We start from the raw sequence: 57188 nt of genomic DNA on the forward strand, positions 1-57188 counted from the left end.
ACGCGACGACGCCGTACATCGCCCAGATGATCGTGCTCTACCTGGTCGGCCATCTCGTCGCCGCCGGCGTCACCATGGTGTCCGCGCTGCGCTGGGCCCGGCAGGTGGACGGCCGGCTGCGCCTCGGTCTGGCCCTGATCGGCGTGGGCATGGCGTGCAGCGCCGGCTACAGCGTGACCAAGCTGGCCGCCGTGTCCGCCCGGTGGATCGGGCGGGACTGGTCGGCGCTCGGCACGACCGTCTCCCCCGTCGCGGCGGGGATGGGCGCGCTGCTGACCGTCGTCGGCGTGCTGCTGCCGCTCGCGGGCTCCTGGCTGGCTCAGTGGCGGCGGGCCCGGCGGACGTACGAGCGGCTGGAGCCGCTGGAGCGGGAGCTGGACGACGTCCTGACCCGCCGCGCGCTGCGGCTGCCCCGCCCGCGGTTCGCCACGCCCGCGACGCGGCTGGTGTGGCGCCGTACGAGCATCCACAACGCGCTCAGCCACCTCGACGCGTACTTCGACCGGGCGCTGTACGACCGGACGCTGGAGGACGCGCTGCGGTCGGAGCGGGCCCGGCCGCGGGCCGAGGCGCTGGCGTGGGCGGTGGTGATCGCGGCGGCGGTGCGGGAGGAGGCCGGGCGCGGGGCGCCCCCGGAGGCCGACGTGTGGTCGATGAACGCGCTGCCCGAGCCCGACGCCCTGGTCCGCATCGCCGACGCGCTGGCGGGCACCGTGCCCGTCGCCGTCCGCGTGCCCAGCGGCCCCGGCGGCAACGGCACGGCGGACGCCGGATGAGCCTCGTCGTCTATCTGGCCGCCCTGGTCTTCGGCTCCTCGGCCGTGCTGCTGTTCCGGCGGCCGCGCACCGCTCTGCGCAACCCGCTCACCCTCTCCACCTGCGTGTCGATCGTCCTCGGCGCGCTGGTCTTCGTCTGCTCGGCGCCGCTGACCCTGGCCGCCGTCAACGACCTCACCGGCATCACCAACTTCGGCGCGCCGCTGACGTACGGGATGCTGTCGGCGTACAGCTGCTCGCTGCTGATCCTGCTGATCAACTGGCGGGGCGGGCCGCGCGAGCGGGTACGGCACATGGTGTGCTGCACGATCGTCGCGTACGCCGGGCTGATCGCCACGATCGTCACGCTGTTCGCGCACGCCGACGCGCGCGTCGAGCGGCTCACCGACCTGGACACGTACTACGCCAACACGCCGTACATGCGGGAGATGATCCTGCTCTATCTGCTCGGGCACACCGCGGCGATGGGCGTGATGTGCGTGCTGTGCGTGAAATGGGCGCGCGAGGTCACCGGTCTGCTCCGGCTCGGGCTGCGGCTGATCCTGGCCGGCGGGGTGCTGGACCTGGTGGGGTTCCAGCTGGCCAAGTACACGGCGGTGGTGGCGCGTTGGACGGGGAACGACCTGGACGCGCTGTCCACGAAGGTGGCGCCGCCGATGGCGTCGCTGGGCGCGCTGCTGTTCTCCGCGGGCTTCGTGCTGCCGCGGCTGGTGCCGGCGGTGGCCGCGCACTGGCGCGGGCTGCGCGACCACCGGCGGCTGGGGCCGCTGTGGTCGCTGGTGCGGTTCGCGTCGACCGCGCCGAAACCGCCGTCGTCGTGGTGGCAGTCGCCGCGCGAGCGGTTGCAGTGGCGTGAGGTGTCCATCCACGACGCCCTGCTGGCGCTCGCGCCGTACTTCGACGACCGGGTCCGCGAGAAGGCGCGGGAGACGGCGCTGCGTGCGGGACGTTCCGGCCACGAGGCGCGGCTGGTCGCGGAGGCGGCGATGCTCGCCGACGCCGCGCGGCGGGCGGCGGCCGGTGAGGAGCCGTTCGACAGCGCGAGCACGTACCGGCTGCACGCGACGGAGGTCTCCGGCACGAGCGGGCTGGTGGAGCTGGCGCAGGCGCTGTCCGCGGTCGCTGCCGGCGACGCCGCGTGTGAAGGTACGGTGAGGACCTCTCCTGGCTGAAATTCGGCCCTGACCCGAGGAGTTGCATGTCGCGCAGAGCTGTCGTCATCGGTGCCGGGGTGGCCGGGATGCTGGCCGCGGCTGCCCTGTCCGCGACCGTGGACGAGGTGATCGTGCTGGACCGGGACGAGTTGCCGGACGGGCCCGGGCCGCGCAAGGGGCTGCCGCAGGGTCGGCACGCGCACCTGCTGATGGCGGGCGGGGTGGCCGCCATGGACGACCTGGCGCCGGGGCTGGACATCCGGGGCCGGCTGCTGGCCGCGGGCGCGCACGAGGTCTCCCTGGCGACGGGGATGCTGGCGCTGTCGCCCGACGGGTGGCACCGGCGGTGGCGGCGTCCGGCGCCGGCCATGATCACCTGCACCCGGGGGCTGCTGGACTGGGTGGTGCGCTCCGCCGTCGCGGACCGGACCGGGGTGGAGGTCCGCCGGGCCGGCGCGGTGGGCCTGCTGGGCGACGCGGGGCGGGTGCGCGGCGTACGGGTCTCGGGCCCGGCCGGCGAAAGCGAACTCGCCGCCGATCTCGTCGTGGACGGCAGCGGGCGCGGCTCCCGGATCACGACGTGGCTGGAAGACCTGGGGGTGTCCGGGTTGCGGGAGCGGACGGTCGACTCGGGGCTCGTGAACGCGACCCGGATCTACCGCGTTCCGCCGGGGGCGGAAAGGTTTCCGCTGACGATGGTGCAGCCCGACCCGTACGCGTCCCGGCCGGGGCGGAGCGCGATGGTGCTGCCCATCGAGGACGGCCGCTGGATGGTGAGCCTGGCCGGCACGCGCGGCGGGGAGCCGCCGGCCGACCCGGAGGGCTTCCTCGGGTTCGCCCTCGGGCTGCGGGACCCGATCGTGGGCCGGCTGATCTCGGGCGCCGAGCCGCTCACGGACGTGTACGTCAGCCGGAGCACGAGCAACGTCCGGCGCTATCTGGAGAAGGCGCGACGCTGGCCGGAGGGCCTGGTGGTGCTGGGCGACGCGCTGGCGACGTTCAACCCGGCGTACGGGCAGGGCATGTCGGTGGCGGCGCTGGGGGCGCGGGCGCTCGCCCGCGAGCTGCGGCGCGCCGGCCCGGACGCCGCCGGACTGTCCCGCCGGGCGCAGCGGGCGGCGGCCCGCCCGGTGGAGACGGCGTGGGCGCTGGCGGTCGGCCAGGACGTGCTGTACCCCGGGGTGCGCGGCGGGCGGCCGGGGGTCGCCGACCATCTGGCGTCGGCGTACTCCCGCCGGCTGACGAAGGCCGCGACCGGCTCCCACCCGGCCGCCGCGGCCCTGTGGGACCTCACCAGCCTCCGCACGGGCCCGGCCCGCCTGCTCCACCCCGCGGCCCTCCTGTCCGTGATCACCGGCTCCCCCCTCCCGGCGGCGACCCACCCGCCGCTGACCGCGGAGGAACGCAAACTGCTGACGGAACTGGACGTCACGGGGGTGTGAGGGCCGCCGGCCGGGGCCCGGCCGGTGTGCGGGCCCCGGCCGCCGGCCGCCTACGGCCTCGATGTCGGCCCCGGCCCGCGCACGCCTGCGCGCGCCGCGACGCGCATGCCCGCAGGGAACCCGGCGTCCGGACCTTCGCCGTCACGCCGGGCCCGGGCCGCTCCCTGGGATCCCCACCGCCCTGCCGCGGGCCGGGCCACCGGCACCGCAGGCCCGCGGCGGCGGGGACGGCGGGGGACTGGGCGGACGGACGGGTTGCCGTCACCCCGTCCGCCGCGACGCCCCGCCCCTGCCGACCGCGGGCACGGCAACCGGACCCGCGGCCCCGGGAGCGCCGCCGCACGGCATGTCCGGCGCCGCGCCCGCCCCGGGCGCCCTCAGCCCCTGAACGCCGGCTGCGGCGCCCCCTTGCCCGCGCCCCGGACGACCAGGAGCGAGCCCGCCACGGGGTGGGGGGACGTGAGGCCCACGCGGGCCGTCGTGATGTACAGGTCCGTCAGGTCGGGCCCGCCGAAGGCGCACGCCGTCACCCGGGGCACCGGCAACGGGATGACGCGGTCCAGGGCGCCGTCCGGCGTGTAGCGCCGTACCGCCGCCCCGTCCCACAGGGCCACCCACACGCAGCCGTCGGCGTCGACCGTGAGGCCGTCCGGGTAGCCGGCGCCCTCCTCGATCGCGGCCAACGGGCGGCGGCCGGTGACCCGGCCCTCCGCGTGGTCGAAGACGTCGATGCGGCGGGTCGGCGTGTCGATGTAGTACATCAGCCGGCCGTCGGGGCTCCAGCCGGTGCCGTTGCTCACCGTGACGTCGTCGAGGACGGTGTGCGCCGAGCCGTCGCCCGTGAAGCGGGCCAGCGTGCCGCCGCCCGGGGCCTCGTCGTAGCGCATGGTGCCGGCCCACAGCGAGCCGTCGGGGGCCACGGCGGCGTCGTTGCCGCGGCGGCCGGGCACGGGCTCGTGGTGCAGCCAGCGCAGCGTGCCGTCGGGATCGAGCAGGGCCACGCCGTCGCGGAGGTTGAGGACCAGGCCGCCGCCCGCGCGCGGCTTGACCGCGCCGATGTGCTGGTGGGCCGTACGGACCGTACGGTGTCCCGTCGCCGGGTCGAAGGTGTGGATCCGGCCGTTCAGGATGTCGATCCACAGCAGGCGGCCCGTCGCCGCGTCCCACGTCGGGCCCTCGCCCAGCTGCGCCTCGGCGCGCACCGCCACCTCGTACCCGTACGCGCTCATGCGGGGCTCCGGTGGCCGAGGCGCTCCGACAGCTCCGCCGCGCCCTTGGCCGCGAGCTGCTCCAGCTCGACGCGGCGCTCATCGCTCCAGCGGATCATGGGCACGGAGATGGACAGCGCGGCGACGACCTGGCCGGTGCGGTCGCGGACCGGGGCGGCCACGCAGCTGACGTCGGGGTTGGACTCGCGGCTCTCGACGGCGATGCCCCGCTGCCGGATCTCGGCGAGCGCCTCGCGCAGGGCGGCCGGGTCGGTGATGCTGTTCGGCGTCATCGCGGCCAGCTCGGCGTCGTCGGGGACACGCGCGGTCAGCTCCCGCTCGGGCAGCGAGGCGAGCAGCATCTTGCCGACGGACGTGCAGTGCGCGGGCAGCCGGCGGCCGGCCGCGGAGACCATGCGCACGGCGTGCGTGGAGTCGACCTTGGCGATGTAGATGACGTCCGTCCCTTCGAGGATGGCGACGTGCACCGTCTCGTCGCAGGTCTCGGCGACGGACCGGGCGACCTGCTGGCCCTCGGCGGCGAGGTCGAGCTGCTCGGCGTACCGGGCGCCGAGCTGGTACGGACGCACTCCGAGCCGGTACCGTCCTGGCTGACCGGGAACCTGGACGATGTACGACCGGGCGGCGAGCGTGGTGACCAGCTCGTGCACGGTGGTGCGGGGCAGCTGGAGCCGGCGCACGATGTCGGGGGCGGAAAGTGTGCCGTCCCCGTCGAGGAAGAGCTCCAGAATGTCGAGAGCCCGGGTCACGGCAGGTACGAGTCGTCCCACAACCGGCCCCCTTCTCGTTCGATATTTCAACAGACGATCGGAATAACGAACACAGGCTACTCACGGACACTTTGTGCGGGCAATGGCCGTGCGGGCAACGGCTCTGCCGGCACGTTCCGGACAGGCCATGACCGTACAGGCAGACGAGGCGGTCGAACTGCTCGGGCGACGCTGGACGCGACAGGCCGGAGGCACGGCCGGCTCCGGAGAGCCGGAGGGCGATTCAGCCGCGGGGAATCCGGCAGGCTCCGCTGCCCTCCCGGGGGGCGGCGGCTGCCAACGTGAGGTGCCGTGGGTCCGGGTCGCGAAAAGTGGCGTGAACCCGGGGGTTGCGGACCGGGGCGGAGGGCCGGCCGCCTCACCGGCGCTGGACAGGGGCCCGCAGCCCGCTCGCCGCCCCGGCTCGCCCTGGCCGCTTTCGTCTCCTGCGGATGACGGTGTGCCGGGCGGCGGATGGACGACGATGGGGGCATGTCGCCCCTCGATTTCCAGCTCGTCCTGCTGCGCCGCATGGCCGATCACAACCCCGGCCTGGTGGAGGACGCCCGCCGTGAGCTGGGCGTCCCGCTCGCGCGGATGCGGGAGGCCAACAAGCGGTGGCAGGCGATGGTGCGCTCGCCGCGGTCCCGGTCCGCCGCGGGCCGCTACCGCTCGGTCCTCGGCCCGCCCGAGTCGACGGCCGCCCGCCGCATCGGCGACCTGGACTGCGAGGCCTGGCTGTGGCCCCTGCCCCTGTGGCCCGACCTGCGCTTCGAGGTGCTGCTCGCCCCGAACGGCGCGGTGTGGAACGAGTGGCTGGTCCGCGCGCCGGGCGCCCCCTCCCCCGCCCTGCGCGCCCTGGAGGACCTCACCCCCTGGTCGTGCACGGTGGACGAGGCCGCCCGCGCCTTCGCCCCGGCCCGCCCCCTGGAGGGCACCGCGCCGACCCGGTGGGGCCTCGCCTTCACGGCGCCCGACGCAGGCGGCGTAGGGCGGCGGGTGGTCGCGGAGTTCACGTGGGGGCTGCTGCAACGGACCGCGGTCGACGGCTGACCCGCCGCAAGGGCTTCGGCGGGAGTGCTCGCCGGGCCCGGCGCCCGACGCCGGCGGCGTTCAGCCGGCCGCCGCCAGCACCGCCTCCACGACCCGTGCCGTCGACCCGGGGTGCAGGAAGAGGAAGAGGTTCGGCTCGACCAGCTCCAGCTCCATCACCAGCGGCCCGCCGTCCTCCCCGTCGACCAGGTCGACGCGCGCGTAGAGCAGCTCGGGGTCGCCCGGCACGGCGGCCAGCGCCCTTTCGGCCACGGCGAGTTCGGCCTCGGTCGGCGTCCACGCCTCCAGCCCGGGATGCGCGACCTTCTTCTCGTCGTACGGCGTCCCCGGCGCGAGCACGGCCGCCTTGCGGCTGGCGTGCAGGAGCCGCCCGCCGAAGAACTGCAGGGCCCGCTCGCCGCGCGCGTCGATGCCGCGCACATACGGCTGGACCATCGCCGTGAGCCCTTCGGCGTGCATCCGCGCCAGATGCCGTACGGCCGCTTCCCGCTCGCCGGGCGTGTACCGGGCGGCGAACCGCGCCCCGGCCCCGGAGGCGGGCTTGACCACGTACTCCCGGTCGCCGGGCAGGTCGGCCGGGTCGCCCGGGCCGAGGTAGCGCGTCGGCACGGTGGGCACCCCGGCGGCGGCGAGGTCCCCGAGGTAGCGCTTGTCGGCGTTCCACCGCACCACGTCCGCCGGGTTGGCCAGCCGGGTCGCCTTCCCGCACTCCTGAGCCCACGCGAGGAACTCGGCGGCCCGCCAGCTGTAGTCCCAGGTGGACCGGATCAGCGCGAGGTCGAACTCGTTCCACCGCACCCGCGGATCGTCCCAGGCGACGACGACGGCGTCGGCCCCGGCGCAGGCCAGGGCGTCCCGCAGCCCGGGCAGATCCCGGTCGACCGAGACCTCGGGGCCGGGGCGGCAGGTGACGAGGGCTATACGGGACACGGCGGACTCCCTGTGCGACGGCGGGCGCGAAACCGACGGGCAGGCTAACAACCGCTTCCGCGACCGCAGAAGGCCGGCTGACGCCGGAGGAGGCAGTGGTCCGTCCTCAGCGGGCGCTGCTGCTGAAGGCCCTCACGGGCGACGGCCCCGCCGTCCCCGACCTGCGCCTCCGCGGCGCCCGTCCCGGCGATCGCCACCTGCTCTGCTCCGACGGTCTGTCCGCGGTGCCGCGGAGGCGGAGGTCCGCCGGTTGCCGGCCGCCCCGGGCGATCCGGCGCGGGCCGTGCGGGCGCCGACCGGCGCGGCGCTGCGGGCGGGCGCGCCGGACGGCGTGAGCCGTGTCGTGGCGGACGTCATGGCGGCGGAGTGAGACGGGCGCGGGCGTTTGCGGGGCGCGTGGGGTAGGAACGGTCGTGGTGGCCGTCCGGACGGTCACCACGTCCGTCCGCTCGGGGCCCCGGTCCCGCGTGTCCCTCGTGCTAGGAGTGCGCCGCATGTCCTCCCTCTTCCCCCTGCTCGCCGACGGTGCGGCCGGTGCGCGTCCCGCTCTCCGGTTCGGCGAGCGGCAGCTGACGTACGGGCAACTGGCCGGGGCCGCCGGCGCCGTGGCCGGGCGGGTGCGGGGGGCGGGGCGGGTGGCCGTGTGGGCGACGCCGTCGCTGGAGACGGCGGTCGCGGTGGTGGGCGCGCTGGTCGCCGGGGTCGCCGCGGTGCCGCTCAATCCGCGGTCCGGGGAGAAGGAGCTGGGGCACATCGTCGGCGACAGCGCGCCGGGGCTCGTGCTCGCCGCGCCCGGGGACGTGCTGCCCGGGGCGCTGGCGGGCGTGGAGCGGGTGGACGTGGAGGCGGGGGCGTCGGCGGAGCTGCCCGGGGAGAGCGCCGGGGGCGAGGATCCCGCCCTCGTCGTCTACACGTCCGGGACCACCGGGCCGCCCAAGGGCGCCGTGGTGCCCCGGCGGGCCGTCGCCGTCACGCTGGACGCGCTCGCCGACGCCTGGCAGTGGACCGGCGACGACGTGCTGGTGCACGGGCTGCCGCTGTTCCATGTGCACGGGCTGGTGCTCGGCGTGCTCGGGCCGCTGCGGCGGGGCGGGTCGCTGCGGCACCTGGGGCGGTTCAGCCCCGAGGGCGTGGCGCGTGAACTCGGCTCCGGGGCGACCATGCTGTTCGGGGTGCCGACGATGTACCACCGGATCGCGGAGGCGCTGCCCGGCGACGCCGCGCTGGCCGAGGCGCTGCGCGGGGCGCGGCTGCTCGTCTCCGGGTCCGCCGCGCTGCCCGTGCACGACCACGAGCGCATCGCCGCGGCGACGGGACGGCGCGTCGTCGAGCGGTACGGCATGACCGAGACGCTGATGAACACCAGCGTCCGCGCCGACGGGGAGGCCCGGCCGGGAACCGTCGGGGTGCCGCTGCCGGGCGTGGAGCTGCGGCTCGTGGACGACGACGGGACGCCGCTGACGGCATACGACGGGGAGAGCGTCGGGGAGATCCAGGTGCGCGGGGACAACCTGTTCACCGAGTACCTCAACCGGCCCGACGCCACCGCCGCCGCCTTCACCGCCGACGGCTGGTTCCGCACCGGCGACATGGCGGTGCGGGATCCGGACGGGTACGTGCGCATCGTCGGGCGCAGGGCCACCGACCTGATCAAGAGCGGCGGGTACAAGATCGGCGCCGGCGAGATCGAGAACGCGCTGCTCGAACACCCCGGCGTCCGGGAGGCCGCCGTCACCGGGGAGCCCGACCCCGACCTCGGGGAGCGGATCGTCGCCTGGGTCGTGCCCGCCGACCCGCGGGACCCGGTCGGTTCGGCGGAGCTGGCGGACCATGTGGCGCAGCGGCTCGCCCCGCACAAGCGGCCCCGGGTCGTGCGCCACCTCGACGCCCTGCCCCGCAACGACATGGGCAAGATCGTGAAGCGGGCGCTGGGCCGTGCCTGACCGGCTCACCGCCCGCGAGGCCGTCGCCCTGGTCACCGACGACTTCCGCCCGCTGCCCGTCCCGCCCCGCGCGGGCCCGCCCGACGGACCGCTCGGCTGGCCGGGCTACGACGACGCCCGCGCCCGCGCCGCCGCCCGCACCGGCGAGGAGGAGTCCGTCGTCTGCGGCGTCGGCCGGGTCGAGGGCGTCGGCGCCGTGCTCGTCGCCTTCGAGTTCGGCTTCCTCGGCGGCTCGCTCGGCGAGCGCACCGGCGACCGGCTGGAGGCCGCCCACGAGCACGCCCGGCGGCACCGCCTGCCCGTCGTGCCGCTGATCGCCACCGGCGGCAGCCGGATGCAGGAGGGCATGCTCGCCCTGAGCCAGCTCCAGCGCGTGGCACGCCAGTCCGTGCTCACCCGCGAGGCGGGCCTGCCGCAGATCGCGGTGGTGCGCGACCCCACCACCGGCGGCGGCTGGGCCACCCTCGGCGCGGGCGCCGACGTGATCCTCGCCCTGCCCGGCGCCCAGGTCGGCTTCGCCGGCTCCCGCGTCCGGCCCGCCGACGCCGACCCGGCGGCGTACACGGCCGAGGCGCAGGTCGCCGCGGGCGCCGCCGACGCCGTCGTACCCCCCGGCGAACTGCGCGCCGCCCTCGGCCGCTGGCTGCGCCTGCTCACCGCCCCCTCCGCCGCCCCGGCCCCGCCGCCCCGCCCGCTCGGCGCCACCGACCTGCCGGCCGACGGCTGGGACGCCGTACGCCGCGCCCGCGACCCGCGACGGCCGCGCGCCGGCGCCTATCTGGACGCCTACTTCACGCACCGCGTCAGCCTCTCCGGCGACCGCTGCGGCGGCGTCGACACGGAGGGCGTGCTGTGCGGCTTCGGCGAGCACGAGGGCCGCGCGATCGCCTTCGCCGCGCAGACCGGCGCCGCCACCCGCCCCGCCGGCTACCGCACCGCCGCCCGGCTGATCCGGCTCGCCGACCGGCTCGGCGTCCCGGTGCTGACCCTGGTCGACACGCCCGGCGCCGCCAACGACGCCGAGGCGGAACGGCAGGGCGCCGGCGCGGCCATCGCCGACCTGTTCGCCGCGGTGGCCGCCGCCCGCACGCCCGTCACGACGCTGGTGATCGGCGAGGGCGGTTCCGGCGGCGCCCTCGCACTGGCCGCGCCCGGCAACGCCTGGGCAACTCCCGACAGTTACTTTTCGGTCATCGCCCCGGAGTCGGCCGCGGCGATTCTCAAGCGGGGCCCGGGACAGGAGCAGGTGCGACTGACGGCCGATCAACTCCTGCTCAGGCCACAGGACTTGGCACGACTGGGGGTCGTCCACGGCGACTGGTGCGAACCGCCGGACGGCCACTGATCACGACGGCCGAAGTGGCACGCGACAACCCCGCGCACCTTCCGTAACAATGGGATGCTCGGAGAAACGCGAGTGCGGGTGCGGCAACGGGGGCGTGTCATGGACGGGTTGGTGGAGTTCAGAACCTCCGACGGCACGGTGGTCGCGGTGGAGGCGGCCGAGGACCGCGCGTCCGGCTCCCGGCTGGTCGCGCGGGGCGACGGCGCGGTGCAGGCGACGCGCACGTTCGAGAACGCGCTCGACGGGGTGCGGGCGGCGGCCGAGTCCGCGCTGCGCGTCTTCCGCGACGGCTCGCTCCGGCCGGACGGCGTGGAGATCGAGTTCGGCGTGAAGCTGTCCGCCGAGACGGGCGCGATCATCGCCAAGGGCGCCGCCGAGGGCCATCTGGTCGTCAGGCTGACCTGGTCGCCGGGTGCGCCGGAGGCCGGCCCCGCCTCATGATCAGCGCGGAGTGGCACGCCCGGATCGCCTGCGCGGGCAGGGTGACCGGAGCGGGCTTCCTGGTGACCCCGGACAAGGTGCTGACCTGCGCCCATGTCGTCCAGGACGGCGGCGGTACGGCGCCCCCGCTCACGGTGACCTTCACCGAGCGGCCCGGATTCCCGCCCGTCGCGGCCCGTGTCGTCGCCCACGGCGGCTGGGGCGGCGGCCCGGTCGACGCGGGCGACCTCGCCGTACTGGAGCTGGAGCGGCCGGTGCCGATCGCGCCCGCCGCGCTGGCCCCCGCCGACGCGGCCTACGGCCCGGCCCCGCGCAAGCTCGTGGTGTACGGCTTCCCGGCCGGATTCGACGAGGGCACGCTGGCCGAATACCGGGTCACCGCACCCCAGTTGATCAGCCAGGAGTGGCTCCAGCTGGAGGCGTGGCAGCCCGGCGGCCAGCCGCTCGCCCCCGGTTTCAGCGGCGCCGCCGTCCGGCTGGTCGACACCGGCGAGGTCGTCGGCATGGTCACGGCGGCGGCCTCGGCACGGGACGTGCGCAACGGGCGGATGATGCCGACGCACGTCATGGCGCGGTACTGGCCCGACCTCCGGAGCCTGGTCCCGGCGCCGGACCACCGGGCCGCCGACCGGGCGCGGCTGCGCGAGCTGGTCGAGCGGGCGGCGCGGGCGGGCGTCGAGTGCTCCCCGGTGGGGCTGTACACGGCGGCGGCCGGCCCGTTCGACCCGCCGCCCCCGCCGGAGGGGTTCGACTCGCTGTGGTCGGCGGCCCTGTTCGTGCTGTGCGAACTCGACGGGCCCGGCGCCGTGGCCACGGTGAACCGCTTCGCCGACCTGGTGGCGGGCCTGCTGCGCCCGCCCGCCGCCGAACCGGCCGCCGCTGCCGCCCCCGACTGGTCGCCGATCCTCGTCGAACTCGCGCACAGCGGCGCGGGCGACGGACTGGTGCGCGCCGAGGTGTCGGCGTTCAGCGGCGGACGCCGGCACCCGGTCGACTCGGACACCGTGCCCCTGGGCCGGCTGCGCGCCTGGGTGCAGGAGCGGATCGAGACCGCGTTCCGCTATCTGACGCCCGGCGCGGACGAACTGATCGCGTTCTCGCTGCCCCGCGACTGGCTGGACTGGCCGGTCGACCGCTGGGCGAGCGCGCCCGACGACGACACCCCGCTCGGCTGTCTCTACCCGCTCGTCGTCACCGACCACGCCCGGCGCAAGGCCAGCACCCGGCATGTGCTGACCCGCGCCTGGAAGCGGCTCGACTCCCGGCCCTCGGCACCGCTGCACCGGGTGGAGTGCGGCGGGCTGGAGGACCCCGGCCGGCTCCGGCGGCGGCTGCGGCAGGCCGACGCGGGACTCGCCGGGTTCGCCACCGCGCCGGCGGCGGCCCTCACCCGGCCGCACTTCGACACCTCGCTCACCGCGCCCGCGCCGGTCATGGTGTGGTCGCGCGCGGGCTGCGGCGCCGGGGACGGCGGGGCCGACTGCACGGGCGCGGAGCGCTGCGCGGGAAAGGCGTTCCTGGACCGGCTGGACGCCTGGGCACGGGTCGTGCCGCCCGCCGAACTGCCCCGTCACCTCCTGGAGCTGCGGGAGGAGGCCGACACGGAGGAGGGCCACTGGGCGCGCGACATCCAGCTGCTGTGGGACGACCCGCGCCCCTTCACCGACGCGCACGCCGCCGCCCCCGGCCACGCCCGCTCGCCGGTCGCCTGACCGCCGAACCCACGGAGCGACGGAGCGACGGAGCGACAGACCGACGGGACGCCACAGCGACGACAGAGCGACAGACCGGCAGAGCGACAGAAAGACTCCCCATGCCCCACTGGTCCGTGTACACCGGCGGCGGCGAGCCGCACGACGGCATCGCCGAGCTGCCCGACCCGCCGCCGTGGCGCGCCTTCGACGGCGGACCCCCGCTCGCCCCGCCGCTCGACACCGCCGACGAGGCCGCCGTGTCCCCGGACCGGGTGCACCGCGCGAAGACCTACGTGCCCACCCCGGAGAGCGTGCGGCTCGTCAACGCCGCCCTGTGTCTGCGCCGCCCGCTGCTGGTCACCGGCCCGCCCGGCACCGGCAAGTCGTCGCTGGCGTACGCGGTGGCCCGCGAGCTGCGGCTGGGTCCGGTGCTGCGCTGGAACATCACCAGCCGCAGCACCCTCGCCGACGGCCTCTACCAGTACGACCCGCTGTCCCGTCTCTACGCCGCCCGGCAGACGATGGGCCCTGGGCGGACCGTCTCCTCCCCGCCCGGCGCCCCCGGCCCCGGGACCCCCGAAGCCGGCGTCGAGGACCATCTGCGCCTCGGCCCCCTCGGCACCGCCCTGCTGCCCTACACCCGGCCGCGCGTGCTGCTCGTCGACGAGATCGACAAGAGCGACCTCGACCTGCCCAACGACCTGCTCAACGTCCTGGAGGAGGGCCAGTACGAGATCCCGGAACTGGTCCGCGCCGCCCGCCACACCCCGAGGGCGACGGTGCTGGTGGACGGCACCGACGAACGCGTGCCGGTGGAGCGGGGCCGGGTGCGCTGCCGCGCCTTCCCGTTCGTCGTCCTGACCAGCAACGGGGAGCGCGAGTTCCCGCCGGCCTTCCTGCGCCGTTGCGTCCGGCTGAAGCTGCGCCGACCCGGCCGGGAGCAGCTCACCGAGATCGTCCGCGCCCACCTCGGCGACCCCGACGACCGCGCGCTGTCCCTGATCACCGGTTTCCTCGAGCGCGCGGGCGGCGGCGAACTGGCCACGGACCAGTTGCTGAACGCCATCTACCTCACCGGCATCGCCGGCCTGGACGCCGGTTCGGTGGACGAGCTGGCCGAGCAGCTGATGCCGTACCTCTCGCCGGCGGCGGACGGCGATGGCTTCTGACGCGTCCGCGCCGCTGGCCCGCCTCCGGGCGGCCCTCGCCGCGGCGGCCGGGGCGGACGGCTCCCCGGAGGCCGTGCCCACGCCACGGGAGCTGGCCGAACTGGTCTGGCTGGCGCGGCTGCTGGGCGCACCGGCCGCGGAAGCGGCCGGCACGCAGCGGCCGGCGAGTCCCGCCGCCGCGCCCCCGGCGCCCCCCGCGCCCACGACGCCGCGTCCGCCCGCGCCTCCCGCCCCTCCGGCGCCGCCGCCGCGGCCCGACCCCGCCCACTCCTCCCCCGACACCCGCGTCACCCTGCACCTCCCCTCCCCCCGGCCCCCCGCCCCCGGTGCGGACGGCGGCGGTGCGCCGCTCCTCGCGCCCGCCCCCGCGATGCTCCCGCACCCGCTGGCGCTCCAGCGCGCCCTGCGCCCGCTGAAGCGCCGGGTGGCCGCGCCCCGCGCCACGGTGCTGGACGAGCACGCGACCGCCGACCGGATCGCCCGGCTCGGCGCGCACCCCGACGTCTGGCTGCCCGTGCTGCGCCCCGCGCCCGACCGCTGGCTGCGCCTGAACCTCGTCCACGACACGGGGCCCACCATGCCGGTCTGGCGACCCCTGGTCCGTGAACTGCACACCGCGCTCGCCCAGTCCGGCGTCTTCCGCACCATCACCCTGCACCCGGCCGGACCCGACGGCCGGGCCCGCCATGTGCCGGACTCCGACGACGGCCGCACGGTCACCCTCGTCGTCAGCGACTGCATGGGCCCGCAATGGCGGCCCGGCCCCGCCGGCGACCGCTGGTACCGCTCCCTGCGCCGCTGGGCGCGCCACATGCCGCTCGCCGTGGTCCAGCCGCTCCCCGAACGCCTGTGGGAGACCACCGCCCTGCCCGCCGGGCCCGGCACCCTCACCGCCCCCGCCACGGCCGCCCCCGCCGCCGCGCTCGCCTTCACCCCGTACGACCCCGACGCCCCGGCGCCGCCGCCGGGCGCCGTGCCGCTGCCCGTCCTGGAGCCCGGCCCGGTCTGGCTGGCGAACTGGGCCGCGCTGATCGCCGCCCCTGGCGGCCGGCGCACACCCGGCGCGGTGGCCTGGCTGCCGCCCTCTCCCGTCGCGCCCGCCGAACCGGTCCCGGACCTCGCCGCCTCCGCGCCGGAGGACCTGGTCCTGCGCTTTCGCGCGACCGCCTCCCCCGAGGCCTTCCGCCTCGCCGGGCACCTGGCGCTGGCGGTCCCGTCCGTGCCGGTGATGCGGCTGGTCCAGCGGGCCGTGGACCGCGATCCGCGCCCGCAGCACCTCGCCGAGGTCATTCTCAGCGGCATGCTCACGGCCGTGCCGGGACCGCCCGGTTCGTACGCGTTCCGTCCGGGGGTGCGGGAGTTGCTGCTGCGCACCCTGCCCCGCACGGCGCGCGACGGCACCCGCGACCTGCTCACCCGGGTCGGCGGCCTGATCGACGCGCGGGCGGGGCTGGCGGCCGGGGAGTTCCGCGCGCAGACGGCCGGCGGCCGGGACGCGGGCGCCGCGTTCGCCGCGGTGCGGGAGGAGACGGTACGGCGGCTGGGCGGGGACACGCCGGAACGCCCGGTCGGCGGCCGGTACCGGCTGGTCCGGCGCCGGGGAGGCGGGATGCGGCTGTGGGACGCGGTGGACGAGCGCACCGGCGAGCGGGTGGCCGTGCACCTGTATCCGGAGCAGACCGCGCCCGACGAGCGGTTCCTGCGGGACGCGCGGGCGCTGGCCGACGTGGCGAGTCCGCACGTGGCCCATCTGCGGGACTTCGGGGTGGAGGGGGCGACGCCCTACCTCGTGGCCGAGTTCACGGACGGGCTGACGCTGGCGGAACTGGTCGACGGCGGGATCGAGGAACTGTCCTTCCGGGTGTTCGCCCGGCTGGTGCGCCAGACCGTGGCGGGCCTGGACGCCCTGCACGCGCACGGCCTGGTGCGGGGGCAGCCGGGCACGCGGGGCCTGCTGCTGCGTCCCGACGGCACCGTGATGATCAGCCGGTTCGCGCTGGGCACGGAGGCCGACGGCTGGAGCACGCGGTCCGACCTGGCCGAACTGGCCGGGATGCTGCGCGAGCTGGCGCGCCTCGTATCCTTCCCGCCCGAGCACCGGCAGCTCAAGGAGCGCATCGCCGACGGCGATCCGCACGAGGCCGCACGGTGCGCCGCCGACGTCCCCACGACCGCCGACGACCGCTCCGCCGCCCAGGGCTTCGCACTGCTCGGCCCGTTGACGGTCGCCGCCGGGGAGCGGGTCGTCACATGGCTCTCCCCGCAGGCCGAGGCACTGCTGTGCATGCTGGTCCTCGCCCACGGCCGGCGCGTCGGCCTCACCGAACTGGCCGAAGGACTCTGGGACGAGCCGGTGGGCAGGCAGGCGGCCGTCGACCGCCTCGCCCGCCTCGTCGCCGAGCTGCGCACGAACCTCCGTCCCAGTGCCGTCGTCGCCCTCCCCGACGGCTACGCCCTCCACGCCCCCGACGCCTACGTCGACGTCCGCCACTGCGAGGAACTCCTCTCCGGCGAGCCCGGCCATGCCCGGGTCCGGGAAGCTCTCGGCCTCTTCCGCGGCGACCCGCTCGACGCGGTCCCCGGCCCCGCCGCCCGTGCCGCCCGCGTCCGGCTGCGGGAGCTGCGCCGCGAGCTGGAGACGCGGGCGGCCGCCGAGGACCGGGGCGACGGGGCCGTGATCCTCTTCGAGACCGACGACCTCGGCGGCCGCCCCGAGGCCCGCATCGGCCTGGAGGTCGCCGTGCACGAGGTCCTCGATCGCGGCGCGCTCGGCCCGCATCAGTACGAGGTGCGGGTGCGGGCCAACGGCTACGCCGTGCACACCCGGCCCGACGCCTACCTGCTCCCGGTGCTGGTCGCCGTGCTGCGCGTGCTCCCGGAGCTGACGGACGCACCGCGCCTGCGGGTGACGTTCTGGCAGCCGGGCGCCCTGCCGGCGGAGGTCACCGACCTGCAGGAGCGGGCCGACGCCGGTCTTCAGGTCGTCGTACCGCCGTCCCTCTACGAGGAGTTCGCCGGCAGCTCGGCGGCGCTCGGCCCGCAGCGCTTCCACCCGCTGCACTCCGGCCCCGCGAATTCGCCGCCGATCGCCTGGTACTGCCCGCCGTCCGAGGCGGCGCCCGAGCCGGAGGAACGCGACCTGGTGCGCGGCCCCTTCGTCACGGACGACCTGCGCCGGCTCGGCATCCCGGTGCCCGGCCGCACGGCGATCGTGCACACCGGCCCCGACGGCCTCCTCACCCTGCTCGACCCCGCCCTGCCGTACGGTGGCGGACCGCCGCGTCCGGCCACCTACTACGAGGTCGACCTCACCCCGCAGCAGTCCTTCCACCAGGTGGCGCTGCCCAGTTCGGGCCGGGGCACCTTCGCCGCCGCGGTGGATCTGACCTGGCACGTCGACGACCCGGTGGCGTTCGTGCGCGGGGACACGGCACGGGTGTCGGAGCGGCTGCTGGAACACCTGCTGGACACCGCGCCCCGCGTCACCCGCCGCCATCCGGTGCGCCGGGCGGGCGGCGCGCAGCGGGCGCTCCACGACGCGCTGCGCCGCTGGCCGGTGCCGGGGCTGTCGGTGTCGTGCTCGGTGCGACTGGCCCCCGAGAGCGCGCCACCGCCCGGGCCACCGGTCGCGGCGGCGTCGGCGCGGTCGCTGCCCGGGCTGCTGGCCCGCACCGAGACCGTGCTGCTGGGCTTCGACGGCCCGGTCGTCCGCCTGTACTCGGCGCAGACGGCGCGGGAGGCCACGCTGGATCTGCTCGCGCTGGTCGCCGAGCACCGCGACCCCGAGGACGCCTTCGCGGGCCGCCTGTCGACCCGGGCCCTCGGCACGGAGGCGTTCCCGCATCCGCTCGACGTGCTCCGCACGTTCGCGCACGACCGGATCGGGCCGCTGCTGGCGCACCGGCTGGAGGAGCTGGAACTGCGGGCCGTCCCCGACGCGCCCGCCACCCACAGGTCCCGCGCCCTCGTCCGCGCCCTGTCGCAGTCCGGCCGCGCCGTCCGGATCGTCACGGACGTCAGCTCACACGCCGTGGACCGCTGCCTCGCCCCCTTCGACCTGCCCCTGGCGGGTGTGCACGGCCGGGGCACCGACCTGAGCCGGCTCATGCCGCACCCCGACTGCCTGCGGCGCGCCCTGGGCCCGCGCGAGGAGGGCCTGCTCATCGGCTCGTCCGTCGCCGAGCTGACCGCCGCGCAGCAGGCCGGGCTGCCCTTCGTCGGGTACGCCCGCACCCGCACCGTCGAGGACCAACTGCGCGCGGCGGGCTGCGAGATCACGGTGGCCACGCTGGAGCCGCTGCTGGGGGCCGTGCACGACAGGGGGTAGGCGGACGGCCGCGCGCCAGGACCCCCCGTTCGGCGGCACCCCGCCCGGCCCCCTCCAGAAGGCGTCCCCCGCCGCGCGCGGCGCACGATGCGAGGGAGGCCCGCCGCCCGGCGGTCCCACGCACCGTGCCCCGTCCGTGCCTCGGGAGGACCCATGACCGCCAGTCTGGAGCAGCTGCGCCGCTGCCATTTCGCCGTCGACCTGGGGGCCGCGCGCACGCGGGTGTACGTCAAGGGCGCCGGGCTCGTCGTGGACCAGCCGTCCGCCGCCGCCGTGAACACCCGCACCGGCGCGCTGATCGCGGTGGGCGAGTTCGCGGAGCAGATGACCGGCCGGACCCCCGACTACATCCGCGTGGTCCGGCCGGTGTCCGGCGGCACGGTCGTGGACATCGAGATGGCCCAGCGGATGCTGCGTCATCTGCTCGGCGACAAGATCCGCCGTGCGCTGCGCCGCAAGCCCCGGCTGCGCGCGGCGGCCTGCATCCCGCACGACGCGGGCCCGCTCGCCCGGCGCGCCACCGTCGAGACGCTGGTCGGGCTCGGCGCACGCCGGGTGGAGCTGGTCGACACGCTGATCGCCGGCGCCGTCGGCTGCGGGCTGCCGGTGGAACAGCCCGAGGCGACGATGGTGCTGGTGTGCGGGGCGGCGGCCACGCAGGTCGCGGTGCTGTCCCTGGGGTCGATCGTCGCCGCCGAGCGGATTCCGGTGGGCGGGGAAGCGGTGGACAACGCGATCGTGCTGCACCTGCGGCACGCGCACGAGCTGATGCTGCCCAGCCAGTCGGTGCGGCCCCTGCAGCTGGCGCTGTCCGGCAACGGGCTGACCTCGCACGGGCCGGCGTCCACCGAGATCCACGGCCGGGACGTGGCGACGGGGCTGGCGCGCAGTGTGCAAGTGGACACGGCCGCGGTGCGCGACGCCATCCAGACGCCGCTGACGGCCGTGCTCGACGGCATCGGCAAGGTGCTGCGGGCCTGCCCGCCGGACCTGGTGGCCGACCTCGGCGACCGGGGGATCATGATGGTGGGGGGCAGCGCTCTGCTGCCCGGCTTCGACCAGATGCTGCGGCAGGCGACCGGGATGCCGGTGCACATCGCGGAACGCCCCGACGTGTGCGCGGTGCAGGGGCTCGGCACGATGCTGGAGGGCAGGATCGAGCCGATCTCGCTGGATCCGCTGGGTTCCTGAGCGCCGTTTCCCGCGCCCGGGTTCCTGATCCCGGCTTCCCGAGCCCCGCTTCCCGAACCTGCCCGCCGGGGCCGGGCGCGCCGCTCAGCCGGACAGGGCGAACCAGCAGCGGATCGTCGTACCGTCCTCGCCGGCGTGGATCCGCACCAGGTCGGCGACCAGGTTGACCAGCAGCAGGCCGCGCCCGCCGCGCTGGTCGCGGTCGGCGGGGCGGCGGCCGGCCAGCGGGTCGGACAGCCGCCCCCGGTCGCGTACGTCGCACACCACGTACCCGCCCTCGGACCACACCCGCAGCACACCGGAACCGCCGCCGTGCACCACGCTGTTGGTGGTCAGCTCGGCCGCGGCCAGCGCCAGGTCCTCCAGCCGGGTGCCCTCAAGACCGAACCGGGCGGCCTCGCCGGTGGCGGTGTGCCGGGCCAGGGGCAGGGTCGTCGCGTCGAAGGGGAACGCCAGGGCGTCGGGCACGGCGGGCAGCGGTTCGTTGTAGCGGCCGACGACGCCGTCGGGGTCGTAGGCGGCGCTCCCCTCCTCCTGGCCCGCGCGGATCAGGGTGGGGTGGGTGGCACGGGCGTCGGTGAGCACCCGCTCCTCCAGGCGCCGGACGTCGTACGGGCACAGGATGGTCACCCGGCGGCCGGTGAACGCGGCGTTGATCAGGGCCTCGTGCTGGGCACAGGCCGGGTACTCGTCGGCCGAGCGGCCGGCCCAGATCGGCTCGCCGATGATGCGCACCCGGCGGCCGGGCGGCTGGGCGTCGGCGAAGGCGCGCAGCACGCCCGGGATGATCCGGCCGGGGTTGCGCCCGGCCTCGCGCATGTCCAGGAACCGCACCGCTCCGGCGACGTCGCCGAGTCCGTCGCGGATCAGGTCGAGGTTCTTGCCGGGCACGGCCACCGCCACGGGCTCTCCCGCCGCCAGTCCGTCGCGCACGAAGGGGACGGTGCCGTCGACGTACTCCTGCTCGCCGGCGTAGAACAGCGCGGGGTGCACGAAGGGGTCGGCGAAGACGCCGTCGCCGGGGCGGGACGCGCGGGAGAGCACGGAGCCGGCCGGCTCGCCGGAGCCGAAGGACTCGACTGGTGCACTCATCACATCGCCACCTCGATCACGACAGGTCAGGCCCGGAACGACGACGCCGCCTCGCGCCGGAAGGTTCCGGTGTCCGGAACACAGTGTGCGGCACGCGGGGCACGGCACGCGCTCCGCGTCCGCGGTCCGTGGCGCCGGACCGGCTCCGCACGGCTCTTCCTCCCGTCCTCCCCGATCGGGCGGGCGGCGGTCCCGGCCGCCGCCGTCGCCTGCGGGCGGCCCGGACGGCCCGCGGCTCCGGCACGATCCCGTCGTCCACCCCATTGTCCCGGACGCAAGGGCTCGTACCCGCGAGTCATCTCATCATTCCCCGCCGCCCGGGTGTACCGCGCACCACACCGGGCAGGCGCGGCACAACGCTGTCCGACACATGTGTCTGTGCACGGCCGGCCCGGGCCGGCGGGAACCACGAAGGCGGTGACATGACCTCAGCGGCGCCACCCACTCCCACCACACGGCCGGACGTACGGCGTCCGGGCCCTCTCGTTGTCGAGGTCGCCGCGCCCGGCCCGGACCGGGCGGTGCTCACGGCCCGGGGGGAGCTGACCCACGGCTGCGCGGACGTCCTGGCCGAGGCCCTGGCCGGGCTGCCCACCCCGGTCGGCCGGGTCGAGGTGGACCTGGCCGGGGTGACCTTCATGGACACGGCCGGCCGGGAGTTCCTGGACATGCTGGCCGAGTACGGCCGCCGGCACGGGACCGAGATGTCGGCGACCGGCTGGCGCGGGCAGCCCCGGCGGGTGCTGGAACTGGTCGGCCTGGACGCCGCGGACCCGCTGCGCGGCCCGGTCCGGCCGCCGGCCGCGCCGGGGGCCGGCGCCACCGTCCCCTCGGCGGTGGCCCGGGAACGGGCGGAGCAGCTGCGGGAGCTGCGCGAGGAGGTCGAGCAGTTGCGCCGGGCCATGGTCTCCCGGCCGGTGATCGACCAGGCGCGCGGCATCCTGATGGCCGCCCACGGCTGCACCTCGGAGGAGGCGTGGGAGATCCTTCGGGAGGCCTCCCAGGTCTCCAACACCAAGCTCCGCACGGTCGCGGCCGCCGTCACGGCGGGCGCCGCCGCGCAGGGCCCACCGCCGCCCCCGCACCTGCGCACGGCCCTGCGCACGGCGATCGCACGCCGCCGCGGGGCGACCGGGGCGACCGGGGCGACCGGGGCGACCGACCGGACCGGTTCCTAGGGCCGGACCGGTTCCCGGCGTCGGGCCCCGTTCTGGCGCCGGACCGGTTCCGGTGTCCGGGCGCGGGCCGGAGCCCGCGCCGGGCGCTAGTTCTTGCCGCTGTCGACGATGACCGGCGTGCCGTTCGCGTCCGTGCCGCACGGCACCGCGTAGACCGGGTTGGCCTTGGCGGCCTCCTTGTAGGCCTCCAGGCACTGGTTGTACAGGACCTTCTCGCTCAGCGACTGCTCGATGATCTTGTTGGCGCGGGCGATGCCCTCCGCCTCGATCCGCTTGCGCTCGGCCTGCGCCTCGGCGGTGCGCGACGCCTCGACGGCCCGCTCGGTGGCCTGCTCCTGCTGGATCTTCTTGTCGATCTGCTCCTGCAGCTTCTTCGACGGCCGCACATTGCGCAGGTTGACGGCGGTGACGTCGATGCCGCGCGGGGCGAGGCGCTCCTTGATGAGTTCCTCGATCTGCGAGCCGATCCGTTCGCGGGCGGAAGCGTAACCCTCCTCGCTGGTGTGCCGGGCGAAGACGTTCCGGATCACCTCGCGGCTGTCCGCCAGCACGAGACGCTCCTGGATGGCCTCCTCGCTGCCGGCCAGCCGGTACAGCGCCACGGCCTCGTCGGGCACCACGGCCCACTTGATGGTGACGTCGGCGTACAGCACGCCGCCCTGCGAGGACCGGACCTCCACGACCTCGTCGTCGTTGAGGTTGAGGTCCACCGGGCGGGTGGAGAACGACGTGACGTCGGTGAACGGCGACGTGAAGTGGATGCCGGAGGCCAGGGGCGAGCCGACCTTCCCGAACGTCACCGGCACGCCGACCTCGTAGGCGCTCACGACGTGCACGCAGGCGAAGACGCCGGCGAGCACGCCGCCCACGGCGCTGAGCGCCGCCCCGATCCGCCGGCCGCCGGCGCCGCCGGCGCTGCTCGAGCGGCCGACGAAAAAGAGCACGACCGCCGCGACGAGCAGCAGAATGGACAGCACGAACACAGTGTTCTCCCCCCGTTGGAAACATCCCCGCGCCGCCCCCGGCAGCGCAGCGCATGCTAACCGGCGCTGGTGTACGGGCGGCACGGGCGGGGCGGCGGGCAGGAGAACTCAGGCGGCGAGCCGTACGGCGAGCTCCTTGGCGTGGAACTCGGCTGCCGCGAGGGATTCGGCCCGGGCGGCCTCGAACTGCGGGATCAGCTCCGCCATCGCGGGCACGACCGGGGCGAACGTCAACTCCGGGTGGATGAAGGTGAGATCGAGCCCGAGGCCGTTGCCGAGGACGTGTCGCAGATAGCTCTCCACGAAGTCGTTGCCGTGCTGCGGGGTCCCCTCGCGGTAGGAGCCCCCGCGACTGGCCACGACGACGGCGGGCTTGCCGGCCAGTGACGCCGCCCCGCTCCTGGACGTGCGGCCGACGAGGAAGACCTGGTCGATCCAGGCCTTCAGCGTCGACGGGATGGAGTAGTTGTACATCGGGGCCCCGATCAGCAGCGCGTCGGCCGCCTCTGCCTCCTCGATCAGGCGTTCCCGCAGCCCGACGGCCTCCCGCTGCTCGGGGCTGCGCTCGGCGGACTGGAGGTGGCCGCCGTAGTAGGCGGCGGCCCCGAGGTGGGGCACCGGTTCGGCATCGAGGTCGCGGTAGACGACCGTGCCCTGCGGATGTTCTCTCTCCCAGGTCCTGCGGAAGGCGGCGGTGACGGCGCGGGAGTGCGAGTTCTCCCCGCTGAAGGAGGTGTCGATGTGCAGCAGCGTGGCCATGGCAGTTCTCCAGATGTCCGTGATCAGAGCAGTGATCACCGATCCGATCCGCGAGAGGCGATCTGATCCGTGATCAACGATCCGGTCGATGATCGGCGGTCTGTGTACGTGCGACAGCCTGCTACCTCAAGCCTGATTGAGGTCCAGTCGGTGTGACCCACCTCACCGGACGGGAGCGTGCTCCGTCCTCTCGGCGGCGCTCTCGCCCAGGGCTGCCCTCAAGCGGCGGTTCTCCGCCTCCAGTTCGGCCATGCGCTGGCGCACCGGGGTCAGTGCGTCCTCCAGTTCGGCGGGCGTGAAGCGGGGCTCGATGTGCTGCGGGCAGTTCCAGTCGTAGGCCTCGACCTCGATCCTGACCATCCGCTCCAGAACGGCCCGGTACCCCTCGGGCACCGGCGGACCGGCCTCGTCGGGCCAGTCCCGGACGTCTCCCGTCCGCGCCCGGCCGAGGATCTTCAGCCTGGTCGCCGACGGGTAGTCCATCAGGAACAGGGCCACGCGGTCGTCGTGGTCGAGGTTGCCGACGGTGATGTACTGCCGGTTGCCCCGGTAGTCGCAGAACGCCAGCGTCCGGTCGTCGAGGGCCCGCAGGAAACCGGGCGGACCGCCGCGGTGCTGGACGTAGGGCCAGCCCGACGCGCTGGTGCTGGCCAGGTAGAAGCTGGTCCGGGTGGCGGCGAACTCCGCCTCTGCGGCCGTCAGCCGCTGCTCCGCCGGGGGAGCCTCGGTCATGGCGGCGTATCCGCGCCGGCTTCCGTTCCGGCGCTGGTGTTCCTGTACCTCGGGGGTGAAGAGCAGGTGTCCGTATCGACCTGGCATGACCGCCCCCTACCACCAGTAGCTCGGGTAGCGGGCCGTCTTGCCGCTGCGCCCGGTGAGGATGCCGACGCCGACCAGGACCAGGGTGGCCAGGGCCAGCAGCGACAGGAACACGGCCGGGGACGGCTCGGTGACCACGACGATGACCGAGGTGGCGGCGGCCGGCGAGTGCGGGGTGCGGGCCAGCGCCATCGCGCCGATGGCCAGACCGCCGGCGACGGCGGCCGTCCAGGTGGAGTTGCCGGCGACGGCCAGGCAGACGAAGCCCACCAGGGCCGAGATCAGCTGGCCGCCGATCACGCTGCGCGGCTGCGCCAGCGGCAGGGCGGGAGCGGCGAAGACGAGGGCGGCGCTCGCGGCGAGCGGCGGGATGAGAACGGTCTGGTCGAGCAGTACGCCGATGGCCACCAGCAGGACCAGCGCGACCACGCCGCCCAGGGTCGCCATGGAGATGAAGGAGTTCGCCGGACGGGCCGGGGCCTTGCCGGCCAGCGCGGTCGTGAACCGCTTCATGGAGGCCGGCTCGGCCACCGTGGACTCGGACATGCGTCATGCCCCTCTCAAAAGTCGGTTAACGGTTAGATGGTAGAGCAACCCATTAGCTTCTGGGGAACGTTTCCGACCTGCAGGATGGGACGATGCACGACGGAACCGAGCCGGGCCCGGGACGGGCGGCCATCGACCAACTGCCGCTGACCGGCGAGCCCTTGCCGCTGGACCTGGTCAACACGACCTACATCCGGGGCGGGCTGCGCGGTCACCTGGTGGACGCGCTCGACGCCCCCGGCGCACTCGACGCCTGGCTGGACGACCACCGTGCGGCGTTCAGTCCCGCCCTCGCCGAGGTTCTCGGCGAACGTCGTCCGGCCGGGCCGGAACATCTGCCCGCGTTCCTGACGCTGCGCCGGGCGCTGCGCGCGCTCGCCACCGCGCACGTCGGCGGCGGCGCCCCGCCGCCGGAGCACACCGCGACGGTCAACGCCGCGGCCCGCCTCGCCGTCCAGTGGCCGGAACTGGTTCCCGGCCCCGGCTGGGAGGCGGTGCCGCGGTGGCTGGAGTCCGATCCCCTGCGCGTGGCGCTCGGGGAGGTGGCGGCGTCGGCCGTGTCCCTGTTCTCCGGGGGACACGCCGGTCTGCTGCGGGCCTGCGGCGCACCGGGCTGCGTGCTCTTCTTCGTCAAGAGCCACGCCCGCCGGGCCTGGTGCACCGCGGGATGCGGCAACCGGGTCCGCGTGGCCCGGCACAACCGTCGTAGCCGGGCCTCGGGTTGACCTCCGCCGCGTGCCGCCGGGAGGAGGGGGCGAGGGGGCGCCCACGGAGAGCGGGCGCCCCGTCGGGCGGTGCGGGCCGTACTAGTTGATGATGGTCGCGGACACGTGGTTGGCGACCTTGTAGCCCATCTCGAGCGCGGCCTGGTTGTCCCACTCGAAGTGCACGCCGATGTACTTACGGCTGTCGGCCTTCTCCTTGGCGGCGGCGCTGATGCTCGGGAACGAGCGGGTGACGCCCTTGGCCAGCGGGTCGTCGGTGCCGGCGGTGAAGGACAGGTTGTCGGTGCCGAAGTAGTTCTTCACCGCGCCGGCCCAGGCGGCGCCGATGCCGGTGTGTCCGGAGACGTACGACGGGAAGTTCGGGCTGAAGCTGTTGCCGGCGACGTCCTGCTCCTCCGGCTGCCAGGTCGGGTCGGCGACGATGCCCGGGTTGGGCACCTCGTCGGCGCGGCGGATGGCGTCGGCCGGACGCCACACGTCCCAGTCGCTCAGGTACTTGGAGTCCCACACGGCGATGGCGGCGTCGGCCATGGCCACCGAGGTCAGCGCGAACAGCTTGGCGCTCTCCAGGGAGGTGCCGTTGGGCCGGTACTTGCGGAAGATGACCATGGTGTGGTCGTACTGCTGGCCGATCGGCTTGTAGGTGCCGTCCAGGTCGTTGGCCCAGTAGTGGGCGATCTGGGTCTGGTCGGCGGTGCGCTCGGTCGAGCCCTTGCCGCCGATCCGCTTGATCTCGTTGACCTGCGCCGCGTACTCCGGGCTCTTCAGCAGTTCCTCGGCGCTGTTGAAGCCGCCGATGTTGCCGGGCCGGAACTGGGAGCCGGAGGTCAGGGCGAACGGCTTCACCTTGCCCCAGTTGGGCGCGCCGGCGGGCTTGCCGGCGGCGGGCTGCCAGTGGCCGGGAGCGGTGTTGGCGACGTACGGCGTGGTGTCGTCGGAGCCGTCGCCGGTGCGGGCGGCGATGATCGCCTCGGCGGTCTTGATGCCCAGCAGCCGGCCCCGCTCACGCTGGTTGAAGTTGCCGGAGTTCGGCATCGCGAGGGCCTTCTGGAGCCGGGCGTCCAGCTCGGCGACCGGGAAGTGCGGGAAGGCGTTCTTCAGCGCGGTGTAGGCCGCGTAGTCGATGGCCGTGTTGAGCGCGCCGTACTGGCCGGCGGCCGAGGTGTCCTTGATCAGGTACGGCTTGCCGATCGTCTTGATGGAGTTGACCGCGTCGTAGATCGCCAGGTCCATCATCGCGCCGCCGCGGCCGAGCGGGCCGGGGGTGCCGCCCTTGTGGCGGAAGATGTCGAGGAGCACGCCGTTCCAGTACAGGACGTGGTCGTTGCCGCCGCGGGCGGTGTTGAACACGGCCGACGCGGACGTGACCGGATCCGTCGCGTCCTCGGCCAGCGCCTGGCTGGGGGCGAGGGTGGCGAAGGAGGCCATCGCCACGGTGGTCACCGCGAGTCTGCGGACGGTGCTGGTGGATCGTGCGGTGCGGAGCATGGGTGATCCCTGTCTGTTGTGGCCCTGACGCCCCGGCGTGGAAGCCGCTCACGGGGCGATGCCTTCTGGCCAAAAACGTAGGACGGCATCGCGGCCCGCCAACGTTGGCTTCGCAGATGCCAGGGATCGGAAAGTCCGATGAGCTCGGTCGCACTCGGGGACGCCCCGGGGGGCGGGTGCGGTGCCGGGTGCGGTGGTGCGGGCAGGTCCCGGTGGAGCTGACGGCGCGCTCCGGACGGTGAAGCCGTCGGGCCCCGAAGCGGTGATGCCGGTGGACCGGCGGAGCCCTCGCGGTCGCGGTCGCCTCGTCGCGCGCGCCGGCCGCCGGACTTCGCCGTGTGCGCCGACCGCCGGACTTCGTCGCGCGCACCGCTCATGGACCGACGGTTCCCGCGCCTGCGGACTCCCCCACCGTTGCGCACCGGCCGCGAACCCTCGTCGCGCGCACTGCCCCGGAACTCTTCGCGGTAGGACCCGGCCACGGGACTCTTCTCGGCAAATCCCCGGCCCACGCGGGACCTACGGTGGTGAGCCCCCGGCCACGGGCCGGTTCGCCGCGCGTCGCGGCGCGACCACGGGCCGGCACGTTCGCCATACGCCCCTGCTCGCGGACCTCGCCCAGTACGCCCGGTCGTCCACGGCACACCGGTCGCCGTACGGGCCGGCACCCGGCCCGCGCTCCTGTGGCGCGTCCCCGTGCTCCGCATGAACCTTTCGCCACAGCCTCTCTAACGGCCTGGGCGACACCGGATCGTTAGCGCCCGCCGGAGTCGCGGCGATGCCCCCCGGCGTGCCGGGCGTAGTGACGGGCGGCCCGGGCGCGGTTGCCGCAGCCGGTGGAGCACCACTGCCGGCGGGAGCGCGCGTGGTCGAAGAAGAACACGCAGCCCGGCGCCGTGCAGGCCCGCGGCTCGATGCCCGAGGCGCCGGAGAGCAGCGCGATCAGGCCGTGCGCGATCTCGGCCTGGACGGCCACCAGGGGCGGGGCGGTGAAGACCTCCTCGGCCGACGGCAGCGCGCCCTCGCGCCAGGTCAGCAGCGGCCACGACCGCCCGACGCCGGAGACCCGGTTGACCTGGGCGACGTCGACGGGGTCGGGCGCCAGATGGTTCACGTAGGCGTGGATCAGCCGGCGGGTCGCGTCGCGCAGCAGCACGAAGCACTCCACGTCGGAGGCGGTGACGGCGCGCAGGGCGCCGGCCGGCAACTGGGTGGCCAGCCGGTCGCGGCAGGCGTCCAGCCACCAGACCAGCCCCGCCGGGACGCGGAGCAGGTCCTGGAGCACGTCGCGCACCGGGAACACGGTGTTGGCGAACTCGATGGGCAGCGGCTCACCGTGAAGCGGAGGAGCGCCGGCCGGGGCCGGTGCAGGCGGCTGCAGGTCTGAAGGCATGTGCACCTCATCGGGCCGAATTCGAGTGCGATTCAAGCGGTTTGATATCCGGGGGAGCTGCGCTCGCTTGTCGTCCGGGCGACCGCATGGCAGGATCTGGATCCTAACGCACTACCGCCGCCGGACCCGTTAGTCTGGCAGCGGGTCCGGCGGGGGGCCAAGTGGGGAAGTGGCCAACCTGCCGGTTGGGGGACACCCGGGGCGCCTGGCACACGGACTCCGCACGGCTGCGGTCGGCGTTCCCCGGGAGCACAGCGGATCGTGTTGCAGGGGGAAACGTGTCGTTAGATCTGGCTCTCTATCAACTCCGTACCTTTCGTGAGGTGGCCCGGCTGGGAAGTCTCACCAAGGCCGCACGAAGCCTTGGTTACGCGCAATCAAGTGTGACGTCACACATTCGATCACTGGAATCCCGGTTAGGTATGCAGCTCATCCAGCGGCTGCCACATGGAGTCAGACTGACCCCATCGGGAGAAATATTCCACGAATACACCCAGCGAATTTTTCATGTGGTCGACGAGATGGCGTCGGCCCTGAATCCGTCCGGCGAGGTCGAGGGGCGGGCCACCGTCGGCGCCTCCGCGCTGCTGCTGGAGACCCGTATCGGCCCGCTGATGCACGACTGCCGCTACCGGTACCCGAAGGTCCAGGTCTCCCTGCGGCAGCTGTCGATCAGCCGCGCCCAGGAGGCCGTGCGCAGCGGCGAGGTGGACGTGGCCCTGGTGCACGGCGACCGCCTGCCCGACGGTCCGCCCGCCGCGGGCATCACCGTCGAGCGCTTACCGGACCTCCAGGTCGTCCCCGTCGGCGCGGTGTCCCTCGCCGAGGCGACCGACCCGGCAAAGGCACTGGCCAACACCCGTGTGCTGGCCGTCGATCCGGACTGCGCCTCGCACCAGGTCCTGGTCCTCGCCCTGCGCGAGCAGTACGGAATCGACCCGGCCGTCATCGAGGCGGGCTCCGTCGGCGGCGCCCGCGAACTGGCCCGCGCCGGCTACGGCGTCGCGATGCTCCCCCAGGAGTCCGTCGGCCCGGCGAACGGCGACGGCGGCCTGGCGGTGCTGCCGGGACTGCCCCGCGTCCGGCTGAGCGTGCGGGCCCTGTGGGGCGGCCGTGAGCTGGCCCGGCCCGCCGTGACCGCGGTGTGCGACGTGGCGACGCGGATGAGCGAGGAGAAAACCCCGCAGCCCGCCTGACGCGACGCCGCACGAGCCGGCGGGAGGAAGGTGTCCGGAAAGCCGCTGAACCGGTTTCCCGAACACCTTCCTTCCGCTTTTTCGCGTGCCCTTGTCCGCACACCTCCCACACCCCCATCGGAAACCCCGATACCCGGCATCGGTGAATACGCGGATCCTCGCCCACGCGGCCTGCATAGCCTGCTTGACGGCAGCTGAATTGACCGCAGGCCGAAAGAGGGTAAATACCAGTGTCCGACATCTCATACATCCCGAACGCTTTTCGGAGCGGCTTCGAGCTCGACGACCTGAGCTGGGTGGCGTGGGAGGAGCCCGGCCGGATCGGTGTCGAGCACCACGTCCTGTGGGCGCCCGACGAGTCCCAGGGCGAGGACTCGGTGGGCCTGCTGCTGCGCTTCCCCCCGGGCGCGCACGGCGACTTCCACGAGCACCTCGGCTACGAGCTGATGCTCGTCCTGGACGGCGTGCTGGACCACAGCGACGGCATCTCCTACGTCAAGGGCGACCTGGTCGTCGAGGGCCCCGGCACCGAGCACCAGATGTCCAGCCGCACCGGCTGCACCGTGCTCGCCATCCGCACCCGGCCGGCCTCCGCCCGGACGCCGCAGAAGCCGGTGCGTCCGGTGGGCATCACCGCGGCGCCCTGACCCCGGCCGGGCGGGGCGGTCCCACGCCCTGACCGGCCGCCCCGCCCTCCCCTCCGGTCCCCGCTCGTCGTCGCGCCCGGACGCCCCGCACGCCGCACGGCGTCGGCCGTCCCGAGCGCCCTGCCGTCACCCGCGCTCCGCCGAACCGAAAGATCCTGTCGTGACCACGTACCACAGTCAGCCGCTGCCCGGCAGCCCGCAGGCCGCCCCGCAGCACCGCACCGAGGTCGCCGTGGAACAACGCCGCGGTCACCGTGTGCTCGTCTCCAGCGTCTCCTCCGACTCCCACACCTGGAACCTGGTCTTCCTCCAGCTGCTGCTGGAGGAGATGGGCCACGACGTGACCAACATCGGTTCGTGCGTGCCCGACGAGCTGCTGATCGAGGAGTGCCGGCGGGTCCGGCCCGAACTGGTCGTCATCAGCAGCGTCAACGGACACGGGGCGCTCGACGGAGCCCGCGCCGTGCGCCGGCTGCGCGAGGAGCCGGACCTGCGCGACGTGCGCGTCGTCATCGGCGGCAAGCTGGGGGTGACCGGCGCCGAAGCGGGCACCTACGGGCCCCAGTTGCTGGCCGCGGGCTTCGACGCGGTGTTCGAGGACTCGGCGGGCGTCGCCGAGTTCCGCCGCTACCTCAGCGAGTCCGCCACGCCCGCCATCGCAGCGTCGGGCGCCCGGTGAACGGCAACAGGCCTCCGGCGGGCCCCGCCCGGCAGGAGGGCGCGGCCGGCGTCGTCCCGGCGGCCGGACAGGACACGTCCGTCCCGGCGACCGGACAGGGCACGTTCGCCTCCGCGGTCGCCGCAGCGGGCCGGGCCGGGCAGCTGGTCGTCCAGCCCCGCATGGGCTTCGCCGACCTGCCCAGGATGCGGCAGGGGCTGGAGGCGGTGAAAGCGGCGCGCGCCCGGACCGTCGGCACGCTCACCATCGACAGTTACACCCGCGTCGGCGACGACGTCTCCGCCCGCCTCGCCCTGGCCGAGGGCACCGACCTCAACGGCTACCCCATCGTGGCCCACGGCCCCGACACCACGCGGGAGTTGGTTTCCGGGCTGGTCGGGGACGGCTTCGCGATCCAGGTCCGGCACGGCTCGGCCAACCCCATCGGCATCATCCGCGCCCTGCTGGACGCCGGGCTCGACGCCACCGAGGGCGGCCCCGTCTCGTACTGCCTGCCGTACGGCCGGGTCCCGCTGTCCTCCTCGGTCGACGCGTGGGCGCGCAGTTGCGAGCTGCTCGCCTCCCGTCCCGGCACGCACCTGGAGAGCTTCGGCGGCTGCATGCTCGGCCAGTTGTGCCCGCCGAGCCTGCTGGTCGCCCTGTCGGTGCTGGAGGGCGTGTTCTTCCGGCAGCACGGGCTGCGCAGCGTCTCGCTCAGCTACGCCCAGCAGACCCACCGCGGTCAGGACACGGAGGCGCTGCTGGCCCTGCGCACCCTGGCCGGCGAGCATCTGGCCGGCCTGGACTGGCACGTCGTGCTCTACACGTACATGGGCGTCTTCCCGCGCACGACCGGCGGGGCGCTCGAACTCCTGCGGGAGAGCGCACGGCTGGCGGCGCTCACCGGGACCGAGCGGATGATCGTCAAGACGCCGGCCGAGGCGCACCGCATCCCCACGGTGGCGGACAACGTCCAGGCGCTGGAGGAGGCCGCGCTGGCCGCCGCCCAGTACCAGGGCCGTGCCGCGCACACCGACGGGGAGTTCGGCGTGCTGGAGGAGGCGCGGGCGCTGGTCGACGCGGTGCTGGAACTGCACCCGGACGCCGGGCGGGCGCTGGTCGAGGCGTTCCGCCGGGGCATCCTCGACGTGCCGTACTGCCTGCACGCCGACAACGCCCAGCGCACGCGCAGTTACATCGACGCCCGCGGCAGCCTCCAGTGGCACGCCACCGGCGCGATGCCGATCCGCGCGCTGCCCGCGCCGGGGCGCGACCGGCTGCGGGCGGACGACCTGCTGGGCATGCTGTCCCACACCCAGGAGGCCTTCGACCGGGCCGCCCTGACCGGAACCGAGGACCAGGACAGGCCGGCCGCGCTGACGTCCTGACCACCCGTCATGACCCGACCGTCGTGACGACCCGTCATGACCCGACCGTCGTGACCGCCCGTCACGACCCCACCGTCCAGACCCACCGGCCGGCTCCGCGGGCCGCCCGCCGCGGCGGCGGCGTCCGCCCGTCCACCGCCCGGTACGGCTCCGGCCCGCCCCGACGACGGAACCCGGCGCCCGCACCGTCGCCCGACCCACCCCGCCGTCCCGCCACACCGGCACTCGGCCCCGCCGCTTCCCGCGCCATCGGCGGCGGGCGGGACCACCCGCCCGCCCGGTGCGCCCCGGCCGCGACAAGGCGACCGGGGCGGGCCGTCCACGGCGGCGCCGGGGCCCCGCGCCGCGCCGGGCCCTCGCACCCGGCGGGCCCCGGCGCCCGCACCCAGTCCACGCGTCCCGGTTACCGGGGCGCTCCTCACCGATCCTCTAGGACCTCCTGTGCCCGGACACATATCCGATACGCGTCCACTCGTCATCGCCATCGTCGGCAGCGGCCCGCGCGGCCTGTCGGTCCTGGAGCGGCTCGCCGTCCGGACCTCGGCCGAGGCCGCCGAGGCGGCCGGTCAAGGCCGGGAACCGCGCCCGGTGCGGATTCACCTCATCGACGCCACCGAGGTCGGCGCCGGCCGGGTGTGGCGCACCGACCAGGACGACTGGTTCACCATGAACACGGTCATCAGCCAGGTGACCATGTACTCCGGCGACCCCGACGGCGGCCCCGACCGGCCCGGCGCCGGCCCGTCGCTCGGGCAGTGGATCGCCCGGCGCGCCGAGGAGGCAGGCGAGGAGCCGCTCGGCCCCGACGACTACGCCCCGCGCGTGCGGTACGGGGAGTACCTCGCCGACGTCTACCGGACCGCCGCCCGCAGCCTGCCCGGCCACGTCGAGCTGGTGCCGGTCACCGGCCGGGTCACCGCCGTGCGCACCGGCGCCGGTCACGGCTACCTCCTCACCCTCGACACCGCGCCGCACCTGCTGGAGGCCGACCGGGTCGTCCTGGCCACCGGTCACCCGGTCAACGCGCCCGACGCCTTCGAGCAGCGGATGCTGGACTTCGCGGCCCGCACCCCGGGCGTGCGCTATCTCTGCGGCGACTCCGCGGCCGACATGCCGCTGGACGAGGAGAGCGTCCCGGCCGGCTCCGCGGTGGGCATCCGGGGCCTCGGACTCTCCTTCTACGACGTGATGCTGTCGCTGACCGTGGGCCGCGGCGGCGTCTTCGAGACCGGCGCGGACGGCATGCTCCGCTACGTGCCCAGCGGGCGTGAGCCGAGGATCGTCGCGGGCTCCCGCAGCGGTCTGCCCATCCCGGCCCGCGGACGCAACCAGAAGGAGCCGTCGTACAGCCACAAGGCGCTGTTCCTCACGCCCGACGCGCTGCGCGCCGCCCGCGCCGCGCGCCGCGCCGAGGGCGGCACCGGGCAGCTCGACTTCGCCGAGGACGTGCTGCCGCTGCTGCTGCACGAGGTGGACCACGTCTACTACGTCACGCACGTCCGCATCGCCCAGGGCGCCGAGGCGGCCGAGGCCTTCGCGCGGGCGCACGCCGACGCGCTGCGCGCCGGCCGGGACCGCACCCCGCTGCTGGCCGCGGCCGGCCTGGCGAACGTGCCGCCGGTCGATCTGAACGCGCTGGCCCGCCCGTTCGGCGACGAGCGGTTCGGCTCGCCGGAGCAGTTCCGCGAGCGGCTGCTGAAGGTGATGGACGAGGACCTCGCCGCGGCGGAGCTGGGCACCCTGGACGGCCCGCTCAAGGCCGCCCTGGACGTGCTGCGGGACATCCGCAACGTGGTCCGTCAGGCCGTCGACTTCGGCGGTCTGCTGCCCGAGTCGCACACGGGCTTCTTCCACGGCCGCTTCCTGCCGGTGAACGCCCTGCTCTCCGCCGGGCCGCCGATGTACCGGGTCGAGCAGCTGCGCGCGCTGATCCAGCAGGGCCTGGTGGAGGTTGCCGGTCCCGGGACCCGCTTCGGCACCGACGAGGAGGCCGGCGGCTTCACGGTGGGCTCCCCCCAGGTCGCCGGTTCCGACCGGGTGGTGCAGACCCTGATCGACGCCCGCATCCCCACCCCCGACCTGCACCGGGACACCTCTGCGCTGACGCGCCGGCTGCTGGAGGAGGGCACGGTGCGGCCGTACGTCATCGAGGGCCCGGACGGCGGCCGGTTCGTCACCGGCGGGCTCGAGGTGACGGACAGCCCGTTCCACGTCGTCAACGCGCAGGGCGTCGTGCAGCGCGACCTGTACGCGCTCGGCATCCCGACCGAGCACACCCGGTGGTTCACCCAGGTCGGCAGCAGCCGGCCCGGCGTGGGCACCCTGTTCTACCGGGACGCCGACGCGATCGCGGTGGACAGCCTGCGCCCGCTCGACGAGCCGGCGGCCGGTGAGCCGGACGACGCCGACGCGGTGGCGGCCCGGGGAGGCGCGGCATGACCGAGTCCGAAGCGACCCGGCGGTTCCGGGCGGCCCGGGACCTGCTGCTGCTGCACCGCACGGATCTGGCCAAGGCGTCGGCCGAGTTCCGCTGGCCGCGCCTGACCGAGTTCAACTGGGCCCTCGACTGGTTCGACCGGGTCGCCGCCGCCCGGCCCGGCGCCGCCGCGCTGCGGATCGTGGGCGACGGCGGCCCGGACACCGACCGGGTGTTAACCTTCGCGGACCTGGCCCGCCGCTCCGACCAGGTCGCCACCTGGCTGCGGTCGGTGGGCGTGCGCCGCGGGGACCCCGTGCTGCTGATGCTCGGCAACCGGGTGGAGGTGTGGGAGACGCTGCTCGCCGCGATCAAGCTGGGCGCCGTGGTCATCCCCACGTACACCACCGCGACCCCGACGGAGCTGGCGGACCGGCTGCGGCGGGCGGACGTGCGGTACGTCGTCGCGGAGGGCGGCCTGGCCGGCCGGTTCGACGCGGCGGCCGACGGCCGGCCGCGTGCCTGGACGGGCATCGGCGTCGGCGGCGCGGCCGAGGGCTGGCTGCCGTACGAACTGTCCACGGGCGCCGGCACCGACTTCTCCCCCGACGGTCCCACGCCCGCGGACGCGCCGCTCTTCCGCTACTTCACCTCGGGCACCACGTCCCTGCCGAAGATGGTCGAGCACACCCACGTCAGCTATCCGGTGGGCCATCTGTCGGGCATGTACTGGAACGGCGTCACACCCGGCGACGTCCACCTCAACATCTCGGCCCCCGGCTGGGCGAAGCACTCGTGGAGCTCCTTCTTCGTGCCGTGGAACGCCGAGGCGACGGTGGTGGCGCTGGACTCGGCGAGCAGCACCCCGGCGCGCATCCTGGAGGTCCTGCGCACCCGCGACGTGACGGCGTTCTGCGCCCCGCCCACGGTGTGGCGCGGGATGGCGGCGCTCGGCCTGGGTGAGCGCCCGCCGCTGCTGCGGGAGGCCACCGCGGCGGGCGAGCCGCTGGAGCCGTCGCTGATCGAGCTGGTCGCCCGCCAGTGGCGGGTCGACCTGCGCGACGGGTACGGCCAGACGGAGACGACCGGCCAGATCGGCAACCCGCCGGGACGCATCCCGGTCCCCGGCAGCATGGGCTACCCACTGCCCGGGCACACGGTGGTCCTGGTCGACCCGGAGACGGGCGCCGTGGTCGAGGACGGCACGCCCGGCGAGATCTGCCTGGACCTGACGGACCCGCCGCTCGGTCTGATGCGGGGCTACGTCGGCGATCCGGACCGCACCGCGAAGGCGCTGGCCGGCGGCTACTACCACACCGGCGACCTGGCGGTCCGCGGCCCGGACGGGTCCCTGACCTATCTGGCGCGCGCCGACGACATGTTCAAGGCGTTCGACCACCGCATCTCCCCGCGCGAGCTGGAGGACGTCCTGCTGCGGCACCCGGCGGTGGCCGACGCGGCGGTGGTCCCGGTGCCGGACCCGGTCGGCCTGTGGGCGCCGAAGGCGTACGTGGTCGCCGCCCCCGGTCACGCCGCGGGGCCCGCGACGGCGTGGGCGGTCCTGGACCGGGCGCGCTCCGAGCTGCCGCCGGAGAAGTGGGTGCGGGTGCTGGAGTTCGTCCCGTCGCTGCCGCGCACCACCTCGGGCAAGGTCCGCCGCGCCGAGCTGCGCGAGCGGGGCGCGGGGGGTGCGGAGTACCGCGTCGAGGCCGCGCCCCGGGAGTGATCAGGCTTCCGGGCTCACAGGGCCCGGGACCCGGCATCCGCCGGGTCCCGGGCCCTGTCGTGTGCGCACGGCCGTATGCCCCCGTCCCCCGTCCGCCGCCCGCCGCCCGCCGTCCACCGTCCACCGGTATACGGCCCCCGTCGCACGACGACAGCCGGCCCCGCCCACCCATGACAACCGGTCATTCCTTGATCAGTGGTTGATTGATCGCCCTCTAACCGCTAAATTTGATGTCAACGGTTGCGACGTGGGATCGCCCGCACAGGCGGCCCCGCCGCACCGGCCACCCGCAACACAACGCAACGCCCGTATGCGACACGGACGCATCCGACGCTCGGAAAGGAGACGCCGTGGGCACTTACCACAGCGGTGAGATCGCGGTGCAGGAGCTGGCCGGCCTCGCCGACCAGGCCCGGTTCTCGCTCGGCGGCATCGGAGAGACCGTCCCGCCCGTCGCGCGGGACTTCCTCGCCGAGCAGCCGATGATCGTGCTGGGCGGCGCCGACGCCGACGGCCGCATCTGGGCCACCCAGCTGACGGGAACGCCCGGCTTCCTGCGGGTCCCCGACCCGCGCACCCTCCTCATGGACGCGCTCCCGCTGCCCGAGGACCCCCTCGCCGGCGTCCTCGGCTCGGCGGCGTCCGCCGACGGTCCGACTCCCCAGGCCCCGGCGAGGATCGGCATGATCGCCATCGAGCCGGCCACCCGCCGGCGGATGCGGATCAACGGCCGGGCCCACCGCACCGGCGACGGCCTGCGCGTGGACCTGGACCAGGTGATCGCCAACTGCCCCAAGTACCTGCAGAAGCGCGACTACACCGTCGAGGCCCCGGACCCGGCCGCCGCCCGCGCCGTCACCACCGGCGAGGCGCTCACCGACGCCCAGCAGCGGACCGTGAGCGCGGCGGACACGTTCTTCGTCGCCACCGCCTCCGACCGCGGCGACGCCGACGCCTCGCACCGCGGCGGCAACCCCGGCTTCCTCCAGGTCCTCTCCCCCACCCTGCTGCGCTGGCCCGACTACGTGGGCAACGCCATGTTCCTCACCCTGGGCAACCTGCGGCTCAACCCGGCCGCCGGAATCCTGGTGCCCGACTGGCGGACCGGCTCGGTCCTCCACCTGTCCGGCACCGCGCGCACCGTGTGGGACCCCGAGGAGATCGCCAAGGTGCCCGGCGCCCAGCGCCTGGTCGAGTTCTCGGTCGAGGCCGTTCGGGAGGTCTCCGCGGCCTCCCCCCTGCGCTGGAGCGAGCCCGGCTACTCCCGCTTCAACCCCCCGGTGCTCACCTGAGCCCGGCCCCACCCCCCACCATCCCCGTCCCTCCCAGGCCCCCGACCGCAACGGAGCCAGCCATGCACATCACCGTGGACATGAACATCTGCGAGAGCCACGGGCAGTGCGTCTTCGCAGCGCCCGAGATCTTCTCCTTCGACGACGAGGACTACCTCGTGTACGAGGCCGACCCGTCCGACGCGCTGCTCGACAAGGCCGAGAAGGCCGCCGCCGTCTGCCCGCTGCGCGCCATCACCGTCTCGCCCGCCTCATGAGAGCCGTCGTCGTCGTGGGCGCCTCCCTGGCCGGCCTGCGGGCGGCCGAGGGCCTGCGCGCCCAGGGCTTCACCGGCACGCTGACCGTCGTCGGCGACGAGCCCCATCCGCCCTACGACCGGCCGCCGCTGTCCAAGCAGGTGCTCACCGCCGCCGAGACCCCGCCCGTCACCCGGCTGCCGCAGGCGGAGGCGCTGAACGCCGACTGGCGCCTCGGCAGCGCCGCGGTCGGCCTCGACCTCGACGCGCGCGCGGTCACCCTCGCCGACGGCGACCGAGTGCCGTACGACGGTCTGGTCATCGCCACCGGATCGGCCGCCCGCGAATGGCCCGGCGAGCAGCCGCCCCCGCCCGGCGTGATCACCCTGCGGGGCTGGGACGACGCGCTCGAACTGCGCACCCGTCTCGAACCGGGACGGCGGCTGGTCGTCATCGGCGCCGGCTTCCTCGGCGGCGAGATCGCGGCCGCCGCCCGCGCCCGGGACGTGGACGTCACGCTGGTGGAGGCCGCCGCCCAGCCCCTGGAGCGGGCCGTCGGCGCCGCGGTGGGCGCCTACATCGCCGCCCTGCACCGGCAGGCCGGCATCGACCTGCGCACCGGCAGCACCGTCAGCGGCTTCCACACCGGGCCGGACGGCCGGCTCAGCGGCGTGGAACTGTCCGACGGCTCCACGCTGTCGGCGGACACCGCGGTGCTCGCGCTCGGAGCGGTGCCGTCCACCGGCTGGCTGGCCGGTTCCGGCCTCCGGCTGGAGGGCGGCGTCCACTGCGACACCCGGCTGCGCGCCCTGCGCGACGACGGCTCGGTGGCCGAGGGCGTGGTCGCGGCGGGCGACGTGGCACGGGTGCCGCACCGGCTGGCCGGCGGCGAGCGCCTGGCGCTCGGCCACTGGACCAACGCCGTGGAGCAGGGAGCGGCCGCCGCCGCCACCCTGCTGGCGCCCGGCACCGCCGAGCCGTTCACGGCCGTGCCGTCCTTCTGGTCGGACCTGTACGGCGCCCGCATCCGCTCGGTGGGCCTGCCCTCCGCCGCGGACGAGGCCCGCGTCGTGGAGTACGACCTGGCACGCCGTCGGCTGGAGGTCGGCTACCACCGGGCCGGACGCCTGGTCGGCGCCCTGACCATCGGTCGTACGGGCCGCCTGGCGTCCTACCGCGGCGCCCTCCAGGAGGCCGCGTGACACGGCCGCCCGGAAGGAAATACCGGAAGGATTAGAAAACCGGAAGGATCAGAAAAAACGATACGGCGGAGCGGGTGAGAAACCCGCTCCGCCGTATTCTCTTTTCCGGCCCGGAGGCGGCGAATTACGGACGGCCGGTACAGGAAGCCCGGTCCAGAATTCCACCCTCGCGCATTCGAGCCGACCCGCCCGGAACACGTTCCCGCCACGCTGCCCGCTCCCCACCGAAGGACCGAGAAAACCGCCCTCCGTCCGGTGCGGACGAAGGGCGGTTCCGGGGTGGCCGGACCGAGCCGGCCGGCCGGCTCAGTCGAAGTCGCAGTACTTCGGCGCCTCGCGCTCGTAGCGCAGCGGGGTGTCCTCCGGCTTGAGGTAGGTCAGGTGCAGCTCGATCGGCTCGGTGCCCTCGTTGACACCGTTCAGCGGCATGTTGCCCTGCTTGATGAAGGAGGTGCCCTGCGGGAAGACCTCCTCGGTGCAGTCGGCGTTCCGGCGGGTGATGGTGCCCTTCTGCACGGTGAGGACCACCAGGCCGGGGTGGATGTGCCAGCCGGTGTCGCCGCCGGGCTGGATCGTCAGGGTCTGCTCGACCACGTCGGTCACGTTCCGGACGCGGAGGTCGTGCGGCTGGATGAACTCGCCCTCGGCGGTGGTGACGGCCGTCAGGTCGTGCGCCGGGCTGGCGACCGCGACCTGGGCGACACCGGCCAGCACGGCGGCGGCGGCCAGGGTGGTGAGAACCTTTCCGTGACGGGAAAGAAGGGTCTTCCGCATTTTCCGGTTCCTCTCGGGGGTGGGAGCAACTTCAGGGGGGCGGCGTTTCAATTTCCTGAGAGGAATACTAGAAACAAATCGAGGCCCACCACAACGGAAATGCCATTCGATAAACCGATGGGGCGATGCGCGCCACGAATACCGCACAGAACGGGCATCACGCGGGAATCCCGAGAAATCACGGGACTCCCGGCCGAGCGGACCGTGCGGCCGGCCAGGACCGGACGGGCGGCATCAGGACGCAGGCCACACAGGCCGGGAGCCGCGCCGTCCGGGGGACGTCAGTCGTGATAGTGGTACCGGGCCTTGAGGATCTTCACTTCCTTGTCGTCGGCCCGGTACACCAAGCGGTGTTCGTCGTCGATCCGGCGGGACCAATAGCCGGACAGGTCGCCCTTGAGGGGTTCGGGCTTGCCGATGCCGTCGAAGGGGGTGCGCTGGATCTCGCCGATCAGCCGGGTGATCCGGCGGGCCATCTTCCGGTCGGAGCCCAGCCAGAACAGGAAGTCCTCCCATCCGTCCGCGTCGAAGTGGACGCTCCTCACTCCTCTCCCCCGGCCAGCTCCCGCAACTCGTCAAGGGTCTTCGCGACCGTCCCCGAGCCCGCCCTGTCGCGGGCGACGGCTTCCATGAGCCTCTTCGCGTTGGCGGGTGAACGCAGGAGGTAGACCGTCTCCTGCCAGGACTCGTAGTCGTCGGCGGACATGAGGACGGCGTCGCCGCCCTTCGAGCTGATACGGATGGTGGTGTGGTCGTCGTTGACCCGCTTGATGAGCGGGAAGAGATCCTTGCGGGCCTCGCTGGCGCTTATGGTCATGTGCCGCACCCTTCTGTGACCGGTACGGGATACAGTACAAGACTGGTACCATTTTCTGGTACCAGTCTTCTGGTCGGAGCGATGGCTGCCGAAGCGAAGCGCCGGAGGGCCGGGAGGGGTGCATCGACGCCGGCGGCGCCACTGTGAGGGGCGCGAGTACGGACGGCTCCCGCCAGTGCCGGTCGGGGCGAGTCTTCCCGCGTAGCGGTGATGGTGGGGCGGGTGGGACTCGAACCCACGGCCGACGGATTATGAGTCCGCTGCTCTAACCGGCTGAGCTACCGCCCCATAGCGGCGTGTCGCGTACATGTGTGCGCGCCGTCTGCCGCAGCATAGCCGCTCATACGATCTCCTGCTCCGGGCGGCCGGCTTCGCACGACCTTGAGGACTCCGCCGCGGCCCGGACGGTTCCCCCGGACATGAAAAAGGACCCCGCAGGGTCCTCGTTCAGGCTGCTCCCCCGACTGGACTCGAACCAGTAACCTGCCGGTTAACAGCCGGCTGCTCTGCCAATTGAGCTACGGAGGACCGAGCTCCCCCGACTGGACTCGAACCAGTAACCTGCCGGTTAACAGCCGGCTGCTCTGCCAATTGAGCTACGGAGGATTGCCCCAGGTGCATCGAACGCGTCCGCCCGGGTATCCGCCAGGGGGCGCGCGCTCGCTGCGACACATACATTAGCGCAAGCAGGGGGGTGCTCCGCCAATCAGTACCTCCCGGCTCCGGCCGGGGTGCCGGAGACCAACTGTAGAAGGGTGGCCGTCATGCGTTACCGGCTCACGTTCGCCGTCGGACTCGCCCTCGGTTACGTGCTGGGGACACGGGCCGGGCGGGAACGCTACGAACAGCTGAAGAAGTCCGCACGCCAGATCTCCCAGAACCCGGCCGTCCGCAACACCGCGGAGACCGCCGCCCACCAGGGCCGCGAGTTCGCCGGCAAGGCGTACCACGTGGTCAGCGACCGGATGGGGGACCGGATGCCCGACTCGGTCGCCCAGCGGGTGCGGTCGCTGCGCGAGCGCAACGGCTCCCGGACCGGGGCCGACGACTGGGGGACCGGCGCCACCTGACCGACCGTTCGGCACGGGCACCCCGGGCGGTACGGCAGAATTTCCGGCATGGGGATAGTCGCCGGGTTGGACAGTTCGCCCGATTTCACTCGTATCGTCGTCTGCGACGCGGACACGGGGGCCGTGCTCCGGCAGGGGTACGCGCCGCACCCGGTGGAGAACACCGAGGGCGGCGGCCGGCCCAGCGACGTGGATCCGCAGGCCTGGCTGCTGTCCCTCGGCGAGGCCGCCGGCGGCGGGCTGCTCGAGGGCGTCCAGGCGATCGGGGTCTCCGCACAGGCCAACGCGGTGGTGCCGCTGGACGCCCAGGGCGGCACCGTACGGCCCGCCATGGTCGGCGCGGACAAGCGGGCGCAGGTCGCCGCGGCCGATCTGGTCGACGCGCTCGGCGGGCGCGAGGCGTGGGCGCAGGCCGTGGGCTGTGTGCCGCAGGCCGCGCACGCCGTGACCAAGCTGCGCTGGCTGGCCCGCAGCGAGCCCGAGGCCGCCGCCCGCACCGCCGTGCTGCTCCAGGCCCACGACTGGCTGGTGTGGCAGTTGCTGGGGCGGCCGGTGCGCCGCACCACCGACCGGGGCGGAGCCTCCGGGACCGGGTACTGGTCCGCCGCCACCGGCGCCTACCGGCCCGACCTCGTCGAACTCGCGCTCGGCCGGCAGGCCGTGCTGCCCGAGGTCATCGGCCCGTCCGAAGCGGCCGGTACGACGCCGGAGGGGCTGCTGATCTCCGCCGGCACCGGCGACACCATGGCCGCCGCCCTGGGGCTCGGCCTGGGTCCGGGCGACGCGGTCGTGTCGCTCGGCGCGTCCGGGTCCGTGATGGCCGTGCACCCCGAGGCGCTGTACGACCCCACCGGCACCATCACCTCCCTCGCCGACGCCACCGGCATGCACCTGCCCGTCGTCACCACCCTCAACGCCGTGCGCACCCTGCGCGGCACCGCCGAGCTGCTCGGGCTGCCCGACCTGGAGAGCCTGTCCGACCTGGCGATGAAGTCGACGCCGGGCGCCCACGGCCTCGTCCTGCTGCCCTACCTGGAGGGCGAGCGCACGCCGAACCTGCCGCACACCGCCGGGACCCTCACGGGGCTGCGGCGGGAGTCGATGAAGCCGGAGCATCTGGCGCGGGCGGCGTTCGAGGGGATGCTGTGCGGGCTCGCGGACGCCCTCGACGTGCTGCGCGGGCGCGGGGTGGAGGTGCGGCGGATCTTCCTGCTGGGGGCCGCCGCGGAGCTGCCGGCCGTGCAGGCGGCGGCGCCGTCGCTGTTCGGCGCGCAGGTCGTGGTGCCGCAGCCCGCCGACTACGCGGCGATGGGCGCGGCCCGGCAGGCGGCCTGGGCGCTCGGGGTGTCCCGGGGCGCCCTCGACCCGCACACCCCGCCGGCCTGGCAGGGCGCGGTCGCCCAGGTGCTGGAGCCGGGCGAGGAGCTGGCGGTGGGCCAGGCCGTGCGGCAGCAGTTCGTGTCGGTGCGGGAGCAGACCCATCCGGGGGCGTTCCACCCGTAGGGCGAGGCGCGGACCCATCGGCGTCCGCCTGTGGAGGGGGTGGGACGCGCTGCGGTGCGTGCCGCCCTTGTGTGCGAGCCGACGCACCCCGGCGCGTTCCGTCCGCCGGCGGGGCGGGCGCGTCCCGGCGCGTGCCGCCCGGGACCCTCGCGGGAGCCGGCCCGTCCCGGCGCGTTCCGCGCCGTGGCACCCGCCTGATGGGTTAATCGGTTGAGGTAACGCGGGTGGAGTGCCCGACGATGGGTGCCAGGGGCAAGCGACCGGCCCCCGTCGCCCACACTCCGAGAGAAGCAGCGTGCTCATACGACTCCTGCGGACCTATCTCAGGCCCTACCGAAAACCCATCGCCCTGCTGGTGCTGCTGCAGTTCGTGCAGACCTGCGCCACCCTCTACCTGCCGGTGCTGAACGCCGACATCATCGACAACGGTGTCGTCGCGGGCGACACCGGCTACATCCTCGGCCACGGCGGCCTGATGATCGGCGTCTCGCTGGCGCAGGTGGTGTGCAACATCGGCGCCGTGCACTACGGCGCCCGTACCGCCGCCGCGCTCGGCCGTGACGTGCGGGCCTCGGTCTTCGACCGGGTGCAGTCGTTCTCCGCGCGCGAGGTGGGCCACTTCGGCGCCCCCTCGCTGATCACCCGGACCACCAACGACGTCCAGCAGGTGCAGATGCTGGCCCTGATGTCGTTCACGCTGATGGTGTCCGCGCCCATCATGTGCGTGGGCGGCGTCGTCATGGCGCTCGGCCTGGACGTGCCGCTGTCCGGGGTGCTGGTGGCCGTCGTGCCGGTGCTCGGCCTCGCGGTGACGCTGATCGTGCGCCGGCTGCGCCCGCTGTTCCGGTCGATGCAGGAGCGTCTGGACACGGTGAACCGGGTGCTGCGCGAGCAGATCACCGGCAACCGCGTCATCCGCGCCTTCGTGCGCGACGAGTACGAGCAGCGCCGCTTCGGCCGGGCCAACGCCGAGCTGACGGAGGTGTCGCTGGGCACCGGCAGGCTGCTGGCGCTGATGTTCCCGATCGTGATGACGGTGGTGAACCTGTCGTCGATCGCGGTGGTGTGGTTCGGCGCGCACCGCATCGACAGCGGCGGGATGCAGATCGGCGATCTGACGGCGTTCCTCGCCTATCTGATGCAGATCGTGATGGCCGTGATGATGGCCACGTTCATGTTCATGATGGTGCCGCGCGCCGAGGTGTGCGCCGAGCGCATCCAGGAGGTGCTGGACACCTCCTCCAGCGTGGTGCCGCCCGCCGCCCCGGTCACCGAGCTGCGCCGGCACGGGCATCTGGAGCTGCGCGGGGCCGGCTTCCGCTACCCGGGGGCCGAGGAGCCGGTGCTGCGGGCCGTGGACCTGGTGGCCCGCCCCGGCGAGACGACCGCGGTGATCGGCTCGACCGGCAGCGGCAAGTCCACCCTGCTGGGCCTGGTCCCACGGCTGTTCGACGCCACCGAGGGCGAGGTGCTGGTCAACGGGGTGGACGTACGGACGCTGGACCCGAAGCTGCTGGCCGGGACCGTCGGCCTGGTCCCGCAGAAGCCGTACCTGTTCGCGGGAACGGTCGCCACCAATCTGCGGTACGGCAATCCGGACGCGACGGACGAGGAGCTGTGGCACGCGCTGGAGGTGGCGCAGGCCAGGCAGTTCGTGGAGCGGCTGGAGAACGGCCTCGACGCGCCGATCGCGCAGGGCGGCACCAACGTCTCCGGCGGCCAGCGGCAGCGGCTCGCCATCGCGCGGACGCTGGTGCAGCGGCCCGAGATCTACCTGTTCGACGACTCCTTCTCCGCGCTCGACTACGCCACCGACGCCGCGCTGCGGCTCGCGCTCGGACGGGAGACGGCCGGGGCGACGGTGGTGATCGTGGCGCAGCGGGTGTCGACCATCCGGGACGCGGACCGGATCGTCGTGCTGGACGAGGGCCGGGTGGTCGGCACGGGCCGGCACCACGAGCTGATGGCGGACAACGAGACCTACCGGGAGATCGTGCTCTCCCAGCTGACGGAAGCGGAGGCCGCCTGATGGCCGGTCCGATGGGACGGATGATGGCCGGGACCGGCCCCGAGCACCGTTCGATGGACTTCCGGGGCTCGGGCAGACGGCTGATGGGGCACTTCCGGCCGGAGCGGCTGACGCTGGCCGCGCTGGTGGCGTGCGTGGTGGTCAGCGTGGCGTTGAGCGTGGCCGGTCCGGCGATCCTCGGGCGGGCCACCGACCTGGTCTTCGCGGGCATCGTCGGGCGGGAGATGCCGGCCGGCGAGAGCAGGGCGGAGGTCCTGGAGTCCATGCGCGAGCGCGGCGACGGGGACGTGGCCGACATGCTGCGCGGCACGGACTTCCGGCCGGGCGAGGGCATCGACTTCGACGCGGTCGGGGACGTGCTGCTGCTGGCGCTGGCGGTGTTCGCCGGCGCGGGGCTGCTGATGGCGGTGGCGACGCGGCTGGTGAACCGGGTCGTCAACCGGACGATGTACCGGATGCGCGAGGACGTGCAGAAGAAGCTGTCGCGGCTGCCGCTGTCGTACTTCGACCGGCGGCAGCGCGGCGAGGTGCTCTCCCGCGCCACCAACGACATCGACAACATCGGGCAGACCCTGAACCAGTCGATGGGCCAGCTCATCAACTCGCTGCTGACCATCATCGGCGTGCTGGCGATGATGTTCTGGTTGTCGTGGATCCTGGCGCTGGTGGCGCTGGTGACGGTGCCGCTGTCGCTGTACGTGGCGACGCTCGTCGGCAAGCGGTCCCAGCCGCACTTCGTGCAGCAGTGGCGCACCACCGGCAAGCTCAACGCGCACATCGAGGAGATGTACACCGGGCACGCGCTGGTGAAGGTGTTCGGGCGGCAGGAGGAGTCGGCGCGGCAGTTCGCCGAGCAGAACGATGCGCTGTACGAGGCGGGGTTCAGGGCGCAGTTCAACAGCGGGATCATGCAGCCGCTGATGTTGTTCGTGTCGAACCTCAACTACGTGCTGGTCGCGGTCGTGGGCGGGCTGCGGGTGGCGTCGGGTTCGCTGTCGATCGGCGATGTGCAGGCGTTCGTCCAGTACTCGCGGCAGTTCTCGATGCCGCTGACGCAGATGGCGTCGATGGCGAACCTGGTGCAGTCGGGCGTCGCCTCGGCGGAGCGGGTCTTCGAACTGCTCGACGCCGAGGAGCAGTCGGCGGACCCGGTGCCGGGGGTGCGGCCGGAGCAGCTGCGCGGGCGGGTGGCGCTGGAGCACGTGTCGTTCCGGTACGAGCCGGACGAGCCGCTCATCGAGGATCTGTCGCTGACGGTGGAGCCGGGTCGCACGGTGGCCATCGTCGGTCCGACCGGCGCGGGGAAGACCACGCTGGTGAACCTGCTGATGCGGTTCTACGAGGTCTCCGGCGGGCGGATCACGCTCGACGGGGTGGACATCGCGGCCATGTCCCGCGACGAACTGCGGTCCGCCATCGGCATGGTGCTCCAGGACACCTGGCTGTTCGGCGGCACGATCGCGGAGAACATCGCCTACGGCGCCCCGCGGGAGGTCACCCGCGGGGAGATCGAGGAGGCGGCGCGCGCGGCCCACGCCGACCGGTTCGTCCGGACGCTGCCGGACGGCTACGACACGGTGATCGACGGCGAGGGTTCCGGGGTCAGCGCCGGGGAGAAGCAGCTGATCACCATCGCGCGGGCGTTCCTGTCCGATCCGGTGATCCTGGTGCTGGACGAGGCGACGAGCTCGGTGGACACCCGCACCGAGGTGCTGATCCAGAAGGCGATGGCCAAACTGGCGCACGGGCGGACGTCGTTCGTCATCGCGCACCGGCTCTCCACCATCCGGGACGCGGACACGATCCTGGTGATGGAGGACGGCGCGATCGTCGAACAGGGCGCGCACGCCGAGCTGCTGGCCGCGGGCGGCGCCTACGCGCGGCTGTACGAGGCGCAGTTCGCGCAGGCGCTGGCCGAGGTGGACTGACCCGGCGGGGCGGGGGCCGCCGCCGGGCGGCCCCCGCTCCTCACTCCAGGTAGCCGCGCAGCTGGTCCGCGTAGGCGTGGTCGCGGAGCTTGTTGAGGGTCTTGGACTCGATCTGCCGTATCCGCTCGCGGGTCACGCCGAAGATGCGGCCGATCTCCTCCAGGGTGCGCGGGCGGCCGTCCATGAGGCCGTAGCGCAGCTGGACGACCTTGCGCTCGCGCTCGCCGAGCGTGGACAGCACGGCCTCCAGGTGCTCCCTGAGCAGCAGGAAGGCCGCGGACTCCACGGGTGAGGCGGCGTCGCCGTCCTCGATGAGGTCGCCGAGCGCGACCTCGTCCTCCTCGCCGACGGGGGCGTGCAGGGAGACCGGTTCCTGGGCCAGTCGCAGTACCTCGCCGACGCGTTCGGGGGTGAGGTCGAGCTGGGCGGCGACCTCGGCGGCGGTGGGCTCGTAACCGCGTTCCTGGAGGAGGCGGCGCTGCACCCGGACGACCCGGTTGATCAGTTCCACGACGTGCACGGGGACGCGGATGGTGCGGGCCTGGTCGGCCAGGGCGCGGGACATGGCCTGGCGGATCCACCAGGTGGCGTAGGTGGAGAACTTGTAGCCGCGGGCGTAGTCGAACTTCTCGACGGCGCGGATGAGTCCGAGGTTGCCCTCCTGCACGAGGTCGAGCATGGTGAGCCCGCGGCCGACGTACCGCTTGGCGACGGACACCACCAGCCGCAGGTTGGCCTCGATCAGCCGCCGCTTGGCCATGCGGCCCATGACGACCAGCCGGTCGAGGTCGAGGGCGAGTTCGCTGTCGAGGTCGGGGGTGCCGGCCAGCTTCTCCTCGGCGAACAGCCCGGCCTCGACACGCCGGGCCAGCTCCACCTCGTCGGCGGCCGTGAGCAGCGGAATGCGGCCGATCTCCCGCAGGTACTGCCGGAACAGGTCCGAGGACGGTCCGCCGGGCTCCACCCGCACGGGGGCCGGCTCCTCCGGCTCGGGCTCCACGACGGCCTCGGGCTCCACGACGGCCTCGGGCTGCGCGCTCGCCTCCGGTTCCGCGACGGCCTCGGGCTCCGTGCCGGCCCTGGGCTCCGTGCCGGCCCTGGGCTCCGGCCCGGCCTCGGGCGGGGCCGCGGTGAGGGCCTCGCGGTGGTGCAGCAGGCGGCTCTGCGGCGGCACGGCCGCGAGCACGTCCGGCTCGGCGTCCGGCTCCGCGCCGTCGGTGGTCATCTCGGTGTGGACGAGGGTCTGGGTCTGCACGGGGGCGACCTCCAGGATGTTCGCTGCTGAGACGAACGCAGCGCTGCTCGGGGGACGGAGCCGAACGGCCTCGCTCCGTCGGCTCGGGCACCGGACCCAGTGTGGGGTACGACACACACCCGCCACGAGGGTCGTGCGGTGACTTTTTGCGTCCGGTCCGTGACGGCCTGCTCAGAGGGCCGCGGCTCCGTGCTCGCGCAGGGACTGGTCGTACTGCTGGAGGACCCACAACTCGTTCTGCACCGCGGCCAGTTGGGCCGGGTCGGCGCCGCCCGACAGCCGGGTCAGCTGGGACTGGACGTCGCGGATGCGACGTTCCACGGCCCGCCTGCGGACCTGCACGAGCTGTTCGCCGGCGTAGTTCTCGTCCACCGCGCGGCGCATGATCGCCTCGACGGCCAGCTCCGTGACCATGGCGCGGACCGTGTCGTCGGGGGCGGCCTCGCGGACACGGACCAGGTACTCCTGGGGGTCCTGGACGCCGTACTCGGCGCCGCCCGCGTCCAGGATGGCCTGGCGTACGGCGGCGTACGGCGGGGCGGTGAACTCGTCCACGCCGTACGCGTCGAAGGCCGGGGAGACCAACTCGGGGCGCTGGAGGGCGAGTTTGAGCAGCTCGCGCTCGGTCGCGTACACCGGGTTGCGCAGGTTGAGGGCGGGGCCGGTCAGGGTGGGCCGGGGGGCGGCCTCGTAGGCCGGGGCGGCGGGGCGGCGGTCGGGGGCGGGACCCTTGCCGCCGCGGTCGCGGGCCCAGCGGGCCAGCTGCGCCACCCGCTTGACGACGAACTGGGTGTCGAGGATGCCGAGCATCCCGGCGAGCTGGACGGCCACCTCGTGCTGGGCGCCGCTGTTCTTGATGCGGGCGACGACGGGGGCGGCCTCGTCGAGGGCGGCGGCGCGGCCCGCCGGGGTGTCGAGGTCGTAGCGGCTCACGATCTGGCGCAGCGCGAACTCGAAGAGCGGGGTGCGGGGCTGGACCAGGTCGGCGACCGCGTCGTCGCCCTTGGCCAGGCGCAGGTCGCAGGGGTCCATGCCGTCGGGGGCAATGGCGATGTAGGTCTCGGCGGCGAACTTCTGGTCGTCCTCGAAGGCGCGCAGGGCCGCCTTCTGGCCGGCCGCGTCGCCGTCGAAGGTGAAGATCACGCGAGCCGAGCCGTTGTCCATCAGCAGCCGGCGCAGAATCTTGATGTGGTCGCCGCCGAAGGCCGTGCCGCAGGTGGCGATGGCGGTGGTGACGCCGGCGAGGTGGCAGGCCATGACGTCGGTGTAGCCCTCGACGACGACCGCGCGGGAGGTCTTGGCGATCTCCTTCTTGGCGAGGTCGATGCCGTAGAGGACCTGCGACTTCTTGTAGATCGCGGTGTCGGGCGTGTTGAGGTACTTGGGCCCGTTGTCCGCCTCGTACAGCTTGCGGGCGCCGAAGCCGACGACGTCGCCGCCGATGTCGCGGATCGGCCACATCAGCCGGCCCCGGAAGCGGTCGATGGGGCCGCGCCGGCCCTCCTGGGCGAGGCCGGAGAGGATCAGCTCCTTGTCGGTGAAGCCCTTGCCGCGCAGGTAGCGGGTGAGGTGGTCCCAGCCCTGGGGGCTGTAGCCGACGCCGAAGTGGACGGCGGCGGCCTGGTCGAAGCCGCGCTCGGCGAGGAAGACCCGGCCGGTCTCGGCCTCGGGCGAGAGCGCGAGCTGCTCCGCGTACCACTCGGCGGCGATCTTGTGGGCCTCGACCAGCCGGATCCGTTCGCCGCGCTGGTGGGCGGGGTTGTAGCCGCCCTCCTCGTAGCGCAGGGTGATGCCGGCCTGGGCGGCGAGCCGCTCGACCGCCTCGGAGAAGGTGAGGTGGTCGACCTTCATCACGAACGTGATGGTGTCGCCGCCCTCCTGGCAGCCGAAGCAGTGGAAGAGGCCCTTGCTGGGGCTGACCTGGAAGGACGGCGACTTCTCGTCGTGGAACGGGCACAGCCCCTTGAGGTTGCCGCCGCCCGCGTTCCGCAGCTGGAGGTACTCGGACACGACGGCGTCGATCGGGACCGCGTCCCGTACCGCCTTCACGTCCTCGTCGTTGATCCGTCCTGCCACGCGTGAATTCTACGGGGGTGGTGCGGCGCCGGACCGCCCGCGGAGGGCGCGGGACTCACGGGACGAGGGTGTCCAGCGGCGTCTGCGGGTCGGCGAGCGCCTCGGGGTCCACGCGCGCCTTCGAGCGGATCAGCCGCTGGACCGGTTCTGTGACGTCCCACACGTTCACGTTCATCCCGGCCAGTACCCGGCCGTCCTTCACCCAGAACGCGATGAACTCCCGCTTCCCGGCGTTCCCGCGGATCACCACCTGGTCGTAGGAGCCCGGGGGCGCCCAGCCCGAGTACTCCATGCCGAGGTCGTACTGGTCGGAGAAGAAGTACGGCACCCTGTCGTACGTCACGTCCTGGCCCAGCATCGCGCGGGCCGCCGCCGGACCGCCGTTGAGCGCGTTGGCCCAGTGCTCGACGCGCAGCCGGTCGCCGAACAGGGGGTGCGGGAAGGCGGCGACGTCGCCGGCGGCGTGGATGTCGGGGTCGGAGGTGCGCAGGCGCGCGTCGACGGCGACGCCGCCGCCGTGCGCCCGGTCGGCCAGCTCCAGCCCGGCGGCCTCGGCCAGGGCGGTGCGCGGGGCGGCGCCGATCGCCGCGAGCACGGCGTGCGCCGGGTGCTCCTCGCCGTCGTCGGTGCGGGCGGCCAGGACGACGCCGTCCTGGCCGACGATCTCGGTGAGCCGGACGCCGAAGCGGAGGCGGACGCCGTGCTCGTGGTGCAGCTCGGCGAAGAGGCCGCCCAGCTCGGGGCCGAGCACTCCGTGCAGCGGGGTCGGGGCGGGCTCCACGACGGTGACCTCCGCCCCGTACTCGCGGGCCGCCGCCGCGACCTCCAGGCCGATCCAGCCGGCGCCCGCGATCACCAGGTGCCCGTTGTCCCGGCCCAGGGCGGCCAGGACGCCCTTGAGCCGCTCGGCGTGGGCGAGGCGGCGCAGATGGTGGACGCCGGCCAGGTCGGTGCCGGGGACGTCCAGGCGGCGCGGTTCGGCGCCGGTGGCCAGCAGCAGTTTGTCGTAGCGCACGACGGTGCCGTCCTCGCCGAAGCGGACCGTCTTCGCGGCGCGGTCGACGGCGGCGACCGTCTCGCCGAGGTGCAGTTCGATGTCGTGGCGCGCGTACCAGGCGGGTTCGTGCACGAAGACGCTGTCGCGTTCCTGCTTGCCGAGGAGGTAGCCCTTGGACAGCGCGGGCCGCTCGTAGGGGTGGTCGCGTTCGTCGCAGATCAGTATCACCCGGCCGCTGAAGCCCTCCGCCCGCAGCGTCTCGGCCGCCTTCGCGCCGGCGAGCCCTCCTCCGACGATGACGAATGTCTGATCCGCGTCGACCACTGTGCCTCCTCGTGAACGTTCCGCCACCTGCGAGCGTCCCGCACGGAGCGTGATGGGGGAAGAGGGAGTGACCCGATCAGGCCACGGAGGGTTACGTCCGGGTCCGTGAGCGGGGGCGGGTGAGGCGGGCGTGCAGGGAGCGCGCCGACGCGTCGGTGAGGGCGGCGATCTGATCGACGATCACCCGCTTGCGGGCCCGGTCGTCGCCGGCCCGGTCGAACAGCGCGCGGAACTGCGGGTCGAGTCCGTCGGGCGCGCGGGCGGTGAGCGCGTCGGCGAGTTCGGCGACGACGATCCGCTGGTCGGCGCGGAGCCGGGTCTGCTCGGCGCGCTGCATCACGTACCGGTCGGCGACCGCCTTGAGCACCGCGCACTCCATACGGGTCTCGCGCGGCACGACGAGTTCGGCGGTGTACCGGGTGAGCCGCCCGCCGCCGTACGCCGCGCGCGTGGCGGCCTCGGCGGCCAGGCAGAAGCGGCCGATGAGCTGGCTGGTGGCGTCCTTGAGCCGGGCCTGGGCGACGGCCGAGCCGTCGTAGCCGTGCGGCCACCACTCCTGGTCCTGGAGCCGGTCGAGGGCCGCGGCGAGTTCGGCGGGGTCGGTGCCGGCGGGGACGTAGCGGCCGAGCGCCGCCTCGAAGACCGCGTGCCGTTCCGGCTCCGCCTGAAGGCAGTTGGGGTCGATGTGGCCGGCGTGCAGGCCGTCCTCGACGTCGTGCACGGAGTACGCCACGTCGTCCGCCCAGTCCATGACCTGGGCCTCGAAGCAGGTGCGGCCGGCGGGGGCGTCCTCGCGGACCCAGTCGAAGACGGGACGGTCGTCGTCGTACACGCCGAACTTCCCCGAGGCCGGGTCGGTGGGGTGGGCGCCGTTGGGCCAGGGGTACTTGGTGGCGGCGTCGAGGGCGGCGCGGGTGAGGTTGAGGCCGAGGCTGACCGGGTCGCCGGTGGCGGGGTCGGGGACGAACCGTTTGGGCTCGATGCGGGTGAGCAGGCGCAGCGACTGGGCGTTGCCCTCGAATCCGCCGCAGTCGCGGGCGAACGCGTTCAGCGCCTCCTCGCCGTTGTGGCCGAAGGGCGGGTGGCCGAGGTCGTGGGCGAGGCAGGCGGCCTCGACCAGGTCGGGGTCGCAGCCGAGGGCCTCGCCGAGTTCGCGGCCGACCTGGGCGCACTCCAGGGAGTGGGTGAGGCGGGTGCGGGGACTGGGGTCCCATGCCTGGTGGGTGGTGGCGCCGGGGGTGACGACCTGGGTCTTGCCGGCGAGTCTGCGCAGCGCGGAGGAGTGCAGGATGCGGGCGCGGTCGCGCTGGAAGGCTGTGCGGCCGGGGCGCTTGTCGGGTTCGGGGGCGTAGCGGGCGAGGGCCTTGGGGTCGTAGCTGCCTTCCATGGTTCGACAGTACGGGGTCCTGCGGCGGGGACGTGCCCTTGAGGGGGGCGTCTTCCTGCGGCGGGGGCGTGCCCCGCACAGGGGTGGTCTTCCCTCGGGGGGCGTGCCCTTCAGGCGGTCGTCGCCAACGCCCGTTCCCGCGGGGCCGGGGCGGTCGCCGCCGCCTCGTCGTAGCGGTGCAGGACCAGGCGGGCCATCGTCGGGTGGGCGCCCAGGGGGGCCGCCGCCACCGACGGGGCCGCCTCGGCGCACTCCGTGGCGAAGCGGCCCGGGGCGGTGAAGTACGACGCGACCGCGATGTCGGTACGGCCCCGGGCGCGCAGGGAGCGCACGGCCTCGGCGACCGTCGGGGCCGCCGCCGACGCGTAGGCCGGGACCACGGGGACGCCCAGGCGTGCGGCGAGGAGGCGGGCGGTGTCGCCGGTGTCGACGGCCGCCTCGGGGTCGCGGGAGCCGGCCGCGGCCAGCACCACGGCGCCGGAGCGCCGCTCGGCCTCGGTCGCGGGCAGCCGCCAGCCGGCCTCCGCCAGGCGGGTCAACAGGGTGTCCACGAGGAGCGGGTGCGGGCCGAGCGGGGCGGCGACGCGGGTGCGGGCCTCGGCCGCGGCGGCCATCTCGGGGATGTCCTGCTTGACGTGGTAGCCGCGGCTGAGCAGCAGCGGGACCAGGACGGCCTCGCGGTCGCCGAGCGCGGCGAGCGTGTGAGGGAGCAGGGGGGCGTTCAGCTCGATGTGCCCGAGGTGCACGGGCAGGCCGGGGCGCAGCTCGCGGACGCGGTCGAGCAGCGTGCGGACCGTGGCGAGGGTGCGCGGGTCGCGGCTGCCGTGCGCCACGACGACGAGCGCCGGTGGGGCGGGGCGTCGGAGGTGGCCGGTCGTCCGGTTCATGAGGTGCGCCGTCATGCGTCGAGCTTGCGCGCGGGACGTTGCGCCCCCATTGCGTGACCGTGACGGGTATTTTCCGGGTCATCACCGTGAACGCGCGGTCGCTGTGAGGGCCGTGAACCGCATCGACGCACGGTCGCCGTGAGGGCCCGGTGAACCGGAGCGGCGCGCGGTGCGTCCTTCCCGGTCAGAGGTGGAGGAGGGGACGCCGTGCCGCACCGACCGAGGCCGTGGCCGCCGCGCCTGCCGCGCACGAGGGCGGGCCGGCGGCGCCTGACGCAGGCCGTGATGGCGCTGTGCGTGCTCGCGCTGCTGCCCTCCGCGTGGCTGCGCGTCGCCACCGGCGACCGCCTCGTCACGACCGCCGACGCGCCCCGCACCGACGTGGCCGTCGTCTTCGGCGCGGGCCTGTGGAACGGCGAGCCGTCCCCCTATCTCGCCCACCGCCTGGACGCGGCGGCCGAGCTGTACCGCTCCGGACGGATCAGGGCCGTCCTGGTCACCGGCGACAACAGCCGCGCGGACTACGACGAGCCGGACGCCATGCGCGCCTACCTCACCCGCAGCGGCGTGCCGGACGCGCGGATTGTCAGCGACTACGCGGGCTTCGACACCTGGGACTCCTGTGTGCGGGCCCGGAAGATCTTCGGCGTGGAGGAGGCGGTGCTGATCAGCCAGGGCTTCCACGTCCGGCGGGCGGTGGCGCTGTGCGAGGCCGCGGGCGTCACGTCGTACGGCGTCGGCGTCGACGAGCGGCACGACGCCACCTGGTACTACGGGGGCGCGCGGGAGATCGCCGCGGCGGGGAAGGCGGCGCTGGACGCCGTCCTGCGGCCCGATCCGCGCTTCCTCGGGCCTCGCGAGCCGGGGCTGGCACGGGCACTGGACGCCGGTGTCGGACGCTGACCTGCGGGTTCGTCTCCTCACGGCGGCCGGGGCGGGGCGGGGAGGTCGCCGTCCCGGGCGTGTAACAAGGAATCGCCGCGGGACGTAACACGGCCGACGCAATCTGGGGCACATGGACAACGCCTCGACGCCCACCCACTGCCCGTACTGCGCCCTGCAGTGCGGGATGAACCTGTCGCCCTCGCCGGACGGGGGCGTCGAGGTGCTGGAGCGCGCCGACTTCCCGGTCAACCGGGGAGCGCTGTGCGGCAAGGGACGCACCTCGCCCGCCGTGCTCGCGTCCGCGGTGCGCCTGACCTCGCCGCTCGTCCGTGAGGACGGCGAACTCGTGCCCGCGACATGGGACGAGGCACTGGGCCGGATCGCCGGGGCGTTCGCCCGCACCCGCGCGGAGCACGGACCGGACGGGGTCGGCGTCTTCGGCGGCGGCGGCCTGACGAACGAGAAGGCGTACGCGCTCGGCAAGTTCGCCCGGATCGTGCTCGGCACCTCCCAGATCGACTACAACGGCCGCTTCTGCATGTCGTCGGCCGCGGCGGCCGGCACCAAGGCGTTCGGCCTCGACCGGGGGCTCCCCTTCCCGATGGAGGACATCCCGAAGACGGGGTGCGTCATCCTGGTCGGCTCCAACCTGGTCGAGACGATGCCGCCGGCGCTGCGCTACCTCACCGAGCTGAAGGAGAACGGCGGCACGCTGATCGTCATCGACCCGCGCCGGACGCGCACGGCGGAGCAGGCCGACCTGCACCTCGCGCCCCGCCCCGGCACGGACCTCGCCCTCGCGCTCGGGCTGCTGCACCTGGTGGTCGCCGAGGGGCGCACCGACGAGGAGTACATCCGCGAGCGCACCACCGGCTGGGAGGACGCGCGGGCCGCGGCGATGGCGCACTGGCCGGAGTACGTGGAGCGGATCACCGGGGTGTCGGTGCCCGACCTGCGGGAGACGGTGCGGATGTTCTGCGAGCCGGAGAGCGCGATGGTGCTCACCGCACGCGGGCCCGAGCAGCAGTCCAAGGGCACCGACACGGTCGGCGCGTGGATCAACCTGTGCCTGGCCACCGGCCGGGCCGGGCGCCCGCTGTCCGGGTACGGCTGCCTGACCGGGCAGGGCAACGGACAGGGCGGGCGCGAGCACGGGCAGAAGGCCGACCAGCTGCCCGGCTACCGCAAGCTCACCGACCCCGAGGCGCGCCGGCACGTCGCCGAGGTGTGGGGCGTCGACCCCGACAGCCTGCCGGGACCGGGGCGCAGCGCCTACGAACTGCTGGACGCGCTCGGCTCGGACGTCCACTCGCTGCTGGTGATGGCGTCCAACCCGGTGGTGTCGGCGCCGCGCGCCGCGCACGTGGAGGAGCGGCTGCGGTCGCTGGACTTCCTCGCGGTGTGCGACGTGGTGCTGTCGGAGACGGCGGCGCTCGCGGACGTGGTGCTGCCGGTGACGCAGTGGGCCGAGGAGACCGGCACCATGACCAACCTGGAGGGCCGCGTGCTGCTGCGCCGGCGGGCGATCACCCCGCCGTCGGGCGTGCGCAGCGACCTGGAGGTCATGCACGAGCTGGCGGCGCGGCTGGGCGGCGATGCGGCGCTGGAGAAGAAGTTCCCGACGGACCCGGAGGAGATGTTCGAGGAGCTGCGCCGGGCGAGCGCCGGCGGGCTCGCGGACTACTCCGGGATCACCTACCGGCGGCTGATCGAGGAGAACGGCGTCTTCTGGCCGTGCCCCGCCCCGGCCGCCGGGTCAGGGTCGGAGTCCGGGACCGCCCCGCACCCGGGGACGCCGCGCCTGTTCCTCGACCGGTTCGCCACGGAGGACGGCCGGGCCCGGTTCGTGCCGGTCTCGCACCGGGCGATCGCGGAGGAGCCCGACGAGGAGTACCCGGTGCTGCTCACCACGGGCCGGGTCGTGTCGATGTACCAGTCCGGCGCCCAGACCCGCCGCGTGGACGAGCTGAACGCCGCCGCGCCCGGCTCGTTCGTCGAGCTGCACCCGCGGCTGGCGGAACGCCTCGGCGCGTCCGAGGGCGACCCGGTGGCGGTCGTCTCCCGCCGCG

The 57188-nt window shown here is 74.4% G+C and carries 46 protein-coding genes, 3 tRNA genes and 1 pseudogene (2 of these 50 running past the window's edge); 29 read left to right on the plus strand and 21 right to left on the minus strand.

The features are described from left to right. The 3 genes in view from ABZY13_RS05855 to ABZY13_RS05865 are tightly spaced (at most 26 nt apart) and all read left to right on the plus strand, a layout consistent with a single transcriptional unit that may run on beyond the window. Positions 1 to 776: the 3' portion of an MAB_1171c family putative transporter gene (locus ABZY13_RS05855; protein WP_356627625.1), read on the plus strand. It extends 403 nt beyond the left edge of the window; only the last 776 of its 1179 coding nucleotides appear in the window; its start codon lies off the left edge, out of view; it ends in the stop codon at positions 774 to 776. After that, positions 773 to 1948, plus strand: a complete 1176-nt coding sequence (locus ABZY13_RS05860; protein ID WP_356627626.1) for an MAB_1171c family putative transporter — start codon at positions 773 to 775, stop codon at positions 1946 to 1948. The genes ABZY13_RS05855 and ABZY13_RS05860 overlap by 4 nt, the downstream gene beginning before the upstream one ends. A gap of 26 nt (positions 1949 to 1974) precedes the next feature. After that, the gene (locus ABZY13_RS05865) at positions 1975 to 3372 is read left to right on the plus strand and encodes a pyridine nucleotide-disulfide oxidoreductase (RefSeq protein ID WP_356627627.1); all 1398 of its coding nucleotides are present in this window, start codon (positions 1975 to 1977) and stop codon (positions 3370 to 3372) included. Between the two features lie 377 nt (positions 3373 to 3749). Here the strand turns inward: ABZY13_RS05865 and ABZY13_RS05870 are convergent, their stop codons facing one another. Together ABZY13_RS05870 and ABZY13_RS05875 are read right to left on the minus strand one after the other, a co-directional pair. After that, on the minus strand, positions 3750 to 4601 hold the full coding sequence (locus tag ABZY13_RS05870; RefSeq protein WP_356627628.1) for an SMP-30/gluconolactonase/LRE family protein: 852 nt from the start codon (positions 4599 to 4601) through the stop codon (positions 3750 to 3752). Continuing rightward, a complete protein-coding gene (locus ABZY13_RS05875; protein WP_356627629.1) occupies positions 4598 to 5371 on the minus strand; it encodes an IclR family transcriptional regulator in 774 nt (257 codons plus the stop codon). Before ABZY13_RS05875 ends, ABZY13_RS05870 begins: the two co-directional genes overlap by 4 nt. 471 nt (positions 5372 to 5842) lie before the next feature. On the opposite strand from ABZY13_RS05875, the gene ABZY13_RS05880 reads away from it, so the two are divergent. Continuing rightward, on the plus strand, positions 5843 to 6403 hold the full coding sequence (locus tag ABZY13_RS05880; RefSeq protein WP_356627630.1) for a hypothetical protein: 561 nt from the start codon (positions 5843 to 5845) through the stop codon (positions 6401 to 6403). Positions 6404 to 6463: 60 nt separating this feature from the next. On the opposite strand, the gene ABZY13_RS05885 is transcribed toward ABZY13_RS05880, so the two are convergent. Further along, positions 6464 to 7333 (minus strand): hypothetical protein, encoded by an 870-nt coding sequence (locus ABZY13_RS05885; RefSeq protein ID WP_356627631.1) that lies wholly within the window; start codon positions 7331 to 7333, stop codon positions 6464 to 6466. Positions 7334 to 7827: 494 nt separating this feature from the next. On the opposite strand from ABZY13_RS05885, the gene ABZY13_RS05890 reads away from it, so the two are divergent. The 7 genes from ABZY13_RS05890 to ABZY13_RS05920 all read left to right on the plus strand — a co-directional run bounded on the left by ABZY13_RS05890 (position 7828) and on the right by ABZY13_RS05920 (position 19443). Continuing rightward, a complete protein-coding gene (locus tag ABZY13_RS05890) occupies positions 7828 to 9276 on the plus strand; it encodes an acyl-CoA synthetase (RefSeq protein WP_356627632.1) in 1449 nt (482 codons plus the stop codon). After that, entirely contained in the window at positions 9269 to 10621 is a 1353-nt protein-coding gene (locus ABZY13_RS05895; protein ID WP_356627633.1) for a carboxyl transferase domain-containing protein, read from the plus strand. Before ABZY13_RS05890 ends, ABZY13_RS05895 begins: the two co-directional genes overlap by 8 nt. Positions 10622 to 10720: 99 nt before the next feature. Continuing rightward, entirely contained in the window at positions 10721 to 11062 is a 342-nt protein-coding gene (locus tag ABZY13_RS05900) for a CU044_2847 family protein (protein ID WP_356627634.1), read from the plus strand. After that, complete coding sequence (locus ABZY13_RS05905; RefSeq protein ID WP_356627635.1) at positions 11059 to 12774, plus strand: trypsin-like peptidase domain-containing protein; 1716 nt, start codon at positions 11059 to 11061, stop codon at positions 12772 to 12774. Before ABZY13_RS05900 ends, ABZY13_RS05905 begins: the two co-directional genes overlap by 4 nt. A 101-nt stretch (positions 12775 to 12875) precedes the next feature. Next, positions 12876 to 13925 (plus strand): MoxR family ATPase, encoded by a 1050-nt coding sequence (locus ABZY13_RS05910; RefSeq protein ID WP_356627636.1) that lies wholly within the window; start codon positions 12876 to 12878, stop codon positions 13923 to 13925. Continuing rightward, a complete protein-coding gene (locus ABZY13_RS05915; protein WP_356627637.1) occupies positions 13915 to 18252 on the plus strand; it encodes an SAV_2336 N-terminal domain-related protein in 4338 nt (1445 codons plus the stop codon). Before ABZY13_RS05910 ends, ABZY13_RS05915 begins: the two co-directional genes overlap by 11 nt. A gap of 153 nt (positions 18253 to 18405) precedes the next feature. Then, positions 18406 to 19443, plus strand: a complete 1038-nt coding sequence (locus ABZY13_RS05920) for a rod shape-determining protein (protein ID WP_356627638.1) — start codon at positions 18406 to 18408, stop codon at positions 19441 to 19443. A gap of 84 nt (positions 19444 to 19527) precedes the next feature. On the opposite strand, the gene ABZY13_RS05925 is transcribed toward ABZY13_RS05920, so the two are convergent. Beyond that, positions 19528 to 20535 (minus strand): sensor histidine kinase, encoded by a 1008-nt coding sequence (locus ABZY13_RS05925; protein ID WP_356627639.1) that lies wholly within the window; start codon positions 20533 to 20535, stop codon positions 19528 to 19530. Between the two features lie 422 nt (positions 20536 to 20957). Between ABZY13_RS05925 and ABZY13_RS05930 the strand changes: the two genes are divergently transcribed. Next, a complete protein-coding gene (locus ABZY13_RS05930; RefSeq protein WP_356627640.1) occupies positions 20958 to 21713 on the plus strand; it encodes an ANTAR domain-containing protein in 756 nt (251 codons plus the stop codon). 86 nt (positions 21714 to 21799) lie between these two features. Here ABZY13_RS05930 and ABZY13_RS05935 read toward each other — a convergent pair whose 3' ends face one another. The 4 genes from ABZY13_RS05935 to ABZY13_RS05950 all read right to left on the minus strand — a co-directional run bounded on the left by ABZY13_RS05935 (position 21800) and on the right by ABZY13_RS05950 (position 24721). Next, the gene (locus tag ABZY13_RS05935; protein ID WP_356627641.1) at positions 21800 to 22690 is read right to left on the minus strand and encodes a prohibitin family protein; all 891 of its coding nucleotides are present in this window, start codon (positions 22688 to 22690) and stop codon (positions 21800 to 21802) included. A 114-nt stretch (positions 22691 to 22804) separates the two neighbouring features. Next, complete coding sequence (locus ABZY13_RS05940) at positions 22805 to 23455, minus strand: NAD(P)H-dependent oxidoreductase (RefSeq protein ID WP_356627642.1); 651 nt, start codon at positions 23453 to 23455, stop codon at positions 22805 to 22807. A 162-nt stretch (positions 23456 to 23617) separates the two neighbouring features. Then, the gene (locus ABZY13_RS05945; RefSeq protein ID WP_356627643.1) at positions 23618 to 24187 is read right to left on the minus strand and encodes a pyridoxamine 5'-phosphate oxidase family protein; all 570 of its coding nucleotides are present in this window, start codon (positions 24185 to 24187) and stop codon (positions 23618 to 23620) included. Between the two features lie 96 nt (positions 24188 to 24283). Beyond that, positions 24284 to 24721: an HPP family protein gene (locus tag ABZY13_RS05950; protein ID WP_356627763.1), complete on the minus strand. Its 438-nt coding sequence runs from the start codon at positions 24719 to 24721 to the stop codon at positions 24284 to 24286. A 191-nt stretch (positions 24722 to 24912) separates the two neighbouring features. Here ABZY13_RS05950 and ABZY13_RS05955 point away from each other — a divergent pair, with 191 nt between their 5' ends. Continuing rightward, a complete protein-coding gene (locus ABZY13_RS05955) occupies positions 24913 to 25545 on the plus strand; it encodes an ABATE domain-containing protein (protein WP_356627644.1) in 633 nt (210 codons plus the stop codon). Between the two features lie 81 nt (positions 25546 to 25626). Here ABZY13_RS05955 and ABZY13_RS05960 read toward each other — a convergent pair whose 3' ends face one another. Further along, the gene (locus ABZY13_RS05960; RefSeq protein WP_356627645.1) at positions 25627 to 27033 is read right to left on the minus strand and encodes a vanadium-dependent haloperoxidase; all 1407 of its coding nucleotides are present in this window, start codon (positions 27031 to 27033) and stop codon (positions 25627 to 25629) included. 754 nt (positions 27034 to 27787) lie between these two features. Then, a complete protein-coding gene (locus ABZY13_RS05965; protein ID WP_356627646.1) occupies positions 27788 to 28426 on the minus strand; it encodes a CGNR zinc finger domain-containing protein in 639 nt (212 codons plus the stop codon). A 278-nt stretch (positions 28427 to 28704) separates the two neighbouring features. Here ABZY13_RS05965 and ABZY13_RS05970 point away from each other — a divergent pair. The 10 genes and pseudogenes from ABZY13_RS05970 to ABZY13_RS06015 form a co-directional block, all read left to right on the plus strand. After that, a pseudogene (locus ABZY13_RS05970) lies at positions 28705 to 28890 on the plus strand (LysR family transcriptional regulator); the annotation flags it as partial. Positions 28891 to 28947: 57 nt separating this feature from the next. After that, positions 28948 to 29622 (plus strand): substrate-binding domain-containing protein, encoded by a 675-nt coding sequence (locus tag ABZY13_RS05975; RefSeq protein ID WP_356627764.1) that lies wholly within the window; start codon positions 28948 to 28950, stop codon positions 29620 to 29622. Positions 29623 to 29852: 230 nt separating this feature from the next. Continuing rightward, complete coding sequence (locus ABZY13_RS05980) at positions 29853 to 30269, plus strand: cupin domain-containing protein (protein WP_356627647.1); 417 nt, start codon at positions 29853 to 29855, stop codon at positions 30267 to 30269. A 160-nt stretch (positions 30270 to 30429) separates the two neighbouring features. Next, positions 30430 to 30948 carry a cobalamin-dependent protein gene (locus ABZY13_RS05985; RefSeq protein WP_356627648.1) on the plus strand — a complete coding sequence of 173 codons (519 nt, stop codon included), beginning with the start codon at positions 30430 to 30432 and terminating at the stop codon, positions 30946 to 30948. Further along, positions 30945 to 32315 (plus strand): methylaspartate mutase, encoded by a 1371-nt coding sequence (locus ABZY13_RS05990; protein WP_356627649.1) that lies wholly within the window; start codon positions 30945 to 30947, stop codon positions 32313 to 32315. Before ABZY13_RS05985 ends, ABZY13_RS05990 begins: the two co-directional genes overlap by 4 nt. A gap of 441 nt (positions 32316 to 32756) precedes the next feature. Then, positions 32757 to 34754, plus strand: a complete 1998-nt coding sequence (locus ABZY13_RS05995; RefSeq protein WP_356627650.1) for an FAD/NAD(P)-binding protein — start codon at positions 32757 to 32759, stop codon at positions 34752 to 34754. Then, on the plus strand, positions 34751 to 36457 hold the full coding sequence (locus ABZY13_RS06000) for an AMP-binding protein (protein ID WP_356627651.1): 1707 nt from the start codon (positions 34751 to 34753) through the stop codon (positions 36455 to 36457). Before ABZY13_RS05995 ends, ABZY13_RS06000 begins: the two co-directional genes overlap by 4 nt. A gap of 350 nt (positions 36458 to 36807) precedes the next feature. Further along, positions 36808 to 37749, plus strand: a complete 942-nt coding sequence (locus tag ABZY13_RS06005; protein WP_356627652.1) for a pyridoxamine 5'-phosphate oxidase family protein — start codon at positions 36808 to 36810, stop codon at positions 37747 to 37749. Between the two features lie 62 nt (positions 37750 to 37811). After that, a complete protein-coding gene (locus ABZY13_RS06010) occupies positions 37812 to 38006 on the plus strand; it encodes a ferredoxin (RefSeq protein WP_356627653.1) in 195 nt (64 codons plus the stop codon). Beyond that, positions 38003 to 39187 carry an FAD-dependent oxidoreductase gene (locus ABZY13_RS06015; RefSeq protein ID WP_356627654.1) on the plus strand — a complete coding sequence of 395 codons (1185 nt, stop codon included), beginning with the start codon at positions 38003 to 38005 and terminating at the stop codon, positions 39185 to 39187. Before ABZY13_RS06010 ends, ABZY13_RS06015 begins: the two co-directional genes overlap by 4 nt. Positions 39188 to 39493: 306 nt before the next feature. On the opposite strand, the gene ABZY13_RS06020 is transcribed toward ABZY13_RS06015, so the two are convergent. The 6 genes from ABZY13_RS06020 to ABZY13_RS06045 all read right to left on the minus strand — a co-directional run bounded on the left by ABZY13_RS06020 (position 39494) and on the right by ABZY13_RS06045 (position 41384). Further along, positions 39494 to 39961: a cupin domain-containing protein gene (locus ABZY13_RS06020; protein ID WP_356627655.1), complete on the minus strand. Its 468-nt coding sequence runs from the start codon at positions 39959 to 39961 to the stop codon at positions 39494 to 39496. Between the two features lie 281 nt (positions 39962 to 40242). Then, positions 40243 to 40506 carry a Txe/YoeB family addiction module toxin gene (locus tag ABZY13_RS06025; protein WP_356627656.1) on the minus strand — a complete coding sequence of 88 codons (264 nt, stop codon included), beginning with the start codon at positions 40504 to 40506 and terminating at the stop codon, positions 40243 to 40245. Then, a complete protein-coding gene (locus ABZY13_RS06030) occupies positions 40503 to 40778 on the minus strand; it encodes a type II toxin-antitoxin system prevent-host-death family antitoxin (RefSeq protein ID WP_356627657.1) in 276 nt (91 codons plus the stop codon). The genes ABZY13_RS06025 and ABZY13_RS06030 overlap by 4 nt, the downstream gene beginning before the upstream one ends. A gap of 211 nt (positions 40779 to 40989) precedes the next feature. Then, positions 40990 to 41066, minus strand: a tRNA-Ile gene (locus tag ABZY13_RS06035). Between the two features lie 167 nt (positions 41067 to 41233). Beyond that, positions 41234 to 41306, minus strand: a tRNA-Asn gene (locus ABZY13_RS06040). 5 nt (positions 41307 to 41311) lie between these two features. After that, a tRNA-Asn gene (locus tag ABZY13_RS06045) sits at positions 41312 to 41384 on the minus strand. Positions 41385 to 41542: 158 nt separating this feature from the next. On the opposite strand from ABZY13_RS06045, the gene ABZY13_RS06050 reads away from it, so the two are divergent. The 4 genes from ABZY13_RS06050 to ABZY13_RS06065 all read left to right on the plus strand — a co-directional run bounded on the left by ABZY13_RS06050 (position 41543) and on the right by ABZY13_RS06065 (position 47308). Further along, entirely contained in the window at positions 41543 to 41848 is a 306-nt protein-coding gene (locus ABZY13_RS06050; RefSeq protein ID WP_356627658.1) for a YtxH domain-containing protein, read from the plus strand. Positions 41849 to 41896: 48 nt separating this feature from the next. Continuing rightward, positions 41897 to 43351: an FGGY family carbohydrate kinase gene (locus ABZY13_RS06055; RefSeq protein ID WP_356627659.1), complete on the plus strand. Its 1455-nt coding sequence runs from the start codon at positions 41897 to 41899 to the stop codon at positions 43349 to 43351. A 295-nt stretch (positions 43352 to 43646) separates the two neighbouring features. Next, positions 43647 to 45380: an ABC transporter ATP-binding protein gene (locus ABZY13_RS06060; RefSeq protein WP_356627660.1), complete on the plus strand. Its 1734-nt coding sequence runs from the start codon at positions 43647 to 43649 to the stop codon at positions 45378 to 45380. Next, complete coding sequence (locus tag ABZY13_RS06065; protein ID WP_356627661.1) at positions 45380 to 47308, plus strand: ABC transporter ATP-binding protein; 1929 nt, start codon at positions 45380 to 45382, stop codon at positions 47306 to 47308. The genes ABZY13_RS06060 and ABZY13_RS06065 overlap by 1 nt, the downstream gene beginning before the upstream one ends. Positions 47309 to 47348: 40 nt before the next feature. On the opposite strand, the gene ABZY13_RS06070 is transcribed toward ABZY13_RS06065, so the two are convergent. The 5 genes from ABZY13_RS06070 to ABZY13_RS06090 form a co-directional block, all read right to left on the minus strand. Further along, positions 47349 to 48581: an RNA polymerase sigma factor gene (locus ABZY13_RS06070; RefSeq protein ID WP_356627765.1), complete on the minus strand. Its 1233-nt coding sequence runs from the start codon at positions 48579 to 48581 to the stop codon at positions 47349 to 47351. A 153-nt stretch (positions 48582 to 48734) separates the two neighbouring features. Then, complete coding sequence (dnaG, locus tag ABZY13_RS06075) at positions 48735 to 50639, minus strand: DNA primase (protein WP_356627662.1); 1905 nt, start codon at positions 50637 to 50639, stop codon at positions 48735 to 48737. Between the two features lie 55 nt (positions 50640 to 50694). Then, entirely contained in the window at positions 50695 to 51960 is a 1266-nt protein-coding gene (locus ABZY13_RS06080; protein WP_356627663.1) for an FAD-dependent oxidoreductase, read from the minus strand. Positions 51961 to 52051: 91 nt separating this feature from the next. Beyond that, positions 52052 to 53347, minus strand: coding sequence for a deoxyguanosinetriphosphate triphosphohydrolase (locus ABZY13_RS06085; RefSeq protein WP_356627664.1), 1296 nt, complete (start codon positions 53345 to 53347; stop codon positions 52052 to 52054). Between the two features lie 110 nt (positions 53348 to 53457). Next, positions 53458 to 54249 (minus strand): sirohydrochlorin chelatase, encoded by a 792-nt coding sequence (locus ABZY13_RS06090; RefSeq protein WP_356627665.1) that lies wholly within the window; start codon positions 54247 to 54249, stop codon positions 53458 to 53460. Between the two features lie 270 nt (positions 54250 to 54519). Between ABZY13_RS06090 and ABZY13_RS06095 the strand changes: the two genes are divergently transcribed. Both ABZY13_RS06095 and ABZY13_RS06100 read left to right on the plus strand, forming a co-directional pair. Continuing rightward, entirely contained in the window at positions 54520 to 55137 is a 618-nt protein-coding gene (locus ABZY13_RS06095) for an ElyC/SanA/YdcF family protein (RefSeq protein WP_356627766.1), read from the plus strand. Between the two features lie 112 nt (positions 55138 to 55249). After that, a protein-coding gene (locus tag ABZY13_RS06100) for a molybdopterin oxidoreductase family protein (RefSeq protein WP_356627666.1) crosses the window boundary here: on the plus strand, positions 55250 to 57188 show its 5' portion. The gene runs 179 nt beyond the window's last position; only the first 1939 of its 2118 coding nucleotides appear in the window; its start codon is at positions 55250 to 55252; its stop codon lies beyond the right edge, outside the window.

This window comes from Streptomyces sp. NPDC006610 (assembly GCF_040611575.1).
Taxonomy (GTDB): Bacteria; Actinomycetota; Actinomycetes; order Streptomycetales; family Streptomycetaceae; genus Streptomyces.

Coding starts and splice junctions, on each gene's coding strand:
- ABZY13_RS05905 (WP_356627635.1), top strand. CDS start 11,059: ATGATCAGCGCGGAGTGGCACGCCCGGATCGCCTGCGCGGGCAGGGTG.
- ABZY13_RS05870 (WP_356627628.1), bottom strand. CDS start 4,601: ATGAGCGCGTACGGGTACGAGGTGGCGGTGCGCGCCGAGGCGCAGCTG.
- ABZY13_RS05955 (WP_356627644.1), top strand. CDS start 24,913: ATGCACGACGGAACCGAGCCGGGCCCGGGACGGGCGGCCATCGACCAA.
- ABZY13_RS05910 (WP_356627636.1), top strand. CDS start 12,876: ATGCCCCACTGGTCCGTGTACACCGGCGGCGGCGAGCCGCACGACGGC.
- ABZY13_RS06010 (WP_356627653.1), top strand. CDS start 37,812: ATGCACATCACCGTGGACATGAACATCTGCGAGAGCCACGGGCAGTGC.
- ABZY13_RS05880 (WP_356627630.1), top strand. CDS start 5,843: ATGTCGCCCCTCGATTTCCAGCTCGTCCTGCTGCGCCGCATGGCCGAT.
- ABZY13_RS05945 (WP_356627643.1), bottom strand. CDS start 24,187: ATGACCGAGGCTCCCCCGGCGGAGCAGCGGCTGACGGCCGCAGAGGCG.
- ABZY13_RS06000 (WP_356627651.1), top strand. CDS start 34,751: ATGACCGAGTCCGAAGCGACCCGGCGGTTCCGGGCGGCCCGGGACCTG.
- ABZY13_RS06095 (WP_356627766.1), top strand. CDS start 54,520: ATGGCGCTGTGCGTGCTCGCGCTGCTGCCCTCCGCGTGGCTGCGCGTC.
- ABZY13_RS06015 (WP_356627654.1), top strand. CDS start 38,003: ATGAGAGCCGTCGTCGTCGTGGGCGCCTCCCTGGCCGGCCTGCGGGCG.
- ABZY13_RS05930 (WP_356627640.1), top strand. CDS start 20,958: ATGACCTCAGCGGCGCCACCCACTCCCACCACACGGCCGGACGTACGG.
- ABZY13_RS05900 (WP_356627634.1), top strand. CDS start 10,721: ATGGACGGGTTGGTGGAGTTCAGAACCTCCGACGGCACGGTGGTCGCG.
- ABZY13_RS05865 (WP_356627627.1), top strand. CDS start 1,975: ATGTCGCGCAGAGCTGTCGTCATCGGTGCCGGGGTGGCCGGGATGCTG.
- ABZY13_RS06085 (WP_356627664.1), bottom strand. CDS start 53,347: ATGGAAGGCAGCTACGACCCCAAGGCCCTCGCCCGCTACGCCCCCGAA.
- ABZY13_RS05975 (WP_356627764.1), top strand. CDS start 28,948: ATGGCGTCGGCCCTGAATCCGTCCGGCGAGGTCGAGGGGCGGGCCACC.
- ABZY13_RS05950 (WP_356627763.1), bottom strand. CDS start 24,721: ATGGCGACCCTGGGCGGCGTGGTCGCGCTGGTCCTGCTGGTGGCCATC.
- ABZY13_RS06065 (WP_356627661.1), top strand. CDS start 45,380: ATGGCCGGTCCGATGGGACGGATGATGGCCGGGACCGGCCCCGAGCAC.
- ABZY13_RS06050 (WP_356627658.1), top strand. CDS start 41,543: ATGCGTTACCGGCTCACGTTCGCCGTCGGACTCGCCCTCGGTTACGTG.
- ABZY13_RS05940 (WP_356627642.1), bottom strand. CDS start 23,455: ATGGCCACGCTGCTGCACATCGACACCTCCTTCAGCGGGGAGAACTCG.
- ABZY13_RS05890 (WP_356627632.1), top strand. CDS start 7,828: ATGTCCTCCCTCTTCCCCCTGCTCGCCGACGGTGCGGCCGGTGCGCGT.
- ABZY13_RS06020 (WP_356627655.1), bottom strand. CDS start 39,961: ATGCGGAAGACCCTTCTTTCCCGTCACGGAAAGGTTCTCACCACCCTG.
- ABZY13_RS06030 (WP_356627657.1), bottom strand. CDS start 40,778: ATGACCATAAGCGCCAGCGAGGCCCGCAAGGATCTCTTCCCGCTCATC.
- ABZY13_RS05920 (WP_356627638.1), top strand. CDS start 18,406: ATGACCGCCAGTCTGGAGCAGCTGCGCCGCTGCCATTTCGCCGTCGAC.
- ABZY13_RS06090 (WP_356627665.1), bottom strand. CDS start 54,249: ATGACGGCGCACCTCATGAACCGGACGACCGGCCACCTCCGACGCCCC.
- ABZY13_RS06055 (WP_356627659.1), top strand. CDS start 41,897: ATGGGGATAGTCGCCGGGTTGGACAGTTCGCCCGATTTCACTCGTATC.
- ABZY13_RS05860 (WP_356627626.1), top strand. CDS start 773: ATGAGCCTCGTCGTCTATCTGGCCGCCCTGGTCTTCGGCTCCTCGGCC.
- ABZY13_RS05960 (WP_356627645.1), bottom strand. CDS start 27,033: ATGCTCCGCACCGCACGATCCACCAGCACCGTCCGCAGACTCGCGGTG.
- ABZY13_RS05915 (WP_356627637.1), top strand. CDS start 13,915: ATGGCTTCTGACGCGTCCGCGCCGCTGGCCCGCCTCCGGGCGGCCCTC.
- ABZY13_RS05925 (WP_356627639.1), bottom strand. CDS start 20,535: ATGAGTGCACCAGTCGAGTCCTTCGGCTCCGGCGAGCCGGCCGGCTCC.
- ABZY13_RS05965 (WP_356627646.1), bottom strand. CDS start 28,426: ATGCCTTCAGACCTGCAGCCGCCTGCACCGGCCCCGGCCGGCGCTCCT.